Source organism: Amycolatopsis pittospori (assembly GCF_013870525.1).
Taxonomy (GTDB): Bacteria; Actinomycetota; Actinomycetes; order Mycobacteriales; family Pseudonocardiaceae; genus Amycolatopsis; species Amycolatopsis pittospori.
In genome coordinates, this window is sequence record NZ_JACBXD010000069.1 from 1 (window position 1) to 41,761 (window position 41,761).

Below are 41,761 nucleotides of genomic sequence, written 5' to 3' on the forward strand. Positions count from 1 at the left end.
CACGCGGCGAGCCAGCCCGGCCCCGCGGCGAGCAGGGCGCCGGTGGCGGAGAACCGGGTCCGGTCGGCGGCGAACGCGACCACCGCGAGAACGGTCGCGACGGCGGTGTAGGAGAAGAGCAGGGGTGCGCACGCGGCGGCGAGCAACACCCGGACCCGCTTCGCCTTGGACACCTCCGGCTCGGGGACGAGGTCGCTCACCGGCTCGTCGCCCGGCGGGCGTTCGTCGCGGGTGAGCAGCTTCATGGTTCGCACCATGACATCCGGACTGGACCGTCCGGGTGAGGCACGCCGCCGCCGGATGCCGCACGTGGCCCAACCCACCCGGTCGGGTCACCTCACCAAGAAAAACACCCGCCGTGACACGGAGAGTCACAGCGGGTGCTTCTTTTGTCGAAAAGGTCAGCTTTGCCGGTCGAACCCGCCCGGTGGCGTGCCGGGGTTCTGGCCCGACTCCGAGGACGGCGGCTGCTGGAAGAACTGGCCCTGCTGCGGCGCGTACGTCGTGGCCTGCTGACCCGGCGGCTGCGTGACCGGCGGCTGGAACCCGCCCGGCTGCGCGAACGGACCGGACGGCTCACCCTGCTGCTGGCCCGGCTGTCCCTGCTGGCCCGCGCCGGGGAACGGCTGGACCTGCGTGGCGGCCGGCCCCTGCGGACCGCCCTGGCCGAACGGACCCTGCGGGCCCTGCTGCGGGAACTGCTGGCTGTACGGGGCCTGCGGTGCCTGCTGCTGCGGCTTCGCGGCCGGCAGCTTGATGACCTCGTGCTCGAGCAGCAGCGCGGCGACCGCGACCAGCATCTGCAGGATGCCGAGGATCAGGACCACGGTGAGGATGCCGGGAAGCGAGACCTCCGGGCGCCCCTCCCCGCCGTCGACGGTCGGGTAGCCGACGATCAGGTCGAGCGCGCCGAACGCGCCGAGGACGCTGAACAGCGCGGCGAACGGAAGCGTCTTCGGGCCGCGCGGCACCGCGTGTAGAGCGGCGAGCAGACCACTGACCAGGAGGAAGACCGAGACCTCCTTGGCGGCGTCGGCTTCATCGGAGAAACCGATGAAGAACTGCACCAGGCCGAGGACGGTGACGGCGAGCGCGAGCAGCAACGCCAGGTTCAGCGGGGCCGCCTGTGACGGCGCCTGCTGCTGCGGAAAGGCTCCCGAGCCGGGGTTGGGGTGTTGCTGGCCGCCACCCTGCTGGGGGTAGCCGGGCCCACCGCTGGGATAGGACATCCGAATGCTCTCCTGTCGTTGGACCGGCACCCCGGGGCACGCGGGACTCCCGGGACAAAACGAGGCGGCTGTGATGCTCGAACGCTAGCGCACACGCGGTCACCCCACGCCTCGGGCTCTGAGACGTCTGTACACCCGATCGGGTTCCGTGCGATACCCCTCACCGGCGCCCAGATCGCGATCAGCCCGCTCAAGGCGACGCATCGGGATCGCGTTCAGCGGGCTGAACGCGATCCGAAGCGGGAAAAGCAGGCGGGCCGGGCACCGTGAAGTGCCCGGCCCGCCGGGGAAAGCTCAGTCTCCGAAGATCAGAGGCTGTTGTACAGCTCGCGCGCCAGGACGGCGGTCTCGCTCGGGGTCTTCCCGACCTTGACGCCGGCGGCCTCGAGGGCCTCCTTCTTGGCGGCGGCCGTGCCGGAGGAGCCGGAGACGATGGCGCCGGCGTGGCCCATGGTCTTGCCCTCGGGCGCGGTGAAGCCCGCGACGTAACCGACGACCGGCTTCGTCACGTTCTCCTTGATGTACGCCGCGGCGCGCTCTTCGGCGTCGCCACCGATCTCACCGATCATCACGATGACCTTGGTCTCGGGGTCCTTCTCGAAGGCCTCGAGGGCGTCGATGTGCGTGGTCCCGATGATCGGGTCGCCACCGATGCCGACACCGGTCGAGAAACCGATGTCCCGCAGTTCGTACATCATCTGATAGGTCAGCGTGCCGGACTTCGACACGAGGCCGATCGGGCCGGCGCCGGTGATGTCGGCCGGGATGATGCCGGCGTTCGACTTGCCGGGGCTGATCACGCCGGGGCAGTTCGGCCCGATGATGCGGGTCTTGTTGCCCTTCGCGACCGCGTGCGCCCAGAAGTAGGCCGAGTCGTGCACCGGGATGCCCTCGGTGATGACCACGGCGAGCGGGATCTCGGCGTCGATCGCCTCGATGACCGCGTCCTTGGCGAACTTCGGCGGCACGAAGATGACCGACACGTCGGCGCCGGTCTCCTTGATGGCCTCCTCGACCGTGCCGAACACGGTGAGGTCCTTGCCCTCGATGGTGACCGTCTGGCCGGCCTTGCGGGCGTTGACGCCGCCCACGATGTTCGTGCCGGACTTCAGCATCTTGGTGGCGTGCTTCATGCCCTCGGAGCCGGTGAGCCCCTGGACGATGATCTTGCTGTTCTCGTTGATGAAGATCGACATCTCACGCACCTGCCGCGGCGAGCTCAGCGGCCTTGTCGGCCGCGTTGTCCATTGTGTCCACCACGGTCACGAGCGGGTGGTTCGCGTCGGCCAGGATCTGCCGGCCCTCGACGACGTTGTTGCCGTCGAGCCGCACGACGAGCGGCTTGGTGGCCTCGTCGCCCAGGATCTTCAGCGCCTCGACGATGCCGTTCGCGACCGCGTCGCAAGCGGTGATGCCGCCGAAGACGTTGACGAACACGCTCTTCACGTCGGTGTCGTTGAGGATGACGTCCAGACCGGCCGCCATGACCTCGGCCGAAGCGCCGCCGCCGATGTCGAGGAAGTTGGCGGGCTTGACGCCGCCGTGCTTCTCACCCGCGTACGCCACGACGTCCAAAGTGGACATCACGAGGCCCGCGCCGTTGCCGATGATGCCGACCTCGCCGTCGAGCTTGACGTAGTTGAGGTCCTTGGCCTTGGCCTTCGCCTCGAGCGGGTTCTCCGCGTCCTTGTCGACCAGGGCCTCGTGGCCCGGCTGACGGAACCCGGCGTTCTCGTCGAGGGTGACCTTGCCGTCGAGGGCGATGATCTTGTCCTGCGGGTCACGGACCAGCGGGTTGACCTCGACCAGCGTCGCGTCCTCGGAGACGAAGGTCTCCCAGAGCTTCACGACGACGTCGGCGGCTTCGTCGATGACCTTCTCGGGGAACTTGCCCGCGGTCAGGATCTCGACGGCCTTCGCCTTGTCGACACCGATGATCGCGTCGACCGGGATCTTCGCGAGCGCTTCGGGACGCTCGACGGCCAGCTGCTCGATCTCCACGCCACCTTCGGCCGAAGCCATCGCGAGGAAGGTGCGGTTCGCACGGTCCAGCAGGAAGGAGAAGTAGTACTCCTCGGCGATGTCCGAGGCTTCGGCCACGAGCACGCGACGCGTGATGTGGCCCTTGATGTCGAGACCGAGGATCGCCTCGGCCTTTTCCGCGGCCTCGTCCGGCGTCTGGGCCAGCTTGACGCCACCGGCCTTTCCGCGGCCGCCGGTCTTCACCTGGGCCTTGATGACGACCTGGTTGCCGATCTTCTCGGCGGTGGCCTTGGCTTCTTCGGGGGTGTTTGCCACGGCACCCGGCAGAACCGGTACTCCGTGGCCGGCGAAGAGATCCCTCGCCTGGTATTCGTAGAGGTCCACTACTCCAGTCTCCTGACGACACGCCACTGTGGTGGTCCGTTGCCGGACCGCGCTGTCGGACCAGTCGAGGTTAGCGACCTGCGCAGAAGCAGGGGACTCCGCACCTGGTGAAGTCGGTCACCGTACGCGGTCAGACGGTGTTTCCACGGTGTGAGACCGCACACCGGAGACCCAGTTCGCCGCCTTTTCCACGGTTTCGAAGGCGTTCTCGAACAGGCCGGCGTCGTCACCGACCGCGAAGAGGTGGACGTCCGGGAGCTCCTCGGCGAGCCCTTCCGGCGCGGCGCCGGATTCGAGGACGACACCGAGGATGTCCGGATCCTCCTGTTCGACCGTCCGGACCAGTTGCTCGGCGGTGTCGAGCCGCCCGGCGTAGACCACTTCGACGCCGTCGTCGCGCAGCAGCCTGCCGAGCACGATCGCCGAACCGTCGGCGGCTCCGAACTCCGCCAGCACCACGCGAAGAAGACGCCGCGTCATTCGGGCCGCCGCGAACCCGCGACGGCCATCCCGGCCGCCACGAGGGAGACGACGGCCGCGCCCAGCGCGAGCCAGAACCCGATCCCCGCCGACGAGCCTTCGTACTCCGAACCGACGAGCGGCAGCTCCGCCGCGCGCAGGCCGAGCACCAGCGCCGCACCGGCCAGTGCGGAAGCGGCGGCCACCGGACGCGAACGCACGACGAGCGCGTACAGGCCGAGCACGACCGCGAGTGCGCCGAGCAGACCCCACGAAGCCGCGCCGAAGTCCGACCAGAGACCGGGGGCGGTGTAGCCGGGCGCGGTGAACACCGGCGTACCGAACGCGGCGATCGCCAGCACCGCCGCGGCGACGAGCGGGGTGAGCACGTTCCCGTTCGCCCGCGCACCGTCCATCCCGGCGTCGGAATCGTCGGCGTCGCGTTCCACGACCCCGGTGACCACGGCGGCGAGCGCGGCCACGGCCGCCAGCGCGAGCGCGATGAAGGTCCACGTCACGCCCGGCCCCACCGAGTAACCGACCTTGTCCGGCAACGGCAACGGGAGGTCGACGCCGAACAACGCCGGGTCGACGGCCTTGTCCTCGGTCACGGACAGGGCCGCGCTCAGCACGGCCGCGCCCGCGAGCACGACACCGGCCCACGTCGCCGCGACGACTCCCCGGGCGAAGGCCGAGAGCCGGGGCACGAAGACGAACAGCGCGGGTACGGCGAGCACGACCGCGGCACCGAGCAGCGACCAGCGCGCCGGGGTCTCGGGCACGGGCGTCTCGCCGTTGGCCTTCAGTACCGGGGCCAGCGCGCCCGCCGCGGCGGCGGCAGCGGCGAGCAGTGCCAGCCCACCCGTGGCCAGCCGCCACCAGAACAGTCCGGGCAGTTCGGCCTCTCCGGCACGATCACCGGTGACCTCTTCCCCCGCATCCACGACGTCGAACCGGGTGAAGACCAGCCCGAGCAGCACCAGGCCCGCGACGGTCACCACCACCGAACCCGGCGCGACCGAAAGCCGGTCCACGACCAGCCCCGCCACCAGCGGCGGCACGCCGACCGCGAGCGCCGCCAGGGCCGCGCCGGTGAACCCGCCCTTGCCGACCCCGGCCGAAGGCGAACTCACCGCCACCAGCACGGTCAGCGGGAACAAGGCCGCCAGCAGCAGATACCCGGCCATCGCGACCGTCGGCCCTTCGAAGGCGTTCTTCGCCAGGAGATAGGCGTTGCCCGAACCGAGCGGCGCAAGCAGCAACCCGATCCCGCCCACCACGCCGAACACGGGCGCGAGCAGCCGCCAACGTCGGCCGTCGAGTTCGCCCGCCAGTTCCGCCTCGTCGCGGGCGGTCCCCGCGGCGAACACCCCGGCGGCGAGCGTGAGCAGATGGCCCGCCACCAGCAGCCACAGCCCGGGCCCGGCCGGGGGCAGCGCGAGCAGGCGATCGGGGAGGAACAGTTCCGGACGCGCGGCCAAGGAGCCGTCGGCGAGCAACTGCAGGTCCAGCAGCAGGCGCCCGGGGGCGAGCGCGGTCAGCCCGAGCACCAGCCCGGCCGCGAGCCCCGGCCGCCGGACGGCCATCGCGTAGAGGACGACGACCGCGGGCGCCAGCGCCAGTACGACCAGCAACGGCCAGGCCGTGAAGCCGGGCGAACCACCTCGGACGACGGGCAGCACCGCACCGGCGGCCAGCGCGACGGCACCGGCCGAGGCCAGCCCCGCCGACAGCAGGAGCGCTCGTGGACGGGAGCCCGGTTCGTTCGGGAGAAGCTCTGCGGACTTTGCGGGCACTGTCCCGGGAGCGGCCTGTCCGGCGGATTCCGCGAGTGCTGAAGAAGCTGCGGAGTCCTCGCCGGGGTGCCGTGAGCGCGAAGTCATCGACGGCGACGCTAGCAAGCCGGACCAGCGCGGGCCCGGCAGCAGGGGCCGCGACAGCCAAGTCCGAGCAAGGACCCGAGCCGTGGCCGGACCTCGTCGGGCGCCGAAAGTGGCTAAGCCCCCTTCAACGTCACCGGGCAACCGGTTATTTCGCTCGTTCGCCCCCTTCCGGGCGCTCCGGTACCCCCGAACGGCCGCATGATCTTGTAACGCAAATCACAAGGTTACGAGTAAACCTGATCTAACTTTGGGTGATATTCACTGGATAACGGCCAGATCGCCATCGCCCGATCGGCCGAGGAGGCGGTCATATCTTGCTGATCGGGGTACCGCTTCGTTACTGTTCCCGGGTCCCCATTACAGTCAGATCACGAATGAGAGCACCGAACGAACCACCCCCGAGGTCGTTCACCGGGTTCCCCCGCCCGGGCTCTTGATCCGACTCCCCGAACACGGAAGGCCCCGTCTTGGCTTCACACCGCTCCCCCGGCGGCCAAGCTCCTTCCCCGGCGCTCGAGAACGCACTGGATGGTGCGGTCGTCCGCGTCCGGGGTTCGCACCGCCTGTCGCCCCCGTCCTCGGCCCTTCGTGGCCGTGTCGTGGTCGCAGCCGTCGCTGCCGGCGCCTTCGCGGCCGCCGCTGCCGGGCAGACCCTGAAGTCCGTTTCGGAATCCTCCGACGCCGCCGTCACCCCGCTGGCCAGCGCCCAGGACGCGAGCGCCTCGTTCGCCCTCGGTGGCGGAGCCGCCGGTGGCGCGCCCGAGCTCCTGCCGACCAGCCAGTCGACGAACGCCTCCGCCGAGGCCCAGAAGCTCTCGGACAACAACAGCGTCACCCAGGCCCGCGTGAAGCGTGAGGCTGAAGCGGCCCGCAAGGCCGAAGAAGAGGCCAAGCGGCCCAAGACCTGCATGCCCACCAAGGGCACCTTCACCTCGGGCTTCGGCGCCCGGTGGGGTACGAGCCACCTCGGCATCGACCTCGCGGCCCCGATCGGCACCCCGATCGTCGCGGCCTCCGACGGCACGGTCATCGAAGCCGGCCCGGCCAGCGGTTTCGGCCTCTGGGTCAAGGTCCAGCTCGCCGACGGCACGGTGCACGTCTACGGCCACATGAACTCGTTCTCCGTCCGCGAAGGCCAGAAGGTCAAGTGCGGCGAAGAGATCGCCGAGGTCGGCAACCGTGGCCAGAGCACCGGCCCGCACCTGCACTTCGAGGTGTGGCAGAACGGTTCGAAGAAGATCGACCCGCGCCCGTGGCTCGCCGCCCGTGGCGTGAGCGTCGGCTGATCGAGCCCCTCTCCCCCCTGTTTCACCGGCAACATCGAGGAATCCGCCCGAGGCGGTGGCGCGCCGGGTATCCACACCTTCGCGCGCCTTCAGGACCTCTGCATTCAAGACCCCTACATTCAAAAACCCCGCGTTCAAAACCTCTGCGTTCGGAACCTCCGCGCCGCCCCTTCCGGGGACAGTGACGCGTCGCAGGTCCATCCGGCAGGAGTCCATACTTGGCGTTTCCACGCCGAGCAGGCCTCTAAACCGTGGGTGCGTGAACTCTGACCGCATCGGGTGATTCAGGCCTTCAGCGGCCTCACGAGCCTCAGGGGACGCCGTCGGGCAGTCGCCTGATGAAGTACGCCACCGCGACCTGCCAGACCGTGCAGAGGCCCGCTGGGCGCCGTGTGATCGGCAGCCGTGCGGCGAGAGATCTCCGGGAGAGAATTCCGCACCCGGCTGGCCGCGGCCCGAACAGCCATCGCCGCGCGTGCCCGCATACGACACACCGTCCGGCCCCGTCCGGTTCGTGCATCCGCAGTAACGCGCGCCAGGCCGCGACCAGCCTGAGCACTTCCGGCGGTTCCGGACCCCGATCCGGTCCCGCCCCTTCTTGAACACCCCGCAGGTAATCGAGTACCCCACTCGCGAGAACCCCAAACAAGATCCCGTCCACACCGGTGCGCCCCTCCCCCTGAGTGGAGTACTCCGGCTCATCCAGAGTACCCCAGCGCCTCGAACTCGTGTTCGATGGGACAGGTATACGGGAAGGGTCCGACAGGTTTCGCTCGCGCGGGCGGAACCGCAGGTCAGGGCTACAGTTTGACCATCGGCACGCTGCCGATGAGCATCAGCCGGACCTTGCCGGCGGCGCCGAAGTCGATCGTCGCGGTGGCCCTCGGGCCGGCACCGTCGCAGGCGACGACGGTCCCGAGCCCGTACTTGTCGTGGCTCACCCTGTCGCCGACGTCGAGCTTGAGCGCGACGGTGTCCTTCCAGCCCTTGCCGAACGGGCTCGTGCCGGACGAACTCGACGACGAAGAGGAAGCGGTACGGCCGCCCCAGGTCGTCGCCGCTCGCGGCGATCCGCCCGAACGACCGAAGCCACCGGAGGACGACGGAGGCGCGAGCCTGCGCCAATCGGTCAGTTCGGCGGGAAGCTCGTCGAGGAACCGTGACGCCGGGTTCATCTGCGGCTGGCCCCAAGCGGAGCGCACCATCGACCGGGAGACGTACAGCCGCTTCCTGGCCCGCGTGATCGCGACGTAGGCGAGACGCCGTTCTTCGGCCAGTTCGGTCGGGTCTCCGAGCGCACGCATATGCGGGAAGATGCCGTCCTCCCAGCCGGTGCAGAAGACAACGGGGTATTCGAGGCCCTTCGCGGTGTGCACGGTCATCAGCGTGACCACGCCCGCGTCGTGCCCTTCGCCGTCTTCGCCACCGTCGGCCGCCGGGATCGAATCCGCGTCCGCCACCAGCGAGACCCGCTCCAGGAACGCGGGCAGGGAGCCCGGTTCCGGAACTCCGGGCTCAGCCGTCTCGATTTCGGGCAATTCACCGTCGGGACCGGCGACCTCGGCGGTGAATTCGGTGAACTCCCGCGCGACGGTGACGAGTTCCGTCAGGTTCTCCACCCGCGACGCGTCCTGCGGGTCGTCCGATTCCTCGAGTTCGGCGCGGTAACCCGTGCGTTCGAGGACGGCTTCGAGGATGTCGGCGACCTCGGCGCCGCTCTCGACGACCTCGCCGAGCTCGTCCAGCAACTCGACGAAACCGGTGATCGCCTTGGCGGAGCGCGGGTTCAGCAACGGCACCTCGCCGTTGACGGCCCCGCGCAGCGCCTGTGCGAACGAGATCCGCTCGCGTTCGGCGTAGGTCGCGATGACCGCTTCGGCACGGTCGCCGATGCCGCGTTTGGGGACATTGAGGACGCGACGCAGGCTGACCGTGTCCTCCGGGTTCGCCAGCACCCTCAGGTACGCGAGCATGTCGCGGACCTCGCGGCGCTCGTAGAACCGCACGCCGCCGACGACCTTGTAGGGCAGGCCGAGACGGATGAAGATCTCTTCGAAGACCCGCGACTGGTTGTTGGTGCGGTAGAAGACGGCGACGTCGGAGTAGTCCGCTTCGCCCTTGTCCGCCAGCGCGTCGATCTCGCCCGCGACGAACGCGGCTTCGTCGTGCTCGTTGTCCGCGACGTAGCCGACGATCTTCTCGCCGTCGCCGGAGTCGGTCCACAGCCGCTTCGCGCGCCTGTTGGGGTTGCGCGCGATGACCGCGTTCGCCGCCGAGAGGATGGTCTGCGTGGAGCGGTAGTTCTGTTCCAGCAGCACGGTCCGCGCGCTCGGGAAGTCGCGCTCGAATTCCTCGATGTTGCGGATGGTCGCACCGCGGAACGCGTAGATCGACTGGTCCGCGTCACCGACGACGCACAGTTCGGCGGGCTCGATCCCGGCCTCGTTCGCCTCGGTGCCGACCAGTTCACGGACCAGCGTGTACTGCGCGTGGTTCGTGTCCTGGTACTCGTCGACCAGCACGTGCCGGAACCGGCGCCGGTAGTACTCGGCGACGGCCGGGAACGTCTGCAGGAGTTCGACCGTCCGCATGATCAGGTCGTCGAAGTCGAACGCGTTGGCCTGGTTCAGCCGCCGCTGGTACTCGACGTAGACCTCGGCGACGCGGCGCTCCAGGTCGTTGCCCGCGTTCGAGACCGCGGTGTCCGGGTCGACGAGTTCGTTCTTGAGGTTCGAGATGTGCACGGCCAGCGTGCGCGCCGCGTACTTCTTCGGGTCGATGTCGAGGTCGCGGGCGACGAGCGTGATGAGCCGCTTCGTGTCGTCCGAGTCGTAGATGGAGAAACTCGACGACATCTCCAGCGTTTTGGCCTCACGGCGCAGGATCCGCACGCACATGGAGTGGAACGTCGACACCCACATGGCGTTGGCGCGGCGGCCGACGAGGTCGCTGACCCGCTCCCGCATCTCCGCGGCCGCCTTGTTGGTGAACGTGATCGCGATGATCTGGCCGGGATGTACGTCCCGTTCGGCCAGCAGGTACGCGATCCGGCGGGTCAGCACCCGCGTCTTGCCGGAACCCGCGCCCGCGACGACCAGCAGCGGCGAGCCCGCGTGGGTCACGGCTTCGCGCTGCGCCGGGTTCAGGTCGTCGAGCAGGTCCGCGTGCCGGGACTTGGCGGGACCGTCTGCTGGGAGATCGAAGAGGGTGTTCATCGCCGGTCCACGCTACAGCGCCGGGCGTAGGGGAGGTTGACGCCTGTCGTCCGACGCGCGGGCGGTGTTCGCGGCGGAGGATCGGATGCCATGGACACCAACGGAATTCCCTCCCGGCTCAGGGCCGCCGACGCCGACCGGGAGCGGGTCGCCTCGCTCATCCAGGCCGCCGGCGGCGAAGGCCGTCTCACTCTCGAAGAAGTAGAAGAGCGCCTCGGCACTGTGTATTCCACCAAATACACGGACGAACTCGACACGCTCACCTCCGATCTGCCGAAACCCGTGCCGAAACGGCGTCCGGTCGTCTTCGCGCACCCGGCGGTCCGGATCCACGCCGCGGTCGCCGTCGTGCTTTCGGTGCTGCTGATCGTCCGCTGGACGGTTTCGGACGTGCCGTTCTTCTGGCCGGCGATGCCGATGTTCTGGCTGGCCATGAGCGTGCTCGTGCACGCGCGGATCCGCGGGGCGCGACGCGGCTTCCGGCGGGGTGACGGCGTCGCTGTGGCATAATGATCGGTGTGCAGCACCACGCGTTCCGATTTTTTTACGGGATCCGGACTCCGGCTCCCGTGATCGCGTAGTGCGCCGAACGCCATCACCCGAAGCCCCGGAGTCCACGGACCCGGGGCTTTCGCCGTTCCGGGGCCACTGGGAATCCTGACCGAAGAGAGGTCCCGATGAACACCACGCAGAAGCAGGACGCCGAAGAACCCGCCGCCACGGCCGAGGAGATCGGTGAACTCCGCCAGGAGATCGACTGGCTCGACGGGGAGATCCTGCGGCTGGTCAAACGCCGCGTCGAGGTTTCGAAGACGATCGGCGCCGCCCGGATGGCCGCCGGTGGCACGAAGATCGTCTACAACCGCGAGATGGACGTGCTGGCGCGCTACCGCGAACTCGGACCGGAAGGACGGCAGCTGGCGATGGCGCTGCTCAACCTGGGCCGGGGCCGCCTCGGACGCTGAGGCGAGAGCAAAGGTCCCTTGCTCTCTTCCGCGTCACGATTGCGTGCAGTGAGGCGAAACTCAGGGTGTTCCCCGAGCCACCGCGTCGCCGGACCAGGCAGACTGGACACATGATTAACCTCATCGCCGTCGTGATCGCGATCGCCGGTGTCCTGGCCGCGTTGGGCCATTTCGGTTACCTCGCCATGCTGAACAATGCGGCGGGTAAGCGCGCGGGCGGTACGCCCATCGCCCAGTACGTCAAGACGCGCTGGCCGATCGCGGCGGGTACCACCGCGGCGTCGTTGTTCGCCTGGCTGCTCACGAGTGGGGGAACGCCGCTCGACATCATCGCCATTTTGCTTGCAGCGGGTAGCGGAATCACGGCCACGAAAGCCTTGCAGTCGACCCAGCAGAAGTACCGCAGCGGCGGCTGATCGCCCCAACCTGCGCGTATAGCACTCCGTAACGTCACCGGGGCCCGTTCGGCCGCGCCCGACAGAGTGAAACATCTGCAACTTGCAGAGTGGGTGAAGACTTCCGGGGCGTCGAGCTTTTACTGTGGATCCCGTGAAGACCCTTGCGTCTGGGTCGGGCGATGCCCGTATGGCGCGCGGGGGCATCGGCCCCGCGCGCCCACAGTCGCATGCTCGTGCATTTGCTCACGAGATTGCCCGGGAGTCTGCTCGCGAGGGATCCCGTGAAACCGCTGCTCCGTTCGGCTTAACCGGTGTCACATCGCCGTCAGGGGCGGCCCACGAGGGGGTCGCTGGAACATGAACGGCTGGGCGGAACACCAAGGACGAACCGCACGGAACGACACCTCGCACGCGGGCCGCCACCGGGCGGGCGGCACCGAGAGCTGGACCCCACCCGTGCCGCCGAGGCGGCAGCGCCCCACCGGGCACGGGCATCACGCGCACAGCGAGTTCGCCCCGCCCTCCACCGGTTCCCTTCCTCTGCCGCCACCGCGGAACAGGAGGGCGCCGAGCCCCGGCTACGCCCCATCGAGCGGCAGCCTGCCGCTCCCCCAGCCCGCTCGCGAGGTACCCGTGGAACGCCCGGCCCGCGTCGAGGTCCCGCTCGGCGAACCCGCCCGGCCCGCCACCGCCGAAGAACGGCGTGAGAAGGCCGCGCGGCGCACGAAGATCACGCTGACCGCGCCTTCCCCCCGCCGCCCCGCACCGGTGGAGACCTACGACGTCCTGGACACCGCGCGCACCGAGGACAACGGTGACGATGACGTCCGCGTCTACCTGGCCCCGCCGGTGGACGGCCTGAGCACCTTCGATCTCGGGTCCGTGCCCGCCTCGGTGACCCCGCCCAAGACCTGGCGCAAGGCCGCGTGGTTCGCCGCGGCCGCGTCCGCGCTGGTCGTCGTCGGCCTGCTCTTCGCCGGGTCGTTCCTGGTCGGCAAGCCCCTCCCGGAGCAGCAGAGCCAGGGCGGCTGGCCCGGCTACCGCGGCGGCACCCCGATGACCAACGAAGGCCTCGCCGGCCACCCGACGAGCGAGCCGCAGGGCGGCGCCGCGGGCAACCCGTCCGGTTCCGAGAGCGACTCCGCCACCCAGGACGACCGCAGTTCCGCCAATACCGGCACGTCCACCGACGGCGACGACACCAGCAGCGGCGGCTCGCCGGACTCCGGTGGACCGGCCACGACCGGGCAGTCCGGTCCGCCGTCGAGCGAGCGGCCGCAGAAGCCGCCGATCATGCCCGCCGACCGCACCACCACCCCCGCCCCCTGGTACGCGTCGCAGCCGGACGCGCAGGCGATGGGCGACAACACCGAAGTCTTCCTCAACACCGTCACCACAGACCCGCACGAAGCGTCTTCGGTGACTTCGGGCGAGCTGCGCGAAGGAGGCGCACAGAGCCTCCGGGAGCGCTACGCCGACGTCGCCTATTTCGAGGTCAAGAAGGTCAGCATCGACCAGCGCCGCGGCGTCACGGTCAACACCGTCGAGGTCACCCACAAAGACGGGACCAAGACGATGGAACAGCGCACGCTGACCTTCGGTGACGACGACAAGATCGTCAGCGACGGTATGTAGGTACCACGCACGTGCAGGTGTCCCGTTCCTCTGCACGTGCGGTGCGGCGAGCGGTTGTCCCTGGTCCGGGTGGGTGACATAAGCTGCCGTTCGTCGTATCGCGACGGCATTCCGGCGACAGGATCTGGCCGAGGACCGTCTCGACAGGGTTACCTGGCGACTGCAGGGTTCGCACCGTTCAGAAGACGGCCGCGCGGACCAGGGGCGTGGGCCGAACGGTCTAACGCCTGCCCCGGAACAGAGCGAGGAATTTCGTGCTTGATCGACAGCGCATACGGCGTGAGCAAGATGCCGTACGTGTCGAGGACGTCATCCCGGCGGAGATCCTGAACGACACCCGCGTCGACCGTGAGTACCTCGAGCAGGTCTTCCGCGAGCCGCAGAAGTTCGTCCCCGCCCGCGTTCGCGAAGAGCCGTCGGCGCAGCCCGAGCCCGAGGAGGAGGCGCCGGAGAGCCGCGGCTCCCGCCGCGCGAAGCTGGCCGGCCTGGTCGCCGCCGGACTCCTGGTGGCCGGTGCCGTCGTCACCGCGGGCGTACTCGCGAGCGCCCAGCGACAGAGCCAGACGCCGTCCGCCGCCGCACCCGAGCTGATGAGCGGGGCCGCCGCGCTCGGCGGACTCGCCGTCCCGGACGCCGCCGAGACGGAGCAGAAGCGGGAGACGCCCACCCAGCCGGGCACCAGCACGACGGCCCAGCCGTCGTCGGGCAGCTCGGGATCGATCTCGCGGCAGGGTTCGGCCTCCAGCAGCACCAGCGCGCAGCCGTCGGCCAAACCGGCCGCGGTCAGCACGACCGAGGACAAGATCGACGCGGTCCGGAAGTTCTACCAGACCGTCGACGCCGATCCCTACGGCGCGATGTCGCTGCTCACGCCGGTGCTGGCCGGTTCCGAAGCGGGCAAACTGATCCAGGCGTGGAGCTCCATGGACTCCATCCAGATCCAGGACATCCGGGAACAGGCCGACGGCACGATCCTCGCCGTGGTGACCATGCGGAACCCCGACGGCGGCCTGCTTCGGGTCACGCAGGTGCTGGAATTCGCCGACGAGACCACGGGTCTGATCACCGACGCACGGCTCGTCTCCGCGCAGCACATGTGACGAATACACCGCGTTGACCGGCCCTCCACCCAGGGCGATCAGAGTGTGCCGCGTGTGTGTGCGCAGAGTGAGCGCCTAGCCTTGTCACGAGTCGGTCTCGGAAAAGCCGGCACACAGACCACTACATGTGCATACGCTCCAAGGCTGTGGCGTGCTGAAGGCCGCACCGCGTGCGCGGACGACTCCGCGGCGTGAAGACGGAGCCCAAAGGGAGGTCGCGTGAGCGACGAGGGTCGCCTGGTCGCCGGTCGATATCGCATCGCCGGGCGGATCGGCACGGGCGCGATGGGTGCCGTCTGGCAAGCGCACGACGAGGTACTCGGCCGCACGGTGGCGATCAAGCAGTTGCTGCTGCAGCCCGGTCTGGAAGCTCACGACGCCGAGGACGCGCGCCAGCGCACGATGCGTGAAGGGCGGATCGCCGCCCGGCTGCATCATCCGAACGCTATCTCGGTGTTCGACGTCGTCACCGACGACAACGGGCAGCCTTGCCTGATCATGGAGTACCTGAACTCCACCAGCCTCGCCCAGGAGTTGCAGGAGCAGCGGACACTGCCGCCGATGGAGGTGGCCCGGATCGGGGCGCAGGTCGCGGCGGCGCTGACCGAGGCGCACGCGGTCGGCATCGTGCACCGGGACATCAAGCCCGGCAACATCCTGCTGGCCCCCAACGGCACCGTGAAGATCACCGACTTCGGCATCTCGCGGGCCAAGGACGACGTCACGGTCACGAAGACCGGGATGATCGCCGGAACCCCCGCCTACCTGGCGCCCGAGGTGGCCATCGGCGGCGACCCGGGACCGGAGTCCGACGTCTTCTCGCTCGGTTCGACGCTCTACGCGGCCTGCGAGGGCCAGCCGCCGTTCGGCCTCAGCGAGAACACGCTGAGCCTGCTGCACGCGGTCGCGGCCGGGCAGATCATCCCGCCGCGGCAATCCGGCCCGCTCGCGAGCGTCCTGGCCGTGCTGCTGCACCCGGAGATCCGGCACCGCCCGACCGCCGAAGAGTGCGAAGAACTCCTGGCCGCCGTCGCACGCGGTGAGACGCCGCTCGGCGGCCCCGCGGACGACACCGTCCTCGCCGCTCCGATCGGCGGCGCGCTCGCCGGCGGTGTCGCGGGCGCGGGTGTCACGCAGGCCCTCGACAGCGAAGCCGCCGGGCATTCCGGCTCGCTGCTCGACGAGCAGGCCGCCGCGGGTTCGTACTACGACGACGAAGACGACTACCAGCAGCCCACGTCGGCGTACCCACAGGACGACTACGACGGGTACGACAACTACGACGAGACGGCGCTGCTGTCCGAGCGCGGCCACCCCGGTCCGACGCCCACGCGCGCGGTGCCGATCCCCGCGGGCGACTACGACGACGATCCTTACGACGACGACTACGACCACCAGCCTCCCCCGCCGCCTCCTCCCACCCGGGCGCAGACCAGCCCCGCGGACGAGGACGACGAGAAACCGGGCGCCTGGAAGAAGCCCGCGATCATCGGCGGTGTCGTGGTCGTGGCGCTGGCGGCGCTCGGTATCTGGCTGTTCAGCCCGAACAACCCGGAGACGCCGGCGCAGGTCGGCAACTCGTCGACGAAGCCGACCCCGTCGGCCACGTCGTCGGCACCGGAGACGACCGAGACGCCGACGGAGACCGAATCGGCCGAGCCGCCGAAGGAGACGACCTCGTCGAAGAAGTCGTCGACCAAGGCGAGCCAGACCGACGAGCCGGACCGGCCGACTCCGACGAAGTCGACCCCGAAGCCGACCCCTACACCGACTCCGACGAAGACGCCGACTCCCACTCCGTCGGATACAGAGACCCCGCCGGTATCGACTCCGCAAAATTCGTGACCGAGGCTGCAATTGAGTTCTGAAGGTTCCATCGTCGGCGGCCGGTACCGCCTGGACCAGCCCATCGGGCGTGGCCGGGCGGGCATCGTGTGGCTGGCGTTCGACACGCGTCTGCTCCGCACGGTCGCGATGAAACGCATGTACCTGCCCGTCGGCCTGCCGCCGGATCGCGCCGAACAGGCCAAGGCGGTCGTAGTCCAAGAGGGCAAGACCGCGGCCAAGTTCGAGCACGCCACCGCGATCAAGGTGTACGACGTGCTGCCCGAGGGGCCGGACGTCTGGCTGGTGATGGAGTACATCCCGTCACGCGGGATGGCGACCTTCCTGGCCGAGCACGGCAGGCTGACCGCGGAGCAGGCCGCGACGCTGGGCATCATGCTCGGACGCGCGCTGGCCGCGATGCACGAGGCCGGGGTGGTGCACCGGACCGTCGAGCCGGGCACGGTCCTGCTGGCCGACGACGGCGGTGTGAAGCTCACCGACATCGGCATCACCGGTGGCGGCGCGAGTCCGGCTTACCGGGCGCCCGAGGTGGCGCGCGGCGAACCGGCGACTTCGGCGTCCGACGTGTTCTCGCTGGGCGCGACGCTGTACACCGCCGTCGAGGGCGTGCCGCCGTTCGGTGAGGACGGCGAATCTTCGGAGCGGCCGCCGCAGACCGCCGGGCCGCTGGCCGGCGCGCTGCGCAAGATGCTGCGGGCCGAGCCGGATTCGCGGCCGACGATGGCGGACACGGTCCGCTCGCTGGGCGCGATCACGGAGGGGCGGCAGACGGCGTTCATCCCGCCGACGGCGCCCGCGATGCCGACGGTTCCGGCCTCGATGCCGATCCCGACGCAGAATCCGCAGGCACCGCAACAGCCTGTTCCGCAGTTCCCCCAGCACCAGCCGCCGCAGCCGCAGTATCAGCCGCCGCAGCAGTTCGCGCCGCCGCCTCAGCAGCAGTACGCGCCCGCTCCCACCGCGACTTCCGCCGCGGCTTCGGCGAAGTCGGCCGATACGCGGAAGTGGCTGATCACGGCGGGCGCCGTCGTGGCGGCGATCCTCATCGGTGTGCTGTTCGCGGAGCTCTTCCTGGTCTAAGCGGCCTTCGCGGCTTCGCGGATCGCGCTGAGGAATCGCCGTACCGCGGGGTGTTCCCTGGCGTGCGCGGCGACGGCCGCGTGGATCGAGCGCACCGGGTCTGGACGGCGGACCTTGCGGATCGCGACGCCGGGATGCGGCGCGCCGAGACCGAGTTCCGGGATCAGCGCGACCCCGAGTCCTGCGGCCACGAACCCTTGCGCCGTCTGGTAATCCTCGGATTCGACGACGTGGTTCGGGGAGAAACCCGCCGCGCCGCAGGCGCCGAGGAGGATGTCGCGGCAGGCGCCCGGGAGACCGTCGACGCCGACCCAGGGATCCTCGGCGAGCTCCCCGAGGTCGAGTACGCGTTTGCGGGCGAGCCGGTGGTTCTTCGGCAGGATCGCGCGGTACGGATCGTCGAGGAGATGGACGTACTCGACGCCCTTGACCTGGGGCGTGGAGGTCGGGAGCACGATCATGGCGACATCGGCCTTGCCCGACTCGATCTCGGGCATCGAGTCGTCGGGCTCGACGAGTTTCAGGTCGAGGCGGACGCCCGGGAAATCCTGGCGCAGCGCCGCGACGGCCAGCGGGACGAGCGAAGCACCGGCGGTGGCGAAGTAGCGGATCGCGAGCCTGCCGGTGCGACCTTCCTTGAGTTCGGTGAGTGCGGCTTCGGCCTTGGCGAGCTGACCGCTCAGCGTCTCCGCGTGTTCGGACAGCAGGGAACCGGCCGGCGTCGGACGCACGCCGCGTCCGACGCGTTCGAGGAGTTCGACGCCCGCTTCCCTTTCCAGAGTGGACAATTGCTGACTGATCGCGGAGGGTGTGTAGCCCAGGTTCCGGGCGGCGGCGGTGATCGAACCGCTACTGATCACGGCTCGGAGGACCTGCATGCGGCGGACGTCCAGCATCCCCCGATCTTACAGTTCTTCTTAAGGATCCCTGCAGTAATTTTCGCTTGTCCTTACGCGTCGGCGCGGCGAAGCTGAGCCAGTCACGAAGGAGGACTGGGGTGGGCGAGACCAAGACCCTGCTGCGGATCGGCGCGCTGGCGCTCATGTGGGGATCGAGTTTCTTCTGGATCAAGATCGGACTGGGGGCGTTCACCCCGGTGCAACTGGTGCTGGCACGGGTGGCGCTCGGCGCGGCCGTGCTGATCGGCCTGTGCTACCTGGGGCGGGACAGGCTGCCGTCGAACCGTCGGGTGTGGGGACATCTGGCCGTCGCGGCGTTCTTCCACAACGCGCTGCCGTTCCTGCTGTTCGCCTGGGGCGAGCTGACCGTCGACTCCGGGATCACCGGGGTACTGAACTCGACGACGCCGCTGTGGGTCCTGCTCGCCGCGCCGATGCTGGGCGCGCGGACCAAGATGACCGCGATCCGGGTCGCCGGGCTCGTCGTCGGTCTCGCCGGGATCATGCTGATCTTCGCGCCCTGGGAGGCATCCGGGCTGCTCAGCTGGGGCGCGCTGGCCTGCCTCGCGGCGGCCGCGAGCTACGGGTTCGCGTTCGTCTACGAGGGCAAATACCTGACCGGCACCGGTGACTCGCCGATGGCGCTGGCCGGCGGCCAGATGCTGATCGCGACCGGCTTCCTGCTGCTGGCCATGCCGATGGGCGGTTTCGAACCCGTGCACCTGAGCACCGGCGCCGTCGTGGCGGTCGTGATCCTCGGCATCGGGTCGACCGGTATCGCGTTCGCGCTGAACTACCAGCTCCTCGCGAGCGAAGGCGCCGTCGCGGCCTCGATCGTCGGATACCTGCTGCCGGTGGTCTCGGTGCTGCTCGGGGCGGTGTTCCTGGACGAAGCGCTGAGTTTCCGGGTGATCGCCGGGATGGTCGTCGTGCTGGGCGGGGTCGCGCTGACCCGCCTCCGCCCGAAGGAGCAAGGGACCTTTGCTACCGCGCCCGTGGTGGAGCGTCCGCTCGCCGCCGCTGGGGAGGCGCCATGACCTGCGTTTAGCGGGCTAATCGTGCTCCCGCCGGTCTCCAGCCGCCCGGCACCTCCCAAGACCGGCGGGAGCGCGTTTAGCGGGCTGAACGCGATGCGACGGGGCCTGGGGGCTCACCGGATCGCGTTTAGCCCGCTAAACGCGCTCTGGCGTCAGAAGGTGGAGGCGACGAGCAGGGCGGCCAGGACGACCTCGACCCAGAAGTACAGCCAGCTCGGATAGAAGCGCTCGGGTCGCTCGACGAACCTCGCGACCAGCCGTCCGAAGGCCATCCCGGCGAGCGCGACGGCCACCGCGATCGCGGCGCCCCGCTGGATCCCGCCGACGTCGAACGCCGCGAAACCGAGCAGCGCCGCGATCGCCACCCCGAAGCCGCCGTAGACCGCGCGCACCTCGGTCCGTGCGGTCGCGGACTCCAGCTTGATGCCGAACGGCAGGATCAGCCGCCGCGGCGCGACGAGCCCGAGCAGGCCCATCCCCAGGAAGAACAAGGCCACCAGGCCGATGAGCACAGCCGCCATCTAGACGAGACGACGGTCGGAAGCCCACCGCGAAAGCTCGTAGCGGTTCGAAAGCTGCGTTTTCCGCAGAACGCTCGAAACGTGCGTCTCGACGGTCTTCACCGAGATGAACAGCTCGGACGCGATCTCCTTGTACGCGTACCCGCGCGCGAGAAGCCGCAGCACGTCGCGCTCGCGCGGGGTCAGAAGGTCGAGGTCCGGGTCGCTGATCGGCGCGGAGCCCGGCCGGTCGGCGAAAGCGTCGAGCACGAAGCCGGCGAGCCGCGGCGAGAACACCGCGTCCCCCTCGGAGACCCGTACGACCGCGCGCACGAGTTCTTTCGACGAGATCGTCTTCGTGACGTACCCGCGCGCCCCGGCGCGGATCACGGCGATCACGTCTTCGGCGGCGTCGGAGACCGACAGCGCGAGGAACACGACGTCCGGCAGCTCCGGGCGGATCCGGCGGAGCACCTCGGCGCCGCCGCCGTCCGGCATGTGCACGTCGAGCAACACGACCTGCGGTTTGGTCCGCGCGATCCCCGCGACCGCTTCGGCCACCGATCCCGCCTCACCGACCACGCGTACGTCGTCGGTGATCGAATCCAGTTCGGTGCGCACGCCCGCGCGGAAGAGCGCGTGGTCGTCGACGAGGAAGACCTTGACCGGCTCCCGCGTCTGCTGGTTCTCCGTCACGATGCTCCCTCACTCGCCCTGTCGATGTGAGCATAGCGACCTCATGCCGCGCCCTTCCCCGCCTTGACCGGCATCTCCAGCTGGACCTCGGTTCCTTCACCCGGCGCGGTACGCAGTTTGAGCTTCCCGCCGTGCCGTTCCATCCGGCCGCGGATCGAATCCGCGAGCCCGTGCCTGTCGGCGGGAACGACGTCGGGGTCGAACCCCTTGCCCCTGTCCCGGACGAACACCGTCACCGCCGTCGGCTCGACCTCGGCGTACACGCTGACCTCTTCGACGCCCGCGTGCTTGGCGGCGTTGACGATCGCTTCGCGGGCCGCCTGGACCAGTGCGGTCAGCGGCTCGTTCAGCACGGCCTCCCCCACCACGACCTGCTGCACCGAGATCGCGAACGCGTCTTCCACCTCGCCGCACGCGGCCGCGAGCACCTCGGACAACTGCCCGCTGATGGCCTCTTCTTCGGTCTTCTTGTTCTTGCCGTACCCCGACGGCCCGTACAGCCAGCCGCGCAGCTCGCGTTCCTGGCCACGCGCGAGCCTCGCGACCTCACGCGGCGATTCCGCTTGCTTCTGGATCAGCGCGAGGGTCTGCAGGACCGAGTCGTGCAGATGCGCGGCGATCTCGGCGCGTTCGTCGGTGCGGATGCGGGCGGTGCGCTCGTCGGACAGGTCACGGACCAGACGCAACCAGAACGGCACGGTCAGCACGGCCACCCCGAACAGCGTCGCGATCACCGCGACCAGCGCGAACTTGACCTGGTCGATGCTGCCGCTCTGCAGGACGACGACGCCGATCCCGGTCATCACCAGCGCGACACCGGCGACGACACGGATCGCGGCCGACCAGCCCCCGCCGCCGAGGAACGCCGTGGCCACACCGCCCTTGGCACCCAGCCGCCAACGCCGGCGCTGCGATTCGTCGGCCTCCCGCCAGACGACGGCCGCACCGATCATGGCCAGTGCCAGCGGGATGGCGAGCCAGCCGCTGATCAGGCCGGTCAGCGTGCCGCTGGCGACGGCGAGTCCGACCCCGAGCGCCATCAGGCCGAAAGCCTGCTGCTTCTCCTTCGGGGCCGACTTCTCCTGTGCGACCTCGCCGGACTGCTGCTGGACGAAGACCCAGAGCAGGCCGTACGCGAGGAGGCCGGCGCCATTGAGCGCGGCCAGCAACGCGAACGCGGTCCGGACCCAGAGCACCTTGACGCCGAGATGGTCGGCGAGCCCACCGGCGACACCCGCGATGGCGCGGCCGGACCGGCGGCGGTACATCTTGGGCGGTTCGAACGGCGCCGGGGACAGGCTGCCGGGCACCGGCACCGGAGGGCGCTCGATGATCGTCGGCTTCACCTGCTCGGCGAGGTCGTTGGGGGCGGATTCCTGCACGTTCTCCATGGTCACACGCCAGGGGGCACTGATCCATCGGGGAAACCCCTGACTCTTCCCGCTGGGGGAAACCTCAGGGACGATCCCGGATGTGGGAGCGGCGGGCGGAGCGCATTCTTTGTGGCATGAGTGGGAGTGAGACACATACACCGAAGCAAGGCCCCATGGCCGGCTTCGAAGAGACCGTCAAGGATTTCTGGCGGAGCAGGCCGGTCCGCCCGGCGCACGGCCGCAAGTTCGCCGGCGTCGCCGCGGGGGTCGGCTACCGATACGGCATCGACCCGACCGTGGTCCGCGTCGCGCTGGTCGCCGCGACCGTGTTCGGCGGCTTCGGCGTCTTCTTCTACCTGCTGGGCTGGCTGTTCCTGCCGCAGGAGGGGGACAGCGTCTCCGCGTTCGAGGGCCTGATCGGCCGTGGCCGCACGTCGAGTTCCCCGGCGTTCGCGGTGCTGCTGTTGATCCTGCTGATCCCCGGGCTGTCCTGGACCTTCAGCGGCGGCTGGCTGACCGATGGCACCGGGCTGATCGGCTTCGCGCTGATGGCCGTCGCGCTGTACCTGCTGCACCGCAGCCGCGGCCAGTACAACCGGCCGGTGATGCCCTCCCCCGCGTATCCGACCGCGGCGTTCTCGATGTCGACGGCGTCGGCACCGGCCTCGTCGGCGACCGCTGACGGAAGCTGGGACCCGCTGGCCGCCGACCCGTCCGCCTGGGACCTGCCGAACGCGTCGCCGTCCGGTGGCCTCCCGCCGCAGACCCCTCCGCCGCCTCCCGCGGCGCCGATGCCGCGACGCCGGAAGTCGAAGATCGGCGCGGCGACATTCGGTATCGCCATGCTGGTCGCCGGCGTCGGAGTCGTCCTGAACCTGGACGGACAGTCCTGGTTCAGCATTCAGCACGTCGTCGGGCTCACCCTGGGTGTGGTCGGCCTCGGGCTGGTCGCCGGGGCGTTCGTCCGGGGCGGTCGCGGCCTGATCGGGCTGGCGGTGCCGCTGGCGATCGTCGGGATGGCGCTGACCACGGTGCCGTTCGAGAACTTCTCCGTGAAGGGCGGTGTCGGCGACCTGACCGCGACGCCGTACCAGGCGTCCGACGTGCTGCCGGAGTACCACCGCTCGGCCGGGAACATCGACCTCGACCTGACCAAGCTGCCCGCGGGCACCTCGGTCACCACGAAGGTCACCAATGGGGCGGGCAACTCGACCGTGCTCGTGCCGATGGGCGCCGAAGTGAAGCTCACCTGCGAGACCGAAGCGGGCGACATCGACTGCCTCGGCCAGTCCCGCTCGGGGGTCGGCCTGGACTCGGTCGACTTCACGGCGCCGGGCAACGGCCAGAAGATCGACCTGAAAGTCAAGAACGGTGTCGGAAACGTGGAGGTGCGTCGTGGCTGAGTACGACTACGACAACTACGACAGCACGCAGACCGAGTCGGCTCAGCCGGCGAAGCGCGGGGTGGACGTGTTCACCCTGATCGTCGGGATCGCGACGCTGCTGGTGTCCGGGTACGTCCTCTCGGACGGCTCCTCGTGGCTCCCGCGGTTCGACTTCCGCTGGGTGATGGCGGGCGGCGCGATCTTCGTCGGCGTCCTGCTGCTCGCCGCTTCGCTCCGCAAGAGCCGCCGCTAGCGGCCCCGCTCACGCACCACCCACTCCGAAGGCCCCGGCCCCTCGCCGGGGCCTTCGCCTTGCGCACGACCTGCGTTTAGCGGGCTAATCGCGATCCGGTCGCCGAAGTGCCCCACGCGAACGCACCACGCTGGCGCTACTCACGCTGGTCTGCACCGTGATCAACGTCCGCCGACTCGTTTGGGACACATCGGTGTTTGGGCAGGGGTGACTGGTGAGCTTCCGAGCGCGGAGCAGGTCCTAGGGTCGGGACGGGCCCCGTCACTACGAGGGAGACGGGGATGAACGAGCACTCTCGTCGGGAAGTGATCAGCCGTCGGTGGGGCCGTCTCTTCAGAGGCGTTCGATGCGGTCGGCCTGCGGGCCCCGGTCGCTCTGACGCACCGTGTACCGGACCCGGTCACCCTTCTGCAGCGGCTCCGACCCCATGATCACGGACGCGTGGGCGAAGAGGTCGTCGCCGCCTGCGTCCGGGGTGATGAAGCCGAAGCCGCGGTCGTCGTCGTAGCGCGCGACGACGCCCTCGCCGCCTCGTACGGGCACGTCCCGCGCCGCCGGCCCTGCGGCCGCGGCAGGTGCCGGCCGCTGCGGCGCCGTCTGGGGCTCGGCGCCCCGGACCAGGTGCACGTCGCGGGCCTGCGGGCCCTTGTCTCCACTAGCCACCTCGTAGGCGACGCGGTCGCCCTCCGCGAGCCACGTCAGCCCCTCGGCCAGGGCCCGGGCGTGAACGAAGACGTCCCCGGCGCCGGAGTCGGGGTTGATGAAGCCGAAGCCCTTGTCCTCGTCGTACCAGGCCACCGTGCCGTCGGCACCGTCGGCGATACCAGCCGCAGCGGGTGAGCCGGCCCCTGCTCCCAGCGGGATCACGTGCCCGGCCTGCGGGCCGCGCTCGCCTTCGACGATCAGGAAGGCCACCCGCTGCCCCTCGGTGACCACGCCGCCGGTCACGATGGCGGAGCTGTGCACGAAGATGTCGGCGCCGCCGCCGTCCGGCGACGCGAAGCCGTACCCCTTGCCCGGCTCGTACCAGTTGACGGTGCCGAGCAGGCCCACGGCGCTGCCGGCGGCCGCATCGGCGGTGACGCGAACGCGCAGCGCCTGGGGCCCGCGGTCGTTCTCGCCGACCTCGAACACGACGGCCTGACCCTCGCGGAGCACTTTGGCGCCACCGTCCCCGACGATCTCGGAGGCGTGCACGAACACGTCCGGCGAGCCGTCCTCGGGCGCGAGGAAGCCGAAGCCCCGTTCGGCGTCGAACCAACGGACGGTCCCTTGTGGCATCTAAGGCTCCAGGTCGAGAGGGCGGGCACTGGCCCCCAGTCTCTCTGACAGACCTCCGGTCCGTCGGGCCGGGCCCACAGGCGGGCGGTTCGGAGCCAGGGGCGGGCCGTTGGTTCGTCTAGCGACACGCCGGGTTTTGAGACCAGGCCCCAACGCGGGTCGGGCACCGGAGCGCTCAGATCGCGATTAGGGGGCTAAACGCAGGTCGGCCGGGGTGCCGGTCACTCCCACTCGATGGTGCCCGGCGGCTTGGACGTGACGTCCAGGACCACGCGGTTCACCTCGGCGACCTCGTTGGTGATGCGGGTCGAGATCCGCTCCAGCACCTCGTAGGGCAGCCGCGTCCAGTCAGCGGTCATCGCGTCCTCGGACGACACCGGCCGCAGCACGATCGGGTGCCCGTAGGTCCGCCCGTCGCCCTGCACGCCGACGCTGCGGACGTCGGCCAGCAGCACCACCGGGCACTGCCAGATCTCGCCGTCGAGCCCGGCCGCGGTGAGCTCCTCACGCGCGATCGCGTCGGCCGCGCGCAGCGTCTCGAGCCGCTCGGCGTCGACGGCGCCGATGATCCGGATGCCGAGCCCCGGGCCGGGGAACGGCTGCCGCTGGACGATCGTCTCCGGCAGCCCGAGTTCCAGCCCGACGCGCCGCACCTCGTCCTTGAACAGCAGGCGCAGCGGCTCGACGAGCTCGAACTGAAGGTCGTCGGGCAGTCCGCCGACGTTGTGGTGGCTCTTGATGTTCGCCGCGCCCTCGCCGCCGCCGGATTCGACGACGTCCGGGTACAGCGTGCCCTGGACCAGGAACTTGTAGTCGCCCTCGGCCTTGAGGTCGCGTTCGGCCTGCTCGAACACGCGGATGAACTCGCGGCCGATGATCTTGCGCTTCTCCTCGGGGTCGGTGACCCCGGCCAGCGCGTCGAGGAAGCGGTCACGCGCGTCGACGGTCACCAGGTTGACCCCGGTCGCGGCGACGAAATCGCGCTCGACCTGGGTGCGCTCGCCCGAGCGCAGCAGACCGTGGTCGACGAACACGCAGGTCAGCCGGTCGCCGATGGCGCGCTGCACCAGCGCGGCGGCCACGGCGGAGTCGACGCCGCCGGAAAGCCCGCAGATCGCGCGGCCTTCGCCGACCTGCTCGGCGATGCGCTTGACCTGGTCGTCGACGATGGACGACGTCGTCCACTGCGGCCGGACACCCGCGATGTCGTGCAGGAAGCGGCGGAGGACCTCCTGGCCGTGCGGCGAGTGGTGGACCTCGGGGTGGTACTGGACACCGGCGAAGCGGCGCTCGACGTCTTCGAAGCCGGCGACGGCGGCACCGTCGCTGGACGCCGTCACGGTGGCGCCCTCGGGGGCCTTGGTGACGCTGTCGTTGTGGCTCATCCACGCGGGCTGCCTGTCCGGAAGGCCGGCGTGCAGCACGCCGCCCTCACCGGCGACGCGGACCTCGGTGCGACCGAACTCGCGGATCCCGGTCGGCTCGACGGTGCCGCCGAGCGCCTGCGCGAGCACCTGGTGGCCGTAGCAGATGCCGAGGATCGGCACGCCCGCGTCGACCAGCCCGGGGGCGAGCGCGGGGGCGTTCTCCGCGTACACACTGGACGGTCCACCCGAAAGAATGATGGCCGCCGGATCCTTGGCGAGGATGTCTTCGGCGGTGGCGGTGTGCGGGACGACCTCGGAGTAGACCTGGGCCTCACGCACGCGGCGCGCGATCAATTGCGCGTACTGCGCCCCGAAGTCCACGACGATTACCGGACCGGTGGGACTGGGCACCTGAGACCTCCAGATCAGAGCAGCACGCTTCCCCTCCATCGTCCCAGGTGGGCCGGGTCACCCCGCCGCCAACCCCCACACGATTCAGGACAGCGACTGACCGCTAGGCGGCCTACGGTCCCAGGACATGAGCATCGACTGGAACGCGGAGCTGTCCGAACAGCTCGACTTTCACTGGAACGAGCACTTCCGTCCTCGTCTGGACACCCTCACCGACGACGAGTACTTCTGGGAGCCCGTCGAGGACTGCTGGTCGATCCGTCCTCAGGACGACGGCCGCTTGATGATCGATTGGGCATATCCGGAGCCGTCACCCCCGCCGGTGACGACGATCGCCTGGCGCCTCGCTCACATCATCGTCGGCGTCTTCGCGATGCGGAACGCGTCGCACTTCGACGGACCGTCCGTCGACTACCAGACTTTCCCCTACGCGGGCTCCGCCGCCGAAGCGCTGAAGCAACTTGACGACGCGTACGCGCGCTGGCGTGACGGCGTCCGCAGCCTCACCGCTGAAGGCCTCGAACGCCCGTGCGGGGAGGCCGAGGGCCCGTACTCGGAGTACCCGCTCGTGACGCTCGTCCTGCACATCAACCGGGAGGCCATCCACCATGGCGCCGAGATCCTCCTGCTCCGCGACCTCTATCGGGCACGCCCGGCCGCAGATCGCGTTTAGCGGGCTAAACGCGACGCGCCCATACTGAGGCGAGCCCAGGAAAGGACCCGTCTTGCGAGCGACTGTCATCTACGGCGCCGGCGACGTACGCGTCGAGACCGTCCCGGACCCGAAACTGAGCGAGCCCACCGACGCGGTCCTTCGCGTCGTCCGCTCCTGCATCTGCGGCAGCGACCTCTGGCCGTACGGCAGCATGCCCGCCCGCGACCGCGGCGTCCGGATCGGCCACGAGTTCCTCGGCATCGTGGAGGCCGTCGGCGCCGACGTCACCACGCTCAAAACCGGCGACCTCGTCGTCGCGCCGTTCGTCTACTCCGACAACACCTGCCAGTTCTGCCGCGAAGGCCTCCACACCTCGTGTCTGCACGGCGGCTTCTGGGGCGCGAAGGGCGTCGACGCCGGACAAGGCGAGGCCGTCCGCGTCCCGCAGGCCGACGGCACGCTGGTGAAACTGCCGCATACCGAGGACGACGAACTCCTCGCCTCGCTTCTCACTCTTTCGGATGTCTTCCCGACCGGTCACCACGCCGCGACCAAGGCGGGAGTCACCGAGCGGACGACGGTCACCGTCATCGGCGACGGCGCCGTCGGGCTCTCCGCGGTTCTCGCGGCGAAGCGTCTCGGCGCCGAGCGCATCATCCTGATGGGCCGTCACCGGACCCGCACGGATCTCGGCCGCGAGTTCGGCGCGACGGACGTCGTGTCCGAACGCGGCGACGAAGGCATCGAGAAGGTTCGAGAGCTGACGAACGGCGAAGGCACTCACACCGTTCTCGAATGCGTCGGCACGAAGCCCGCCTTCGAGATGGGCGTCGGCGCCGTCCGCGCGGGCGGCACGATCAGCCGTGTCGGTGTGCCCCAGTACGACGAGGGTCCGATCGGCCCGCCGCTGTTCCGTCGCAACATCACCGTCACCGGCGGCGTCGCCCCTGCACGGCACTACATTCCCGAATTGCTCGACGACGTCGTCGAGGGCAGGTACCGGCCGGGCAAGGTCTTCGACCGCACCATCGGGCTCGAAGAGGTCCCCGACGGCTACCGCGCGATGGCGGACCGCGAAGCACTCAAGGTGCTCGTCAAACCGTGACTCGGTCGAGTGGGTGTTCACACCTGGGACACCCACTCGGAATACCTTGTTACGTATGGACATGATCACCCCGGAGCCGCGACCGGCCTGGATCGCCGGACGCCCCGAGCAGGGCGCTTCGACGCTCACCGTGCACCACCCCTACGATGGGAGTGAGGTCGCCACCGTCGCGGTGCCCGGACCGGAGCAGGTCGAACGCGCGGTGAGCGCGGCGGTGAACGTCGCGAAGGAGTTCCGGCGTTCGCCGGCGCACAGCCGGGCCGCGGCGCTCGACCACGTTTCGCGGGTCATCGCCGGCCGGTCCGAAGAGATCGCCGAGGTCATCACCGCCGAGAACGGCAAACCGCTCAAATGGGCCGACGCCGAGGTGCGGCGCGCGGTGTCGGTGTTCCGGATCGCGGCCGAGGAGGCCCGCCGGTTCAGCGGCGACCTGCAGCGCCTCGACACCGACCCGGCGGGCGAGGGCAGGCTGGCGCTCACCCGCCGCATCCCGCGTGGCCCCGTCCTGGGCATCGCGCCGTTCAACTTCCCGCTGAACCTGGTGGCGCACAAGGTCGCACCGTCGCTCGCCGTCGGCGCGCCGATCATCGTCAAACCCGCCCCGCGCACCCCGCTCTCCGCGTTGATCCTCGGCGAGATCCTGGCCGAAACGGATCTGCCGGAGGGCGCGTTCTCGGTACTGCCGCTCGGCAACGAGGAGACGTCGGCGCTGGTCGCCGACCCGCGGCTACCGGTCGTGTCGTTCACCGGTTCCGGTCCCGTCGGCTGGTCGCTGGCGGACGCCGCGCCCCGTAAGCACGTCGTGCTCGAACTCGGCGGCAACGCGGCCGCCGTCGTACTCCGCGACTGGCCGGATCCCGAAGGCGCGGCGCACCGCATCGCGACCTTCGGCAATTACCAGGCCGGTCAGTCCTGCATCGCGGTGCAGCGGGTGATCGTCGAGCGCGAGGTCGCCGAGGAGTTCGTGCCGGCGTTGGTGGAAGCCGTGCAGACGCAGCAGACCGGCGACCCCTACGACAAGAACACCGACGTGGGACCGGTCGTCGACGAGGCGGCCGCGGAGCGGATCGTGGCGTGGATCGACGAGGCCGTCGCCGCGGGCGCGAAGATCCTCACCGGCGGGAAAAGGGAAGGCGCGACGGTGGAGCCGACCGTGCTCACCGACGTCCCGCCGTCCACAAAGGCCTGGTCCGAGGAGATCTTCGGACCGGTACTCGCGGTGTCCATTGTGGAGGGAGTCGACGAGGCTTTCGCTTCGGTCAACGAATCCGCGTACGGACTGCAAGCCGGGGTGTTCACCCGCGACGTGCATCTCGCCTTCTACGCGTCGACCGAATTGGAAGTCGGCGGCGTGATCATCGGCGACGTCCCGTCTTACCGCGCGGACCAGATGCCGTACGGCGGGGTCAAGGGATCCGGCGTCGGCCGGGAAGGCGTCCTCGCCGCGATGCACGACCTCACCGAGGAAAGGGTCACCGTCTTCACCGGCATCGACCTCTAGCCCGGAGTGACGGCCTGCGCGAACCCGAACACCTTGTCCGGGTCATAGGTCTTCGCCACCCGCTTCAGCCGGGTGGCGTTGTTGCCGTAGTAGGCCGTCATCCAGTCGGGCAGGGCGGGGTCGATGTAGTTGACATAGCCCCCGCCCAGTCCGATCCCGTTCACCACTTCGGCGACGGAATCCGTTGCCACGGAACGATTACGCGTATCCGCCTGACTGTAGATCTGCACACTTCCGATCGCTTTCCGGTGCCAGAACGCGGTGTCTTCCGGCGCGATGTCGGCGACCGCGCCACCGAGACCGTCGACCAGCAGGTCCATTCCACGCCTGCCGGAGACCGCCGAAGTCAGCTTCGCCGGATCCGCCGGTTCACTCAGGATCCGTGACGAGGCCACAAAGGACTGTCGGCTCTCGCTTCCGGAGAAGTACTTCATGGCACCGAGAAAGTCGAGTTGCTTGACCGTCCGCGTACCCTTGACCTTGCCGGTCAACTTGTCCAGCACCTTGCCGAGCGATGCGGAATCGCCGACGTGGCAACCGGAAACCCGGGCACCGACCGGAGATCCACCCGAAAGCACGACGTTCGCCCACAACTCCGGCGGAGCTTCCGGCAGCCATCGCTGCCATTCAGCGAGGACGTCGTTCGCGCTGCCCGCCGGGAAATGCAGGGAGAACACCGAAACGACGGACGGCGCGGGATCGGTCCGGAAGGTGAACGAGGTGACCACACCGAAGTTCCCGCCGCCCCCGCCCCGCAACGCCCAGAACAGCTCCGGCTCGGATTCCGCCGAAGCGGTCCGGAGTTTCCCGTCCGCCGTGACGATCTGGGCGGAAACCAGGTGATCGCAGGTGAGTCCGTACTTGCGTGCGAGGACACCGATTCCACCGCCGAGCGTCAGCCCGGCGATCCCGACGCTCGGACAGGAACCCGCGGGCAGGCAACGACCGGCGGCACCGAGCTTGGCGTAGACGTCCTTCAGTTTCGCGCCCGCGCCGATCACGGCCCGGTCGCCCTGAACGTCCACTGAGGACATTCCACCGACGTCGAGCATCAGCCCGCCGTCCGGCACGGAGTATCCCGCGTAGCTGTGACCGCCGCTGCGGGCGGCGATCGGCACACGCCGCGCGGCTGCCTCGATGGCCGCCTGCACGTCTTCCGGTTCGGCGCATTTCGCGATCGCGGCGGGCTTGAGGCCGTCGAAGGCCGGATTGAACACCCGTTTGGCGCCGTCATAGCCGGAATCCCCCGGCAGCAGCAGCGAAACCTTGTTCCGCAGCGCGGCCCAGTCCGGCGGACCGCTCGGTGGCGTGACGCTGGTGCTCGGCGGTAACGACGTACCTGGAGCCGACGTCGGCGGACCGGCCGGGGGCGTCGACGAGCACGCCGTCGCGGCCGCCCCGACCGCGGTCGCGCCGGCGAGCTTGAGGAATGTCCTTCGCCCCAGCTTCATATGGGTAAAGACGCGCGGACCCCGGGGAGGTTGCCGGGATCACCCGACCGAGTCAGCGGTCCTGTTCTGGTCAGAGCCAGTGCGGCAGCGGGGGCGCGTCGCCGTCCAAAGTGGACCCGTCACTGCGACCGGTGACCCACGCCAGCACCTCGCCCGCGGTTCCGGTCAGTGGCACCGGCTTCCCTTCCCCCATTCGCCACTCGTGGCGGGAGCCGTCGGCCTTGACGGCGATCAACCGCACGGCGGGCAGCTCGCCGCCGTACATCCCGATGGCGTTGCCGACCACGACGCGGAATTCGTCGGCGAGCAGTTCGGCGACGCGTTCGAAGTCGTAGCCGAGGTCGAGGTCGGCCAGATGGATGGCGGTTTCCGAGAGCCGCAGCCACAGCACGAACTCCGCCGGGATATCGCGGCCCTGCCGGGCGCGCACCCGGAACCACCAAGCGTCGTCCGGGAGGCTCTCCGCGACCTCGATCAACCGTGCCGCGGAGCCGACCACGTCTTCGGCGATCTCCTCGACGGACCGGTACGCGCCCTTCTCTATGTCGTCGTCCCTGGCCGACTCACCGGCGTACATCGGCGTCTCGACGCCGGTCTTCGCCCAGGTGAGCAGGTTGACCAGGCCGTCGGCGTTGCGCGCGAGGTGCGACAGCAGATGCGCCCTGGTCCAGCCCGGCAACGCGCTCGGACCCCGGAGAGTGGCCTCGTCGAGCCCGCGCGTCACGCGCGCCCATTCGTCGTGCAGGGCGCGTACGCGATGGAGCAGGGCGTGTGCGCGTTCGGCTGCGGTCACGCCCCCAACTTACCGCCGTAGGGCGGCCGGCGCGTCCGCCGGAACGGAGGGATTCTTCGGCGCGATCGGCTCCAGACGCGTGTACGGCGAGTCCTGCGACGGCCGGCTGTCCGTTTCGCCCTTGTTCGGCCACAGCGAGAACGCCCGCTCGGCCTGCGCGGTGATGGTGAGCGACGGGTTCACGCCGAGGTTCGCAGTGATCGCTGACCCATCCACAATGGACAGACCCGGGTAATTGAAGACCCGGTGGTACGGGTCGATCACGCCGTTGTCGGCCGTCGTGCCGATCGGCGCGCCGCCGATGAAGTGCGCGGTGAGCGGAATGTCGAAGATCTCGCCCCAGGTGCCGCCCGCCATCCCGCCGATGCGCTCGGCGGTGCGGAGGTTGGCCTCGTGGCCGGCGGGGATGAAGCTCGGGTTCGGCTCGCCGTGGCCCTGCTTCGACGTGTACTTGCGGCGGCCGAAGAGACCGCGCTTGGTGTAGGTCGTGATGGAGTTGTCGAGACTCTGCATCACCAGGAGGATCACCGTGCGCTCGCTCCAGCGGTAGCCGTTGAGCAGCCGGACCGTCTGGACGGGGTGCTTGACCATGAAGTTCACCGCCTGGCGCCAGCGCGGGACCGCCGAATCGCCCTCGGTGGCGATGGTCTGGAGCAGGCTCATCGCGTTGCTGCCCTTGCCGTAGCGGACGGGCTCGATATGCGTGTTGTCGTCGGGGTGGATCGACGACGTGATCGCGACGCCGCGGCTGAAGTTCCGCTCCTCGTCGACCGACGTGCGGGCGGCGCCGATGATGGCCTCGGAGTTGGTGCGGGTCAGCTCGCCGAGACGGGGCGAGAGCTTCGGCAGCTTGGCGGTGTCGCGCATGCCGTGGAGCAGGTTCTGTGTGCCCCAGGTACCCGCGGCGAGCACCACCTGCGCGGCGGTGAGCTTGTGCCGGAACTTGCGCGAAGTCGTCCCCGTCTTCTTGATGCTGACCTCGTACCCACCTGCGTTTAGCGGGCTGATCGCGCTCACGGTGGTGAGCGGGATGACCTGCGCGCCGTCCTTCTCCGCGAGGTACAGGTAGTTCTTGACCAGCGTGTTCTTGGCGCCGACGCGGCAGCCGGTCATGCAGGCGCCGCATTCGGTACAGCCGGTGCGGGCCGGGCCCGCGCCGCCGAAGTACGGGTCCTCGGTGCGCTCCCCCGGCTTGCCGAAGTACACGCCGACGGGCGTCGGGTGGTACGAGCCGGCGACGCCCATGTCCTCGGCGACGCCCTTCATCACGACGTCCGACGGGGTGACGCTGGGGTTGGTGACGACACCCAGCATGCGGCTGGCCTGGTCGTAATGCGGTCCGAGTTCGGACTCCCAGTCGGTGATGTGGGACCACTGCGGATCGACGTAGAACGGCTTCAGCGGCCGATACAGCGTGTTCGCGTAGACCAGCGACCCGCCGCCGACGCCCGCGCCGGCGAGCACCATGACGTCCTTGAGCATGTGGATGCGCTGGATGCCGAAGCAGCCGACCTGGGGCGCCCAGACGTAGCGGCGAAGGTCCCAGGACGTCTTCGCGAACTCGTCGTCGGCGAAGCGGCGCCCTGCCTCGATGACGGCGACGCGATAGCCCTTCTCCGTCAGGCGAAGTGCGGCAACACTGCCGCCGAACCCGGAGCCGACGACGATCACGTCGTAGTCGAAGGCGTCTTCAGTGGTGGTGTTACTGGCAGTCACACCCTCGACTGTAACCCCGCCCACTCCTCCTGACCAGAGGTAAGTTACCGGCCAGTCACCTTCCACCCGTCTGCGCGAGCGCCGACGCGGCATCCTCGTACCTGTGATCGATGAATTCGCGAAGGAATACCTGCACAGTGACCTGCGAGAGATCCGCGAGACGATGCTCGCGAAGCTCGACGGACTGTCCGAGTACGACATCCGTCGTCCCCTGACCGCGACCGGAACCAACCTTCTCGGCCTGGTCAAACACCTGGCGACGTGGGAGGCCCGGTACTTCGGCGAGGTCTTCGGTCGGCCGTTTCCCGAGACGATCCCCGAGCGTGGCACCGACCTGTGGGCGACCGAGTACGAAACGCGCGAGGAGATCATCGGCCGCTATCGGCGCGTCTGGGAGCACTCCGACGCGACCATCGCCGCGCTCGCCATCGATTCACCCGGGCATGTGCCGTGGTGGCCACGTCCTGACGTGAAGCTGTTCAACGTCATGGTCCACATCCTCACGGAGACCAACCGGCACGCCGGGCACGCCGACATCCTCCGCGAACAGCTGGACGGCACCGTCGACGCGCCCGGGCAAGACGCGGCCCACTGGGAAGCCCGGCGGGCGGAGATCGACCGCGCCGCCAAGGCGGCAGAGCGACTTTAGCGGGCTAATCGCGAAACGAGTGGGGCTTGTGTGACCAGTGGGGCACCTGAGCGCAAAGCGGCCCGGATCGCGTTCAGCGGGCTAAACGCGATCCGGGCCGGGTGCCGGGAGGTCAGCGGCGCACGGTCAGGCCGACGCGCTGGAACTCCTTCAGATCCGAGTAGCCCGTCTTCGCCATCACGCGGCGAAGCGCTCCGAAGAGGTTTACGACGCCCTCAGCGTCCGAGGACGGCCCGAAGAGCAGCGTCTTGAGGTCTACGGCGTAATCCGGTCCCAAGGCCACCCGAGAGCGCGGCAGGGACGGGTGCGCGGCCGCCGACGTCCAGTAGAGGCCCTGTCCGGGTGCCTCGGAGGCGGCGGCCAGCGGCGCGCCCAGCATGACGGCGTCGGCACCGCAGGCGATGGCCTTGGCGATGTCGCCGGACACGCTCATCCCGCCGTCGGCGAGCACGTGCACGTAGCGGCCGCCGGTCTCGTCGAGGTAGTCACGGCGCGCGGCCGCTGCGTCGACGATCGCGGTCGCCATCGGCGTCCCGATACCCAGGACGCTGTCGGTGCTCGTCACGCCGCGGCTGGCGCCGTGGCCGACGATGACGCCCGCCGCGCCGGTGCGCATCAGGTGCATGGCGGTGCGGTAGTCGCTGACGCCGCCCGCGATCACCGGGACGTCGAGCCGTCCGATGAAGTCCTTGAGGTCCAGCGGCTCGGCGTCGCGCTGCACGTGCTCGGCGGAGATGATCGTGCCCTGCACGACCAGGATCTCGACGCCCGCCGCCAGCAGGTCCGGCGTGAGTTCCGCGGCGTGCTGCGGGCTGACCCGCGCGGCCACGGTGACCCCGGACTCGCGGACGGTCTTGATCGCCTCGGTCAGCAGGTCGAGCCGGATCGGGGCGGAGTGCAGTTCCTGCAGCTCGCGCACGATCGCGGTCGGGTCCTCGGTGTCTTCGGCCGCCCGCACGAGGCGGAAGATCGCGTCCTCGACGTTCGGGTGCCGCGCCCACAGCCCTTCCGCGTTGAGGACGCCCAGCCCGCCGAGCTCGCCCACGGCCACCGCGGTGCCCGGCGACACGATCGCGTCGGTGGGGTGCGTGACCAGCGGCAGCTCGAACCGGTACGCGTCGATCTGCCAGGCGGTGGACACGACCGACGACGACCTGGTGCGCCGCGACGGCACGATCTCCACGTCATCGAGGTCATACGCCCGCCGCGCGGTGCGGCCCATGCCGATCTCGACCAGATCCCGCACGTCAAGTCCCTTCTCACCGACGACCGTTACACCCCATTGTCGCTAGGCCGCGTGGGTGACCTGCGCACGGGGCTCCCGAACCGGGCTCGAAGTCACACCAGCCCCACTCGCCCCACCCGTTTCGCGATTAGCCCGCTAAAGGCGCTCTGATGGGGCGGGTGGGGCTGAAGGGTCAGAACGAGACTTGTTCGACGGAGTCCGTCCGGAGGACGGACTCCTGGGAGAAGGCCTTCTTGTAGGCGGTCCGGATCTCCTCGAGTTCCCGGTTCGCGTCGCGGTCGCCGAACGGGTACACGACGATGATCACCTTCGACTTCTCCCGCGAGATGACCCCGGCCGCGCCACGCCACTGGCCGCGCCCGGTCAGCTCGGTGAACCCGTCCGGGAACCTCGGCGTAACGACCTTGTCGGTGAACGCGGTGAACTCCGCGTCGGTCAGCTCACCGCCGCCCGGCTTCGTGGTGCCGAAGTACAGCTCGGTGCGCTTCCACAGCTCACCCGGCGACGCCTGGCTGTCGGCGACGACCGGCGCGGGCGCGGGTGCGGCCGAAGCGGCGACACCGCCACCCAGTCCGACGGCCGCGGCGGCGAAGACGGCCAGCGCGGTCCGCCTCGAAGCGGTCAGCGAAAAAGACATCGGTTCCTCCCAGGGAGACATGATCAGCGGACCAAGTCTCCCGGGGAGGAACCGTCAGCGGTAAGTGTCCCGAAGGGCGGACTATCGGGTGGTGTAGTTGGGTGCCTCGACGGTCATCGTGATGTCGTGCGGGTGGCTCTCCTTGAGCCCGGCCGCGGTGATCCGCACCAGCTGCGCGTCCTGCAGCTCCGGGATCGTGGACGCGCCCGCGTAACCCATGCCCGAACGCAGTCCGCCCACCAGCTGGTGGACGACGTTCGCGAGCGGCCCGCGGAACGGGATGCGCCCTTCGATGCCTTCGGGGACCAGCTTGTCCTCGCTCAGCACGTCGTCCTGCGCGTAGCGGTCCTTCGAGTACGACTTCGCCTGGCCGCGCGACTGCATGGCGCCCAGCGAGCCCATACCGCGGTAGGTCTTGAACTGTTTGCCGTTGACCAGGATCAGGTCACCGGGCGATTCGGCGGTGCCCGCGAGCAGGCTGCCGAGCATCACGGTGGACGCGCCCGACGCGATCGCCTTCGCGATGTCGCCCGAGTACTGGATGCCGCCGTCACCGATGACCGGGATACCCGCCGGGCGGGCCGCCTGGTCGGCTTCGTAGATCGCGGAGATCTGCGGCACGCCGACGCCGGCGACGATGCGGGTGGTGCAGATCGAACCCGGCCCGACGCCGACCTTGATGCCGTCCGCGCCCGCGTCCACCAGCGCCTGCGCGCCGGCCCGCGTCGCGACGTTGCCGCCGACGATGTCGACGGTCTCGCCGAGTTCCTTCTTCAGCAGCGCGACCGTCTCGACGACGGCGCGCGAGTGCCCGTGCGCGGTGTCGACCATCAGCACGTCGACCCCGGCATCGGCCAGCGCCATCGCGCGCTTGTGCCCGTCCGGCCCGACACCGACGGCGGCGCCGACGATCAGGCGGCCGTTGGTGTCCTTCGAAGCGTTCGGGTACTGCTCGGTCTTGACGAAGTCCTTGACCGTGATCAGCCCGCGCAGCTTGCCCGCGCCGTCGACGATCGGCAGCTTCTCGATCTTGTGACGGCGCAGCAGCCCCAGCGCGGCTTCCGCGGTGACCCCGACCTGCGCGGTGACCAGCGGCAGCTTCGTCATCACCTCGTGCACGGCGCGGGTGTGATCGACCTCGAACCGCATGTCGCGGTTGGTGATGATGCCCACCAGGGTCCCGGCGGCGTCGGTCACCGGCACACCGGAGATCCGGAACCGCGCGCACAGCGCGTCGACCTCGGCGAGGGTGTCCTCGGGCGAGCACGTGACCGGGTCGGTCACCATGCCGGCTTCGGACCGCTTCACGACCTCGACGGCGGCGGCCTGGTCGTCGATCGGCAGGTTGCGCTGCAGTACGCCCATCCCGCCCTGGCGCGCCATCGCGATCGCCATCCGGCCTTCGGTGACGGTGTCCATGGCGGCGGAGACCAGCGGGATGTTCAGGGTGACGTTGCGGGAGAGCCGGGTGCGGGTGCTGACCGCACTGGGCACCACGTCGGACTCGGCCGGCAGCAGCAGCACGTCGTCGAAGGTCAGCCCGAGCATGGCGAATTTGCTCGGGACGGGGGCGGTGACGCTGTCGCTGGTCATAGCAGGCGAAGGGCCTTCCTAGCGGTGATGAACGAGTCGCTCTAGCGACGCGAGGGCCTGCCCCTCATGATATCCGGGCCGGGCGGCCGCCCGGCCCGGGTGGGCGCCCGGTAGCGTGCAGGCGTGCCGCACGATGCGTTGCCCCCAGACCCGTTCGCGGATGACCCGGACGACCCGGCCCGCGCGTTCATCGACGAAGCTGACCGGCTCGACGAGCCGATCAGCGACGAAGAGCGCACCGAGTTGCTGGCCGACCTCTCCGATCTCGCCGTCTACCAGGCGCTTCTCGAACCGCGCGGGGTACGCGGGATCGTGGTCGACTGCGGTGAATGCGACGAACCCCACTATCACGACTGGCATCTGCTCCGCGCCAGTCTCGAGCAGCTGCTCGCCGACGGTCGCATGCGGCCGCACGAGCCCGCCTTCGACCCGAACCCCGGCGACTACGTGAGCTGGGACTACTGCCGTGGTTTCGCGGACGGGGTCACGGCGAACGAAAGCGCCTACTAGGACAAAACGAAAGGGCCTGGTGAGAGAGATCTCACCAGGCCCTTTCGGCGTTCTGGGGCTCCTTTACGGAGTGGTCTCGCCCGCCACCGCGGGCGCCTGCGCTCCGGCACCCGGCGAGGGCTCGTTGCGCGAGCCGCCCGGGTCGTTGCCCGAGGCGGGCGGCGTGGTCGACGTCGTGGGCGGAGGTGGCTCACTGGTCGACGTCGGCGGAGTCGGGGTGGGAGTCGAGGTACCCGGCAGGCTCGTGCCGGGGTTGCCGCCTCCGGGCAACGACGTCGGCGAAGCGGACGGCTGCGGCGTCGGCTGCGGGGCCGGCGGCTGCGGAGTCTGCGACTGCGACTGCTGATCCGGGGGCAGCGGCGGCTGGCCGGGGTTCTGCAGTTGCGCGCTGAGCTGGCGATGCTGTTCGAGCAGCTGATCGCGGTTCTCTTCGTCGGTCACCTGGCTCAGCGCGGCCTGGGCCTCGTCGAGCGCCTTACGAGCGTCGTCGAGGCGCCCGCCGGCGAGCGCGAGGTTGGCCTTTTCGAGGTCGATCTTGGCCGCTGCGGCGGCCTCGACCGACCGGGCGTGGTCGGCGTAAAGCACCTTGGTCAGGCCCCAGAGCGTGTCACCAGGCTGCGCGTCCTTCGCGGCGAGACCGGTACCGGCGAAGGCGATGGCCAGGACGGCCGCCGCGGCGGCCACCGGGACCAGCAGCCGGCGTCTTCCCCCGTGTTTGCGGGCGAGCGCGGCCGTCTTCACCGTGGTGACGGCGGTGTCGACGTCGACGAGTTCCGCGAGCGGTTCACTGTCGATGTCGCGCCGCCAAGCCAGCAACAGTGCGTTGAGTTCTTGATCGCCGAGGTCGTCGGCCATCTTCGGATCCGAGCCGCCGAGCGCGTCGAGCAGCGCGTCGTCTGCCTGCACTGCCGACAGATCAGCGGCGAACTCGGCTTCGGAGGACGTCAGCCCTCTCTCGAAGGCCGTCAGTTCACGATCGGTCCCAGGGGAGAACCGATGGTCGCGATCGGTCACTCAGATCACCTCCTCAGCGGCCAGAACCTTACGAAGGCGCGCGAGGGCGCGATGTTGGGCCACCCGGACGGCTCCCGGAGTGGACCCGACGGCCTCGGCCGTCTCTTCGGCGGACAATCCCACGACCACGCGCAGGACCACGATCTCACGTTGTTTGTCGGGGAGAACGCGCAGCAGCTGCGACATACGCTCGTTCAGCTCGCCCTGGAGGGCACGCTGCTCCGGACCGACGCCGCCCTCGATCTCGTCGGGGACTTCGGCGACCGGTTCGGCACGATTGCGGGCCGCGGCGCGATGCGCGTCGGCCACCTTGTGCTGGGCGATCCCGTAGACGAAGGCCAGGAACGGGCGGCCCTGATCACGGTACGAAGGCAATGCCGTGAGCACCGCGAGACACACCTCCTGAGCAACGTCGTCTGCGGAAGCGAACGAACGCTCCTGCCTGCCAACCCGAGCGCGGCAGTACCGCACTACCAAAGGACGGATGGCCGCCAGCAACCGCTCGACCGCTTGAGGATCTCCCTCAACAGCAGCGGCGACCGGCTCATCCAGTCCGTCCCCCACATTGGCCATCGCAGACAACAGTCCCAGTGTTACGTATAGGCGTGCAAAGAGTCCGGCGTGTGACTTCGGATGCCACTACCGGTGACAGCTACCGTACCGCCCGGACGGGCCGCCTTCACTGACGGCCGTCACCGGCGCGCCGCCTGCTCGGCGGGCGCTGAAATTCCGGGTCTTCCTGGTTCCTTTCGCTCGTAGTCGAACTTTCAACGAGCTGGAACGCAGACGGGTACGACGATCCGCCCGGAGGCGGACGCGCTCGGGCCAGAGTGCCCGAGCGGTAAGCGCAAAGGTGCGAAGGGTGACAGGGAACACAGGTACGGGCCAGGGGCTTGCCCCCGGCCCGTTGTCACCCGTTGCCGTATTCAGACCAGCGAAATCAGAAAAAGCTTGTCAGGAGACGAGTCCACGGCGGAATCCGTGGGCGACCGCCTGAGCGCGGTCCCGCACACCGAGCTTGCGGAACAAGCGGCGCGCGTGGGTCTTCACGGTGTCTTCGGACAGGTACAGCTCGCGGCCGATCTGTCCGTTGCTCTTGCCCTGACTCATCCCGCGGAGCACCTGAAGCTCGCGCTCGGTGAGCTGGACACCGGGGTCGGAGGGCTGACGCGGCGCCGGCACCGAAGTGCTGGCGAGGGTGTGCGCCAGTGCGGCGACCAGCTCGGGACGCGAGGCGTCCCAGCGCAGGTAGCCGCGGGCTCCGCCGGCGATGGCCGCGGCGATGCTGCCCGCATCGTCCGGGGCGCCGAACACGATCACGTTCGCTTGGGGGTTCGCCGAGACGAGCCGCCGGGTGGCTTCGACGCCAGTCGGCACGGCGCGCTGGGTACCGACCAGCACGACGTCGACGGGCTGACGGGAGTACCGGGCCAGCAGCTCGTCACCGTGCGCTACGCAGTCGATGCGACTGACCCCTGGGACCGCGGACATCACTCGAGTGAGCCCTTCGCGGACACTGCGTCGGTCGTCGCAGATCAAGACCGTCGTCACGGGGTTTCCTTCCTGCAGCCGGGTGACATTCCACTTCCCCTATCGGACGCTTTAGCCCGAACCTTGACACGATCCGGTGGCTTTTTTTGAAAGTTCTTAGCCCGGTTGCCGGAATGGGCCCTCCAACAGGCTAGACGCTCTCAGAGGGGGACCCACGGAGATTCCCGGGCGAGCCACCTCCCGCAAGGATCTGCGTGCCGTAACACTGCGTGCAACAGTTCGGACCCTCTGAATCGATACTCATCGGCGTGTCCTGCCCGCAGGTCGGCCGCGACCAGGTACGCCACCCACAGAAGTGAATTGAATTCGTATTTCTCGGCGGTTTCGCGAGCGTCCTCGACCAGCGTCTCCGCGCGGTCCCGCTGGGCGGAACTCCCATTCGCCATCGTCACGCCGAGTACAAGTCGTGATTTGACGACATGTCGGCACGCGCCTCGGTCCAGCGCCGTTTCCAGCGCCATTTCCGCAGGTGCGATCGCCGCCTCGGAAATGTTACTCGCCAGTTCGATTTCCGCGCCCACCCAACCGGCCCTGGTCCGGGTCCGCCAGTTGCCGGTGTGCACGTTCGCACGGGCCACCAGCCGCCGCGCCGCGGTGAGCCTGCCGCGGCCGAGATTGTCCGCCGCGAGACCGAGCAGGGCGTCCGCCCGCGCCCCCTCGGCGTCCAGCCCGT

Annotated in this window: 37 protein-coding genes and 2 pseudogenes; 16 read left to right on the top strand and 23 right to left on the bottom strand. The window is 69.5% G+C overall.

Annotated features, from left to right (window positions below; all coding sequences use genetic code 11):
* The 6 genes and pseudogenes from H5J31_RS29670 to H5J31_RS29695 all read right to left on the bottom strand — a co-directional run.
* Nucleotides 1-257: pseudogene (locus tag H5J31_RS29670) on the bottom strand (DUF6350 family protein); the annotation flags it as partial.
* A gap of 144 nt (nucleotides 258-401) precedes the next feature.
* Complete coding sequence (locus H5J31_RS29675) at nucleotides 402-1,229, bottom strand: DUF5336 domain-containing protein (protein WP_181775963.1); 828 nt, start codon at nucleotides 1,227-1,229, stop codon at nucleotides 402-404.
* Nucleotides 1,230-1,537: 308 nt separating this feature from the next.
* Nucleotides 1,538-2,425, bottom strand: coding sequence for a succinate--CoA ligase subunit alpha (gene sucD / locus H5J31_RS29680; RefSeq protein WP_181775964.1), 888 nt, complete (start codon nucleotides 2,423-2,425; stop codon nucleotides 1,538-1,540).
* A 1-nt stretch (nucleotide 2,426) separates the two neighbouring features.
* Nucleotides 2,427-3,596, bottom strand: a complete 1,170-nt coding sequence (gene sucC, locus H5J31_RS29685; RefSeq protein ID WP_181775965.1) for an ADP-forming succinate--CoA ligase subunit beta — start codon at nucleotides 3,594-3,596, stop codon at nucleotides 2,427-2,429.
* A 117-nt stretch (nucleotides 3,597-3,713) separates the two neighbouring features.
* On the bottom strand, nucleotides 3,714-4,076 hold the full coding sequence (locus H5J31_RS29690; protein WP_181775966.1) for a hypothetical protein: 363 nt from the start codon (nucleotides 4,074-4,076) through the stop codon (nucleotides 3,714-3,716).
* Entirely contained in the window at nucleotides 4,073-5,938 is a 1,866-nt protein-coding gene (locus tag H5J31_RS29695; protein WP_181775967.1) for a hypothetical protein, read from the bottom strand. Before H5J31_RS29695 ends, H5J31_RS29690 begins: the two co-directional genes overlap by 4 nt.
* Nucleotides 5,939-6,537: 599 nt before the next feature.
* Between H5J31_RS29695 and H5J31_RS29700 the strand changes: the two genes are divergently transcribed.
* Nucleotides 6,538-7,224, top strand: a complete 687-nt coding sequence (locus H5J31_RS29700) for a M23 family metallopeptidase (RefSeq protein ID WP_181775968.1) — start codon at nucleotides 6,538-6,540, stop codon at nucleotides 7,222-7,224.
* A gap of 800 nt (nucleotides 7,225-8,024) precedes the next feature.
* Here H5J31_RS29700 and pcrA read toward each other — a convergent pair.
* The gene (pcrA, locus tag H5J31_RS29705; protein ID WP_181775969.1) at nucleotides 8,025-10,439 is read right to left on the bottom strand and encodes a DNA helicase PcrA; all 2,415 of its coding nucleotides are present in this window, start codon (nucleotides 10,437-10,439) and stop codon (nucleotides 8,025-8,027) included.
* A gap of 90 nt (nucleotides 10,440-10,529) precedes the next feature.
* On the opposite strand from pcrA, the gene H5J31_RS29710 reads away from it, so the two are divergent.
* From H5J31_RS29710 to H5J31_RS29740, 7 genes are all read left to right on the top strand, one after another.
* Nucleotides 10,530-10,949 (top strand): DUF1707 SHOCT-like domain-containing protein, encoded by a 420-nt coding sequence (locus H5J31_RS29710; RefSeq protein ID WP_181775970.1) that lies wholly within the window; start codon nucleotides 10,530-10,532, stop codon nucleotides 10,947-10,949.
* Nucleotides 10,950-11,116: 167 nt separating this feature from the next.
* Entirely contained in the window at nucleotides 11,117-11,404 is a 288-nt protein-coding gene (locus tag H5J31_RS29715; RefSeq protein WP_181775971.1) for a chorismate mutase, read from the top strand.
* Between the two features lie 110 nt (nucleotides 11,405-11,514).
* Entirely contained in the window at nucleotides 11,515-11,820 is a 306-nt protein-coding gene (locus tag H5J31_RS29720) for a hypothetical protein (RefSeq protein WP_181775972.1), read from the top strand.
* Nucleotides 11,821-12,159: 339 nt separating this feature from the next.
* The gene (locus H5J31_RS29725) at nucleotides 12,160-13,437 is read left to right on the top strand and encodes a hypothetical protein (protein WP_236005462.1); all 1,278 of its coding nucleotides are present in this window, start codon (nucleotides 12,160-12,162) and stop codon (nucleotides 13,435-13,437) included.
* A 254-nt stretch (nucleotides 13,438-13,691) separates the two neighbouring features.
* Nucleotides 13,692-14,537, top strand: coding sequence for a hypothetical protein (locus H5J31_RS29730; protein ID WP_181775973.1), 846 nt, complete (start codon nucleotides 13,692-13,694; stop codon nucleotides 14,535-14,537).
* Between the two features lie 219 nt (nucleotides 14,538-14,756).
* Nucleotides 14,757-16,382 (top strand): serine/threonine-protein kinase, encoded by a 1,626-nt coding sequence (locus tag H5J31_RS29735; RefSeq protein WP_181775974.1) that lies wholly within the window; start codon nucleotides 14,757-14,759, stop codon nucleotides 16,380-16,382.
* A gap of 12 nt (nucleotides 16,383-16,394) precedes the next feature.
* Nucleotides 16,395-17,465: a serine/threonine-protein kinase gene (locus H5J31_RS29740; RefSeq protein WP_181775975.1), complete on the top strand. Its 1,071-nt coding sequence runs from the start codon at nucleotides 16,395-16,397 to the stop codon at nucleotides 17,463-17,465.
* Here H5J31_RS29740 and H5J31_RS29745 read toward each other — a convergent pair.
* Complete coding sequence (locus H5J31_RS29745) at nucleotides 17,462-18,361, bottom strand: LysR family transcriptional regulator (protein WP_181775976.1); 900 nt, start codon at nucleotides 18,359-18,361, stop codon at nucleotides 17,462-17,464. The two genes, H5J31_RS29740 and H5J31_RS29745, sit on opposite strands and share 4 nt — an antisense overlap.
* Before the next feature lie 101 nt (nucleotides 18,362-18,462).
* Between H5J31_RS29745 and H5J31_RS29750 the strand changes: the two genes are divergently transcribed.
* Nucleotides 18,463-19,401 (top strand): DMT family transporter, encoded by a 939-nt coding sequence (locus tag H5J31_RS29750; RefSeq protein WP_181775977.1) that lies wholly within the window; start codon nucleotides 18,463-18,465, stop codon nucleotides 19,399-19,401.
* 152 nt (nucleotides 19,402-19,553) lie between these two features.
* On the opposite strand, the gene H5J31_RS29755 is transcribed toward H5J31_RS29750, so the two are convergent.
* Genes H5J31_RS29755 through H5J31_RS29765 form a run of 3 tightly spaced genes read right to left on the bottom strand, consistent with a single transcriptional unit; the run spans nucleotide 19,554 to nucleotide 21,994 of the window.
* On the bottom strand, nucleotides 19,554-19,922 hold the full coding sequence (locus H5J31_RS29755; RefSeq protein ID WP_181775978.1) for a DUF4345 family protein: 369 nt from the start codon (nucleotides 19,920-19,922) through the stop codon (nucleotides 19,554-19,556).
* A complete protein-coding gene (locus H5J31_RS29760) occupies nucleotides 19,923-20,597 on the bottom strand; it encodes a response regulator (RefSeq protein ID WP_181775979.1) in 675 nt (224 codons plus the stop codon). It lies immediately after the preceding gene.
* Nucleotides 20,598-20,638: 41 nt separating this feature from the next.
* On the bottom strand, nucleotides 20,639-21,994 hold the full coding sequence (locus H5J31_RS29765) for a PspC domain-containing protein (protein ID WP_181775980.1): 1,356 nt from the start codon (nucleotides 21,992-21,994) through the stop codon (nucleotides 20,639-20,641).
* Between the two features lie 110 nt (nucleotides 21,995-22,104).
* On the opposite strand from H5J31_RS29765, the gene H5J31_RS29770 reads away from it, so the two are divergent.
* Together H5J31_RS29770 and H5J31_RS29775 are read left to right on the top strand one after the other, a co-directional pair.
* Nucleotides 22,105-23,373, top strand: coding sequence for a PspC domain-containing protein (locus H5J31_RS29770; RefSeq protein WP_181775981.1), 1,269 nt, complete (start codon nucleotides 22,105-22,107; stop codon nucleotides 23,371-23,373).
* Entirely contained in the window at nucleotides 23,366-23,608 is a 243-nt protein-coding gene (locus H5J31_RS29775; protein WP_181775982.1) for a hypothetical protein, read from the top strand. Before H5J31_RS29770 ends, H5J31_RS29775 begins: the two co-directional genes overlap by 8 nt.
* A gap of 333 nt (nucleotides 23,609-23,941) precedes the next feature.
* Here H5J31_RS29775 and H5J31_RS40275 read toward each other — a convergent pair whose 3' ends face one another.
* Together H5J31_RS40275 and guaA are read right to left on the bottom strand one after the other, a co-directional pair.
* Nucleotides 23,942-24,889 carry a cold shock domain-containing protein gene (locus H5J31_RS40275; protein ID WP_181775983.1) on the bottom strand — a complete coding sequence of 316 codons (948 nt, stop codon included), beginning with the start codon at nucleotides 24,887-24,889 and terminating at the stop codon, nucleotides 23,942-23,944.
* A gap of 221 nt (nucleotides 24,890-25,110) precedes the next feature.
* Nucleotides 25,111-26,667 (bottom strand): glutamine-hydrolyzing GMP synthase, encoded by a 1,557-nt coding sequence (gene guaA, locus H5J31_RS29785; RefSeq protein ID WP_328701647.1) that lies wholly within the window; start codon nucleotides 26,665-26,667, stop codon nucleotides 25,111-25,113.
* Nucleotides 26,668-26,794: 127 nt separating this feature from the next.
* Here guaA and H5J31_RS29790 point away from each other — a divergent pair, with 127 nt between their 5' ends.
* From H5J31_RS29790 to H5J31_RS29800, 3 genes are read left to right on the top strand one after another with little or no spacing between them, the layout of a single operon-like run.
* A complete protein-coding gene (locus H5J31_RS29790) occupies nucleotides 26,795-27,340 on the top strand; it encodes a DinB family protein (protein WP_181775985.1) in 546 nt (181 codons plus the stop codon).
* Nucleotides 27,341-27,392: 52 nt separating this feature from the next.
* Nucleotides 27,393-28,427, top strand: a complete 1,035-nt coding sequence (locus H5J31_RS29795) for a zinc-dependent alcohol dehydrogenase family protein (protein WP_181775986.1) — start codon at nucleotides 27,393-27,395, stop codon at nucleotides 28,425-28,427.
* Between the two features lie 55 nt (nucleotides 28,428-28,482).
* Nucleotides 28,483-29,928 (top strand): aldehyde dehydrogenase family protein, encoded by a 1,446-nt coding sequence (locus H5J31_RS29800; RefSeq protein WP_181775987.1) that lies wholly within the window; start codon nucleotides 28,483-28,485, stop codon nucleotides 29,926-29,928.
* Here H5J31_RS29800 and H5J31_RS29805 read toward each other — a convergent pair.
* From H5J31_RS29805 to H5J31_RS29815, 3 genes are all read right to left on the bottom strand, one after another.
* Entirely contained in the window at nucleotides 29,925-31,379 is a 1,455-nt protein-coding gene (locus H5J31_RS29805) for an FAD-binding oxidoreductase (protein WP_181775988.1), read from the bottom strand. The two genes, H5J31_RS29800 and H5J31_RS29805, sit on opposite strands and share 4 nt — an antisense overlap.
* A gap of 70 nt (nucleotides 31,380-31,449) precedes the next feature.
* On the bottom strand, nucleotides 31,450-32,172 hold the full coding sequence (locus tag H5J31_RS29810) for a maleylpyruvate isomerase N-terminal domain-containing protein (RefSeq protein WP_181775989.1): 723 nt from the start codon (nucleotides 32,170-32,172) through the stop codon (nucleotides 31,450-31,452).
* A 9-nt stretch (nucleotides 32,173-32,181) separates the two neighbouring features.
* The gene (locus H5J31_RS29815; RefSeq protein WP_181775990.1) at nucleotides 32,182-33,888 is read right to left on the bottom strand and encodes a GMC oxidoreductase; all 1,707 of its coding nucleotides are present in this window, start codon (nucleotides 33,886-33,888) and stop codon (nucleotides 32,182-32,184) included.
* 103 nt (nucleotides 33,889-33,991) lie between these two features.
* Between H5J31_RS29815 and H5J31_RS29820 the strand changes: the two genes are divergently transcribed.
* Nucleotides 33,992-34,537, top strand: coding sequence for a DinB family protein (locus H5J31_RS29820; RefSeq protein WP_181775991.1), 546 nt, complete (start codon nucleotides 33,992-33,994; stop codon nucleotides 34,535-34,537).
* 112 nt (nucleotides 34,538-34,649) lie between these two features.
* Here H5J31_RS29820 and H5J31_RS29825 read toward each other — a convergent pair whose 3' ends face one another.
* The 3 genes from H5J31_RS29825 to guaB all read right to left on the bottom strand — a co-directional run bounded on the left by H5J31_RS29825 (nucleotide 34,650) and on the right by guaB (nucleotide 38,013).
* Complete coding sequence (locus H5J31_RS29825; RefSeq protein ID WP_181775992.1) at nucleotides 34,650-35,783, bottom strand: GuaB3 family IMP dehydrogenase-related protein; 1,134 nt, start codon at nucleotides 35,781-35,783, stop codon at nucleotides 34,650-34,652.
* A gap of 172 nt (nucleotides 35,784-35,955) precedes the next feature.
* On the bottom strand, nucleotides 35,956-36,420 hold the full coding sequence (locus H5J31_RS29830) for a DUF3574 domain-containing protein (protein ID WP_181775993.1): 465 nt from the start codon (nucleotides 36,418-36,420) through the stop codon (nucleotides 35,956-35,958).
* 81 nt (nucleotides 36,421-36,501) lie between these two features.
* Nucleotides 36,502-38,013 (bottom strand): IMP dehydrogenase, encoded by a 1,512-nt coding sequence (gene guaB / locus H5J31_RS29835; protein WP_181775994.1) that lies wholly within the window; start codon nucleotides 38,011-38,013, stop codon nucleotides 36,502-36,504.
* 123 nt (nucleotides 38,014-38,136) lie between these two features.
* Here guaB and H5J31_RS29840 point away from each other — a divergent pair, with 123 nt between their 5' ends.
* Nucleotides 38,137-38,523: a DUF5319 domain-containing protein gene (locus H5J31_RS29840; RefSeq protein ID WP_181775995.1), complete on the top strand. Its 387-nt coding sequence runs from the start codon at nucleotides 38,137-38,139 to the stop codon at nucleotides 38,521-38,523.
* A 63-nt stretch (nucleotides 38,524-38,586) separates the two neighbouring features.
* Here the strand turns inward: H5J31_RS29840 and H5J31_RS29845 are convergent, their stop codons facing one another.
* The 4 genes and pseudogenes from H5J31_RS29845 to H5J31_RS29860 form a co-directional block, all read right to left on the bottom strand.
* Nucleotides 38,587-39,537: an anti-sigma-D factor RsdA gene (locus H5J31_RS29845; protein WP_181775996.1), complete on the bottom strand. Its 951-nt coding sequence runs from the start codon at nucleotides 39,535-39,537 to the stop codon at nucleotides 38,587-38,589.
* Entirely contained in the window at nucleotides 39,538-40,110 is a 573-nt protein-coding gene (locus H5J31_RS29850; protein ID WP_037314832.1) for a sigma-70 family RNA polymerase sigma factor, read from the bottom strand. It lies immediately after the preceding gene.
* Nucleotides 40,111-40,491: 381 nt separating this feature from the next.
* On the bottom strand, nucleotides 40,492-41,088 hold the full coding sequence (locus H5J31_RS29855) for a response regulator transcription factor (RefSeq protein WP_003073605.1): 597 nt from the start codon (nucleotides 41,086-41,088) through the stop codon (nucleotides 40,492-40,494).
* 140 nt (nucleotides 41,089-41,228) lie between these two features.
* Nucleotides 41,229-41,761: pseudogene (locus H5J31_RS29860) on the bottom strand (hypothetical protein); the annotation flags it as partial.

Bases quoted from the DNA above. Each gene is read 5' to 3' on its own strand.
- H5J31_RS29725 (WP_236005462.1), top strand. From the start codon at position 12,160: ATGAACGGCTGGGCGGAACACCAAGGACGAACCGCACGGAACGACACC.
- H5J31_RS29755 (WP_181775978.1), bottom strand. From the start codon at position 19,922: ATGGCGGCTGTGCTCATCGGCCTGGTGGCCTTGTTCTTCCTGGGGATG.
- H5J31_RS29770 (WP_181775981.1), top strand. From the start codon at position 22,105: ATGAGTGGGAGTGAGACACATACACCGAAGCAAGGCCCCATGGCCGGC.
- H5J31_RS29715 (WP_181775971.1), top strand. From the start codon at position 11,117: ATGAACACCACGCAGAAGCAGGACGCCGAAGAACCCGCCGCCACGGCC.
- H5J31_RS29675 (WP_181775963.1), bottom strand. From the start codon at position 1,229: ATGTCCTATCCCAGCGGTGGGCCCGGCTACCCCCAGCAGGGTGGCGGC.
- H5J31_RS40275 (WP_181775983.1), bottom strand. From the start codon at position 24,889: ATGCCACAAGGGACCGTCCGTTGGTTCGACGCCGAACGGGGCTTCGGC.
- H5J31_RS29850 (WP_037314832.1), bottom strand. From the start codon at position 40,110: ATGGCCAATGTGGGGGACGGACTGGATGAGCCGGTCGCCGCTGCTGTT.
- pcrA (WP_181775969.1), bottom strand. From the start codon at position 10,439: ATGAACACCCTCTTCGATCTCCCAGCAGACGGTCCCGCCAAGTCCCGG.
- H5J31_RS29695 (WP_181775967.1), bottom strand. From the start codon at position 5,938: ATGACTTCGCGCTCACGGCACCCCGGCGAGGACTCCGCAGCTTCTTCA.
- H5J31_RS29790 (WP_181775985.1), top strand. From the start codon at position 26,795: ATGAGCATCGACTGGAACGCGGAGCTGTCCGAACAGCTCGACTTTCAC.
- H5J31_RS29720 (WP_181775972.1), top strand. From the start codon at position 11,515: ATGATTAACCTCATCGCCGTCGTGATCGCGATCGCCGGTGTCCTGGCC.
- H5J31_RS29745 (WP_181775976.1), bottom strand. From the start codon at position 18,361: ATGCTGGACGTCCGCCGCATGCAGGTCCTCCGAGCCGTGATCAGTAGC.
- H5J31_RS29830 (WP_181775993.1), bottom strand. From the start codon at position 36,420: ATGTCTTTTTCGCTGACCGCTTCGAGGCGGACCGCGCTGGCCGTCTTC.
- guaB (WP_181775994.1), bottom strand. From the start codon at position 38,013: ATGACCAGCGACAGCGTCACCGCCCCCGTCCCGAGCAAATTCGCCATG.
- H5J31_RS29690 (WP_181775966.1), bottom strand. From the start codon at position 4,076: ATGACGCGGCGTCTTCTTCGCGTGGTGCTGGCGGAGTTCGGAGCCGCC.
- sucD (WP_181775964.1), bottom strand. From the start codon at position 2,425: ATGTCGATCTTCATCAACGAGAACAGCAAGATCATCGTCCAGGGGCTC.
- H5J31_RS29710 (WP_181775970.1), top strand. From the start codon at position 10,530: ATGGACACCAACGGAATTCCCTCCCGGCTCAGGGCCGCCGACGCCGAC.
- H5J31_RS29800 (WP_181775987.1), top strand. From the start codon at position 28,483: ATGGACATGATCACCCCGGAGCCGCGACCGGCCTGGATCGCCGGACGC.
- H5J31_RS29805 (WP_181775988.1), bottom strand. From the start codon at position 31,379: ATGAAGCTGGGGCGAAGGACATTCCTCAAGCTCGCCGGCGCGACCGCG.